At 63.2% G+C, this 40,400-nt stretch carries 35 protein-coding genes; 15 read left to right on the top strand and 20 right to left on the bottom strand.

The genetic code is table 11. From position 1 onward, the window contains the following. Both CN311_RS22425 and CN311_RS22420 read right to left on the bottom strand, forming a co-directional pair. Positions 1-1,833: CarD family transcriptional regulator (locus CN311_RS22425; protein ID WP_280954047.1), on the bottom strand; the 1,833-nt coding region annotated here is incomplete at its 3' end. 13 nt (positions 1,834-1,846) lie between these two features. Next, positions 1,847-2,134, bottom strand: coding sequence for an FAD assembly factor SdhE (locus CN311_RS22420; RefSeq protein ID WP_097575888.1), 288 nt, complete (start codon positions 2,132-2,134; stop codon positions 1,847-1,849). A gap of 92 nt (positions 2,135-2,226) precedes the next feature. On the opposite strand from CN311_RS22420, the gene recG reads away from it, so the two are divergent. Beyond that, positions 2,227-4,335: an ATP-dependent DNA helicase RecG gene (gene recG / locus CN311_RS22415; RefSeq protein ID WP_097575886.1), complete on the top strand. Its 2,109-nt coding sequence runs from the start codon at positions 2,227-2,229 to the stop codon at positions 4,333-4,335. Here the strand turns inward: recG and CN311_RS22410 are convergent. The 4 genes from CN311_RS22410 to CN311_RS22395 form a co-directional block, all read right to left on the bottom strand. Then, the gene (locus CN311_RS22410) at positions 4,287-5,063 is read right to left on the bottom strand and encodes a DUF502 domain-containing protein (protein WP_097575885.1); all 777 of its coding nucleotides are present in this window, start codon (positions 5,061-5,063) and stop codon (positions 4,287-4,289) included. The genes recG and CN311_RS22410 overlap by 49 nt on opposite strands. An 84-nt stretch (positions 5,064-5,147) precedes the next feature. Further along, the gene (glmS, locus tag CN311_RS22405; RefSeq protein ID WP_097575884.1) at positions 5,148-6,971 is read right to left on the bottom strand and encodes a glutamine--fructose-6-phosphate transaminase (isomerizing); all 1,824 of its coding nucleotides are present in this window, start codon (positions 6,969-6,971) and stop codon (positions 5,148-5,150) included. A 306-nt stretch (positions 6,972-7,277) separates the two neighbouring features. Next, a complete protein-coding gene (gene glmU / locus CN311_RS22400) occupies positions 7,278-8,639 on the bottom strand; it encodes a bifunctional UDP-N-acetylglucosamine diphosphorylase/glucosamine-1-phosphate N-acetyltransferase GlmU (protein WP_097575883.1) in 1,362 nt (453 codons plus the stop codon). 165 nt (positions 8,640-8,804) lie between these two features. Then, positions 8,805-9,551 carry a cytochrome c biogenesis CcdA family protein gene (locus tag CN311_RS22395; RefSeq protein WP_097575887.1) on the bottom strand — a complete coding sequence of 249 codons (747 nt, stop codon included), beginning with the start codon at positions 9,549-9,551 and terminating at the stop codon, positions 8,805-8,807. 227 nt (positions 9,552-9,778) lie between these two features. Between CN311_RS22395 and CN311_RS22390 the strand changes: the two genes are divergently transcribed. From CN311_RS22390 to CN311_RS22345, 9 genes are all read left to right on the top strand, one after another. Next, positions 9,779-10,156 carry a COG4315 family predicted lipoprotein gene (locus tag CN311_RS22390; RefSeq protein ID WP_097575882.1) on the top strand — a complete coding sequence of 126 codons (378 nt, stop codon included), beginning with the start codon at positions 9,779-9,781 and terminating at the stop codon, positions 10,154-10,156. 368 nt (positions 10,157-10,524) lie between these two features. Beyond that, positions 10,525-13,149 (top strand): type I DNA topoisomerase, encoded by a 2,625-nt coding sequence (gene topA, locus CN311_RS22380; RefSeq protein ID WP_097575880.1) that lies wholly within the window; start codon positions 10,525-10,527, stop codon positions 13,147-13,149. Between the two features lie 6 nt (positions 13,150-13,155). Further along, entirely contained in the window at positions 13,156-15,468 is a 2,313-nt protein-coding gene (rnr, locus tag CN311_RS22375; protein WP_097575879.1) for a ribonuclease R, read from the top strand. Continuing rightward, positions 15,468-15,920: a DUF983 domain-containing protein gene (locus CN311_RS22370; protein ID WP_097575878.1), complete on the top strand. Its 453-nt coding sequence runs from the start codon at positions 15,468-15,470 to the stop codon at positions 15,918-15,920. The genes rnr and CN311_RS22370 overlap by 1 nt, the downstream gene beginning before the upstream one ends. A 73-nt stretch (positions 15,921-15,993) precedes the next feature. Beyond that, the gene (locus CN311_RS22365; protein WP_097575877.1) at positions 15,994-16,734 is read left to right on the top strand and encodes an NUDIX hydrolase; all 741 of its coding nucleotides are present in this window, start codon (positions 15,994-15,996) and stop codon (positions 16,732-16,734) included. A 19-nt stretch (positions 16,735-16,753) separates the two neighbouring features. Continuing rightward, positions 16,754-17,929: an MFS transporter gene (locus CN311_RS22360; RefSeq protein WP_097575876.1), complete on the top strand. Its 1,176-nt coding sequence runs from the start codon at positions 16,754-16,756 to the stop codon at positions 17,927-17,929. 120 nt (positions 17,930-18,049) lie between these two features. Continuing rightward, a complete protein-coding gene (locus CN311_RS22355; RefSeq protein ID WP_097575875.1) occupies positions 18,050-18,508 on the top strand; it encodes a YqfO family protein in 459 nt (152 codons plus the stop codon). Between the two features lie 151 nt (positions 18,509-18,659). Beyond that, a complete protein-coding gene (gene rpmG, locus CN311_RS22350; protein ID WP_006201775.1) occupies positions 18,660-18,827 on the top strand; it encodes a 50S ribosomal protein L33 in 168 nt (55 codons plus the stop codon). Positions 18,828-19,000: 173 nt separating this feature from the next. Continuing rightward, entirely contained in the window at positions 19,001-19,189 is a 189-nt protein-coding gene (locus tag CN311_RS22345; protein WP_097575874.1) for a hypothetical protein, read from the top strand. Positions 19,190-19,207: 18 nt separating this feature from the next. Here the strand turns inward: CN311_RS22345 and CN311_RS22340 are convergent, their stop codons facing one another. The 8 genes from CN311_RS22340 to CN311_RS22300 all read right to left on the bottom strand — a co-directional run bounded on the left by CN311_RS22340 (position 19,208) and on the right by CN311_RS22300 (position 27,748). Next, a complete protein-coding gene (locus CN311_RS22340) occupies positions 19,208-20,275 on the bottom strand; it encodes an ABC transporter ATP-binding protein (RefSeq protein ID WP_097575873.1) in 1,068 nt (355 codons plus the stop codon). Between the two features lie 3 nt (positions 20,276-20,278). Next, entirely contained in the window at positions 20,279-21,127 is an 849-nt protein-coding gene (locus CN311_RS22335; RefSeq protein WP_097575872.1) for a carbohydrate ABC transporter permease, read from the bottom strand. Continuing rightward, positions 21,127-22,050, bottom strand: coding sequence for a carbohydrate ABC transporter permease (locus CN311_RS22330; RefSeq protein ID WP_097575871.1), 924 nt, complete (start codon positions 22,048-22,050; stop codon positions 21,127-21,129). The genes CN311_RS22335 and CN311_RS22330 overlap by 1 nt, the downstream gene beginning before the upstream one ends. Before the next feature lie 179 nt (positions 22,051-22,229). Next, positions 22,230-23,507 carry an ABC transporter substrate-binding protein gene (locus tag CN311_RS22325; protein ID WP_097575870.1) on the bottom strand — a complete coding sequence of 426 codons (1,278 nt, stop codon included), beginning with the start codon at positions 23,505-23,507 and terminating at the stop codon, positions 22,230-22,232. Between the two features lie 30 nt (positions 23,508-23,537). Continuing rightward, positions 23,538-24,740 carry a PLP-dependent transferase gene (locus CN311_RS22320; RefSeq protein WP_097575869.1) on the bottom strand — a complete coding sequence of 401 codons (1,203 nt, stop codon included), beginning with the start codon at positions 24,738-24,740 and terminating at the stop codon, positions 23,538-23,540. Next, positions 24,737-25,471 (bottom strand): FadR/GntR family transcriptional regulator, encoded by a 735-nt coding sequence (locus CN311_RS22315; RefSeq protein WP_097575868.1) that lies wholly within the window; start codon positions 25,469-25,471, stop codon positions 24,737-24,739. The genes CN311_RS22320 and CN311_RS22315 overlap by 4 nt, the downstream gene beginning before the upstream one ends. A 498-nt stretch (positions 25,472-25,969) precedes the next feature. Then, positions 25,970-27,343: a PleD family two-component system response regulator gene (locus CN311_RS22305; protein ID WP_097575867.1), complete on the bottom strand. Its 1,374-nt coding sequence runs from the start codon at positions 27,341-27,343 to the stop codon at positions 25,970-25,972. 33 nt (positions 27,344-27,376) lie between these two features. Next, complete coding sequence (locus CN311_RS22300) at positions 27,377-27,748, bottom strand: response regulator (protein ID WP_010909712.1); 372 nt, start codon at positions 27,746-27,748, stop codon at positions 27,377-27,379. Here CN311_RS22300 and CN311_RS33030 point away from each other — a divergent pair. From CN311_RS33030 to CN311_RS22290, 3 genes are read left to right on the top strand one after another with little or no spacing between them, the layout of a single operon-like run. Beyond that, entirely contained in the window at positions 27,732-28,001 is a 270-nt protein-coding gene (locus CN311_RS33030; RefSeq protein WP_208866555.1) for a hypothetical protein, read from the top strand. The two genes, CN311_RS22300 and CN311_RS33030, sit on opposite strands and share 17 nt — an antisense overlap. After that, a complete protein-coding gene (locus CN311_RS22295; RefSeq protein WP_097575866.1) occupies positions 27,976-28,275 on the top strand; it encodes a DUF3572 domain-containing protein in 300 nt (99 codons plus the stop codon). Before CN311_RS33030 ends, CN311_RS22295 begins: the two co-directional genes overlap by 26 nt. After that, positions 28,272-28,925, top strand: coding sequence for a hypothetical protein (locus CN311_RS22290; protein WP_097575865.1), 654 nt, complete (start codon positions 28,272-28,274; stop codon positions 28,923-28,925). The genes CN311_RS22295 and CN311_RS22290 overlap by 4 nt, the downstream gene beginning before the upstream one ends. Positions 28,926-28,934: 9 nt before the next feature. On the opposite strand, the gene CN311_RS22285 is transcribed toward CN311_RS22290, so the two are convergent. Beyond that, a complete protein-coding gene (locus tag CN311_RS22285) occupies positions 28,935-30,464 on the bottom strand; it encodes a DUF2125 domain-containing protein (protein ID WP_097575864.1) in 1,530 nt (509 codons plus the stop codon). A 94-nt stretch (positions 30,465-30,558) separates the two neighbouring features. Continuing rightward, complete coding sequence (locus tag CN311_RS22280; protein ID WP_097575863.1) at positions 30,559-31,134, bottom strand: GNAT family N-acetyltransferase; 576 nt, start codon at positions 31,132-31,134, stop codon at positions 30,559-30,561. Between the two features lie 68 nt (positions 31,135-31,202). On the opposite strand from CN311_RS22280, the gene CN311_RS22275 reads away from it, so the two are divergent. After that, positions 31,203-32,531: a DNA polymerase IV gene (locus CN311_RS22275; RefSeq protein ID WP_097575862.1), complete on the top strand. Its 1,329-nt coding sequence runs from the start codon at positions 31,203-31,205 to the stop codon at positions 32,529-32,531. A gap of 28 nt (positions 32,532-32,559) precedes the next feature. On the opposite strand, the gene CN311_RS22270 is transcribed toward CN311_RS22275, so the two are convergent. Further along, on the bottom strand, positions 32,560-33,063 hold the full coding sequence (locus CN311_RS22270) for a hypothetical protein (RefSeq protein WP_097575861.1): 504 nt from the start codon (positions 33,061-33,063) through the stop codon (positions 32,560-32,562). Between the two features lie 187 nt (positions 33,064-33,250). On the opposite strand from CN311_RS22270, the gene CN311_RS22265 reads away from it, so the two are divergent. Beyond that, positions 33,251-34,132, top strand: a complete 882-nt coding sequence (locus CN311_RS22265) for a DMT family transporter (RefSeq protein ID WP_097575860.1) — start codon at positions 33,251-33,253, stop codon at positions 34,130-34,132. Between the two features lie 11 nt (positions 34,133-34,143). On the opposite strand, the gene CN311_RS22260 is transcribed toward CN311_RS22265, so the two are convergent. From CN311_RS22260 to CN311_RS22250, 3 genes are all read right to left on the bottom strand, one after another. Then, positions 34,144-34,947 carry a potassium channel family protein gene (locus tag CN311_RS22260; protein ID WP_097575859.1) on the bottom strand — a complete coding sequence of 268 codons (804 nt, stop codon included), beginning with the start codon at positions 34,945-34,947 and terminating at the stop codon, positions 34,144-34,146. An 84-nt stretch (positions 34,948-35,031) separates the two neighbouring features. Then, the gene (gene dnaE / locus CN311_RS22255; RefSeq protein ID WP_097575858.1) at positions 35,032-38,559 is read right to left on the bottom strand and encodes a DNA polymerase III subunit alpha; all 3,528 of its coding nucleotides are present in this window, start codon (positions 38,557-38,559) and stop codon (positions 35,032-35,034) included. Between the two features lie 218 nt (positions 38,560-38,777). Further along, positions 38,778-40,400, bottom strand: a 1,623-nt coding sequence (locus CN311_RS22250; protein ID WP_097575857.1) for an ATP-binding protein, incomplete at its 5' end; no start/stop codon positions are given.

Here is a 40,400-nt window from a genome sequence, read left to right as displayed (position 1 = left end):
AAACTCGCCATAGAGCCCATCCGCCGGCACCAAAGCGGGTGCCGCGCGCATCTGCCGCTCTGCGGCGATGCGGATCAACTGTCCGGCCATGTCGAGAAGTCGCCGTTTCAGCCGCGCCTTGCGCGACTGCCAGGCGCCGCCGCCGAGCTTGTCCAATGTCGCTTCGGCCGAATCCGAGCCGTAGCGCGACAGAAGCTCGATGTTTTCCACCGGCAGGAACAGCCGGTCGTCGCCGGCATAGTGGATTTCGAGGCAGTCATGCGGCGCGCCGACAGCTTCGATGGTGCGCAGGCCGATGAAGCGGCCGATGCCGTGATCGGTATGCACGACGATGTCGCCGGAGGACAGCGATGAAGCCTCGGCGATGAAGTCGGAAGCGCGCTTCTTGCGCTTCGAGCGCCGGATCAGCCGGTCGCCCAGAATGTCCTGCTCGGCGACGACGACCAGTTTTTCGGTCTCGAAACCGGATTCGAGCGGCAGCACGGCAAGGGCCGCCTGCCCCGGTTCCAGCTTTTCCGCCTCGGCCAGCGTGGCGACTGGCGTGAGGTTGCCAAGATGATGCTCGGCAAGGATCTGGCCGAGCCGGTCGAGCGAGCCTTCGGTCCAGCCGGCGATGACGACGCGGCGACGCGCGGCGCGCTCGTCGCCGATGTGCTTCACGACGACGTCGAAGACATTGATGCTGGGGTCGGCGCGCTCCTCGACGAAGCTGCGGCCATGCCGCGATCCGGCGTGGTAGACCTTCTTGGCGCCGGCATCCGGCGCATCGAAGGCGGTGAAGTCGATCGCTTCGCGCGGACCGAGCGAGGCGATCAGGTTCTCCGGCGAGAGAAAAAGCAGATCTGGCGGCACCGGCTTGTAGGGCACGGCGTCCTTCAGCGCGCCGTCGGCCTGTTTCCGGCGCGCCTCATAGTGATCGAGGATCAGCGTATGGCGTTCCGCCAGCGCCTCATGCGCCAGATGATCGAAGACGACAGGCGCATCCGGCAGATAGTCGAATACCGTCTCCAGCCGCTCGTAGAAGAAGGGCAGCCAGTGTTCCATGCCGGCAAAGCGCCGTCCCTCGCTGACCGCGGCGTAGAGCCCGTCGTCGCGTTGGGGCGCGCCGAAGGCTTCGATATAGGAGCGGCGGAAGCGGCTGATGGTCTCGGGCGTCAGCGCCACTTCGCTCATCGCCTGCAGCGCCATCGATTTGCGCTGGCCGGTGGTGCGTTGCGTGGCGGCATCGAAGACGCGGATCGATTCCAGCGTGTCCCCGAAGAAATCGAGCCGCAATGCTTCCGTCCAGCCGGGCGCGAACAGGTCAAGAATGCCGCCGCGAACCGCGAATTCACCGACGCCGCGCACGGTCGGCACCCGCTCGAAGCCCGAAGTCTCCAGCCGCGACACCAGCGCGTTCATGTCGATCTGGTTGCCCGGCCTGGCGTGGAAGGTCTGCGCTTCCACCAACTCCGCCGGCGGAATGCGCTGCAACAGCGCATTGGCGGTCGTCAGGATGACCGCGCGGTGCGGTTTCTTCGCCAGCGCAATCATCGCCGTCAATGCATCGAGCCGCCTGGCTGCGGCATCCGCGCCTGGAGAAACGCGGTCATAGGGCAAGCAGTCCCAGGCCGGCAATTCCAGCACCGGCAGGCCGGGCGCGGCAAAGGCCAGCGCTTCGGTGATCGCCGGCAGCCGCTGGCCATCGCGCGCCACGAACAGCACCGGCTTGTCCGGCGCGATCTCGTGCGCCGCCTGCACCAGTGCAAACGCTTCATAGCCATCGGCGACGCCGTCGACGATGAACTGGCCGGCGCGACCCTTGGGCAGGCCGATTGTGGGGATCAGGCTCATGGATTCAACGTTTTCAGAAATTCATTGCCCGGCGGGACGCCAGGATCTTTTGCAGGACGGCACAGTCGATGTCGGGTGGAACCGGGCGTTCGCCGGTGACCATGGGCAGGAATTCGGTGTCGGGAATGTCGAGGAGCCTCTCATATTGGTCGATTTCGTCGCCGGTCAAGGCGCCGATCTCGGCATCGGCGAAGCCACCGAGGATGAGGTCCATCTCGCGCATGCCACGATGCCAGGAGCGGAACAGAAGCTTGCGGCGACGAGCATCGAGCCCCTCGCTTGATCGTCTCGTTCCCGTCATGGTGCCGCATCCTTGCCTGTCGCGGCGCATATAGCGTGGATAGAGGACGGTGTCAGCCTTGCGCTGCGGCTGTCGCGACATAAGCTGACATCATGCGTCCTTCCATCCTCGATCCGTTGTTCGTCCCGATCACCTCGCTTGCCGGCGTCGGGCCGAAGGTAGGCGCGCTGATCGAGAAAGTGGTGGCCGCCGATCTTGGCGACCGCGCCGCGCGCGCCGGCGACCTCTTGTTCGTGCTGCCCAACACCGTCATCGACCGCCGCAACCGGCCGGGCATAGCGCTGGCGCCGGCGGGCGCCATCGTCACCCTCGATGTGCGCATCGACCGCCACCAGCCGCCGCCGCGCGGCAACAGGTCGGTGCCGTACCGGGTCTACGCTCATGATGACACCGGCGAGATCGCGCTGACCTTCTTCCATGCGCACGCCACCTACCTTGAAAAAGCAATGCCCGAAGGCGAGCATGTCGTGGTCTCCGGCCGCATGGAATGGTTCAACGGCCGCCCGACCATGGTCCATCCCGACCATATCGCGCTGGCCAATGACGCCGAAAACCTGCCGCTGGTCGAACCGGTCTATCCGCTGACTGCCGGTCTCTCCGGCAAGGTATTGCGCCGGGCGATCGGCCAGGCGCTCGGCCGTCTACCGGAGCTGCCGGAATGGCAGGATGAGGCGTTCATGCGCCGCCAGACTTTCCCAGCCTTCGGTGACGCACTCGCCCGCGTTCACTATCCGGCGGACCCGATCGATGTCGCCATCGAGGGGCCGGCGTGGCGGCGGCTTGCCTATGACGAGTTACTGGCCGGCCAGGTATCGCTGGCGCTGGTGCGGGCTAAAGTCCGCCGCCTGTCCGGCAGGCCGCTGATCGGCGACGGCCGCATCGTCGACAAGCTGCGCGCGGCCCTGCCCTATTCGCTGACTGCTAGCCAGGAATTCGCGCTCGCCGAGATCAACGCCGATCTCGCCGACCCCGAACGCATGCTGCGGCTTTTGCAGGGCGATGTCGGCTCCGGCAAGACGGTGGTGGCACTGCTTGCGATGGCGCGCGCCGTCGAGGCCGGCGGTCAGGCGGCCTTGATGGCGCCGACCGAAATCCTGGCGCGCCAGCATCTTGCAACGATCACACCTCTGGCTGAGCGCGCCGGTTTGCGCGTCGCCATCCTCACCGGTCGCGAAAAGGGCCGCGAACGCGCCGATACGCTGGCCGGCCTCGCCAGCGGCGAGATCGACATCGTCGTCGGCACCCATGCGCTGTTCCAGGAAACCGTGACCTTTCACGATCTCGTCTTCGCCGTCGTCGACGAACAGCACCGCTTCGGCGTCCATCAACGCCTTGCCATCACCGCCAAGGGCGACGCCCCCGACATGCTGGTGATGACGGCGACGCCGATCCCACGCACGCTGGTACTGACCGCCTTCGGCGACATGGATGTGTCGAAACTGACCGAAAAACCGGCCGGCCGCCAGCCGATCCGCACCGTCACCTTGCCGCTGGAACGGCTGGACGAACTCATCGGCCGCATGCTTGACGCCGTTGCCGACGGGCAGAAGATCTACTGGATCTGTCCGCTGGTCGAGGAATCCGAGGAAATCAAGCTGATGTCGGCGGAGGACCGCTTTGCGGCGCTGAAGCCGTTGTTCGGCGACCGGATCGGCCTCGTGCATGGCCGCATGAAGGGCGCTGACAAGGACGAGGCGATGCGCGCCTTCAAGCAGGGCGAAACACGCATCCTGATCGCCACCACGGTCATCGAGGTCGGCGTCGACGTGCCCGATGCGACGATCATGGTCATCGAACACGCCGAGCGTTTCGGGCTTGCCCAGTTGCACCAGCTGCGCGGCCGGGTCGGGCGCGGCGATATCAAGTCCTCCTGCGTGCTCCTCTATAAGGATCCGCTCGGCGAGACGGCAAAACGCCGGCTGTCCGTAATGCGCGAGACCGAGGACGGCTTCCGCATCGCCGAGGAGGACCTGAAACTGCGCGGCGAAGGCGAATTGCTGGGCACCCGCCAGTCCGGCACGCCGGGCTTCCAGGTGGCGCGCATCGAGGTGCATGCCGACCTGCTTGAAGCCGCCCGCGATGACGCGCGCCTGATCCTGTCGCGCGATCCGGAATTGCAATCCGAACGCGGCTCAGCCCTACGGCTGCTGCTTTATCTGTTCGGCCGTGACGAGGCGGTGCGGCTGCTGCGCGCCGGCTGATGTCCGGCACCGACAGATGGCCCGGCTCCGATTGGCGGATTGGCAAGCGGGCCTTCAATCCGCCCGCCGTTCAACGTCACCATCTTGGTCTTGACCTCCGGCGCCACCAACCCTGCCGAGACGATCAGCTTGGCGCCGTCCTCGATCGTCATGTCGAGCAGCACGATGTCGGATTTCGGCACATACATGAGGAAGCCGGTGGTCGGGTTCGGCGTGCAGGGCATGAATACGGCGACCAGCGGATCGCCCTCCTGGTCGAGCTTCTGGTTGATCTCTGTCTCCTTCTCGCTGGCGACGAAAACCAGCGACCAGACGCCCTTGCGTGGATATTCGACCAGGCCGACCTGCCGGAACATGTCGCCCTTGTTCGACAGCACGGTCTGGAAGATCTGCTTCAGCGAGCCGTAGATGCCGCGCACCAACGGCATGCGGCCGAGCAGGCGCTCGCCGAAATTGACGATGGCGCGGCCAACGATGTTTGCCGTCATGAAACCGATCAGGGTGATGAGGATCAAGGCGACGATCAGCCCGAAGCCGGGAACCGGAAACGGCAGATAGGTGTCGGGGCTGTAGCGCGCCGGAATATAGGGTTTCACCCAGGAATCGACCCAGCCGATGAAGGACCAGGCGATGTAGGCGGTGATCGCAAGCGGCGCGCAGACGATGAAGCCGGTCAGGAAATAGTTCCTCAACCGGGTCATGCCCGAGGTCTTGAGAGCATCCGACATAGTCCACCGCGCCGCGCACTGTTTGCAACGCAACACTAGTGAACCGGAAGACGCTTTGGAATTGCGAAGTTTTTAAACGACGCCCTATTCCACCGTCACCGATTTCGCCAGATTGCGCGGTTGGTCGACGTCCGTGCCCATGAACACGGCGGTGAAATAGGCGAGCATCTGGATCGGCAGCGCGTAGATGATCGGCGAGATGATTTCCGGCACGTCGGGCAGGATGATCGTCTCCATCGTCTTGACGCTGGATTGCGCGGCGCCCTTGCTGTCGGTGATCAGGATGATCTTGCCGCCGCGCGCCGCCACTTCCTGCATGTTCGAAACGGTCTTTTCGAAGATGCGGTCATGCGGGGCGATCACGATCACTGGCATGTTCTCGTCGATCAGCGCGATCGGCCCGTGCTTCAGCTCGCCCGCGGCATAGCCCTCCGCATGGATATAGGAGATTTCCTTGAGTTTCAGCGCGCCTTCCATGGCCAGCGGAAAATTGGTGTCGCGGCCGAGATAGAGCACATCGCTGTAGCGTGACAGTTCGCGCGAAATCTGTTCGATCTGCCCGTCGAGCTTCAGCACCTGGTTGGCATAGCGCGGCGCCTCGGACAGTTCGCGCACCAGCTTCTTTTCCTGTTCGCGCGAAAGCGTTCCGCGCGCCGCCCCGGCCCGCACGGCAAGCGAGGCCAGCACCGATAACTGACAGGTGAAGGCCTTGGTCGAGGCGACGCCGATCTCCGGTCCGGCCAGCGTCGGCAAGATAACGTCGGATTCGCGCGCCATCGTCGATTCGCGCACATTGACGACCGCGCCGATCTTCATCCCGGCCTTGCGGCAATAGCGCAGCGAGGCCAGCGTGTCGGCGGTCTCACCCGATTGCGAGATGAAAAAGGCGGCGTCGTTCTTCGACAGCGGCATTTCGCGGTAGCGGAATTCCGAGGCCACATCGATGTCGACCGGCAGCCGCGCATAACGCTCGAACCAGTATTTGCTGATCAGGCCGGCCAGATAGGCGGTGCCGCAGGCCGAAATCGCCAGCCGGTCGATCTTGGCAAAGTCAAAAGGCAGGTCGAGCGGCTTCGAGACGCCACCGACGAAATCGACATAATGCGCCAGCGTGTGCGAGATGACTTCGGGCTGCTCATGGATTTCCTTTTCCATGAAATGGCGCCGGTTGCCCTTGTCGACCATGAAGGACGTGCTGAGCGACTGCTGGCGCTTGCGGTCGACCTTGTTGCCCTCCATGTCGAAGATGGCAATCTCGTTGCGGCGCACCACCGCCCAGTCGCCATCCTCCAGATAGGTGATCGAATTGGTGAACGGGGCAAGCGCGATGGCGTCGGAGCCGAGGTACATCTCGCCATCGCCATGGCCGACTGCCAGCGGCGGACCGTTGCGCGCGCCAACGATCAGGTCCTCGTCGCCTTTGAACATGATCGCCAGCGCGAAGGCGCCTTCCAGCCGCTTCAGCGCCTGGTGCGCGGCCTCGACTGGCTTCAAGCCCTTTGCCAGTTCGCGCGCCACCAGGTGCGCGACGACCTCGGTGTCGGTTTGCGAGGAAAATGTGTAGCCGTCACGCATCAGTTCGTCGCGCAATTCGGCGAAATTCTCGATGATGCCGTTGTGAACGATGGCGACTCCGTCTGAAAAATGCGGATGCGCGTTGGTTTCGTTCGGCACGCCATGCGTCGCCCAGCGCGTGTGGCCGATGCCGATCGTGCCGTCGAGCGGTTCTTCCTTCAGCCGGCGCTCGAGATTGATCAGCTTGCCTTCGGCGCGGCGGCGTCCGAGCCGGCCATGCTCGACGGTGGCGACGCCGGCCGAATCATAGCCGCGATATTCCAGCCGTTTCAACGCATCGACGATGAGCGGCGCCACCGGCGAATGACCGACAATTCCAACGATACCGCACATTGCCGTTTGCCCCCCGATTGCCCGCGGAAACCCAGCGCTATTTAGGGATCGCCGGGCTACCTCGAAAATCACATTGCGTTTCGTCCCGTATCAGCCGGAACTGTTCTTGTACAAATGCACCATGACACGGCGCCCTTGCAATCCGGTTACCGCGATCTCTCGGTTTCTCCGTGTCCTACCCTATCTGCCTCGGCAGTTCCTGAAATCCGTCAAAGACATGACGCGATCCACGGACGAATAATCGGCGTGATAGTACCTCAACGAGGCGGTTTCGGCGAAACTGAACTGTCACGAATGTCCCCGAGGCTAGCCTTTTTTGCGGGCCGCCGCGGCCGAGGCAAAACGCTCGCGCAATTCCTTGCCCTTGCCGGCCAGCGACCTCTGGCGGGCGCGGCCGAAGGCCAGCGCGTCCTCGGCCACGTCTTCGGTGATCACGCTGCCCGAGGCGATGTAGCCGCCCTTGCCGATCGTGACCGGCGCCACCAGCGAGGAGTTCGAGCCGATGAAGGCCCCTTCGCCGATATCGGTGAAGAATTTCGAATAGCCGTCATAGTTGCAGGTGATGGTGCCGGCGCCGATATTGGCGCCGGCGCCGATGCGGGCATCGCCGATATAGGTCAGGTGATTGACCTTGGCACCCTCCTCGATAACAGCCTGCTTGACCTCGCAGAAATTGCCGACCTTGGCCTTTTGCCTCAGGTCGGCGCCGGGCCGCAGCCGGGCGAACGGACCGACATCGCAATTCGAGGCGATCGTAGCGCCTTCGATATGGCTGAAGGCATGGATCTTCGCACCCGTGGCGATCGTCACCCCCGGCCCGAACCAGACATTGGGCTCGACGACCGTATCGGCGCCGATTTCGGTGTCGTGCGAGAAGAACACGGTTTCCGGCGCAATCAGCGTGACGCCCGACAGCATCGCCTCGCGACGCCGACGCGTCTGCCAGATACCTTCGGCTTGCGCCAGTTCGGCGCGGTTGTTGATGCCGAGCGCATTCTCGAAACTGGCCTGCGAGGCAACGACTTCAAGGTCCTGCGCGGCGGCGATCTCGACAATGTCGGTAAGATAATATTCGCCCTTGGCGTTGTGGTGGCCGACGGCCTCTAGCAGCTTCAGCGCCTGCTTGCCGGCGATCGCCATCATCCCGGCATTGCAGAAGGTGATCTTCTTCTCCTCGTCGGTGCAATCCTTCTCCTCGCGGATGGCCATGAGCTTGCCGGCCTTTTCGATCAGGCGGCCATAGCCGGCAGGGCTGGGCGGGCGGAAGCCGATGACGACCACGGCGGCGCCTTTTGCCAGCTTCAGGCGCGCGGCGATCAGTACCGCCGGATCGATCAGCGGCGTATCACCAAACATGACGAGAATATCGTCGTAACCTCTTGATATCGCATCGCGAGCCGCAAGCACCGCATGTGCCGTACCGAGCCGTTTCTCCTGCACGAAGCACTCGGCCTTCGGCGCGAATTTCTGCGCCGCCTTGCGCATTTCCTCCGCCCCGTGGCCGATGACCAGCGCCTGATCGCCGGCGCCGGCAGCCTCGGCCGCCTTCACGACATGGGCGACCATCGGCAGGCCTGCGATTTTATGGAGCACCTTGGGCAGCGCACTCTTCATGCGCGTCCCTTCGCCGGCGGCAAGGATGACGGACAGGCAGGATCTCTGGCTCATGGAAGGACAACCGTATGAAAGGGATCAGGAATCGGGACTATCTAGCATTGGCGCCATGCTGCACCAATGCGGTTAAATTCCGGTGAGATGGTCGAGCAACTGACTTTTAACCAGTAGGTCTAAAGGTCAATCCAACGCGCTGGCAAGGGCCTGCATCTGGGCGACCTACCCCAACTGCCCCAGCACCGGGAAATTCTCCAGCAACCAGTAGGACGCGGCCTGGACGCCACCGGTGAGGAAAAAGATACCGGCGACGACCAGCAGCGCGCCGATGGCCCTCTCGACACGGCCGAGATGGACGCGGAACTTTCCGAGGAAGCGCATGAAAGCGCCGGAAAACAGCGCCGCGATCAGGAACGGTATGCCGAGGCCGAGCGAATAGGCGGCAAGCAGAGCCGCGCCCTCGCCCACAGTCTCGCGGCCGCCGGCCAGCGTCAGGATCGGCCCCAGCACCGGTCCGATGCAAGGCGTCCAGCCGAAGGCGAAGGCCAGCCCCATGACATAGGCGGCAACGACACTGGCCGGCTTGCCCTGCGACTGGAAACGCGCCTCCCGCGACAAGAGCGGGATGCGCAATATGCCGAGGAAATTCAACCCCATCAGGATGATGAGCACGCCGGCGGCCATCGCCAGCGGTTCCTGCCAGACACGCAGCCAATGGCCGATGGTCGAGGCGCCGGCGCCAAGCGAGACGAAGACGGTGGAAAAGCCGAGCACGAAGGCGATCGAGGAGAAAAGCAGCGCGCCTCGCGTGCCTTCGCGCGCCGTCAGGCCGGTCTCGCCACGGAAATCGTCGACAGAGACGCCGGCCATATAGCAGAGATAGGGCGGCACCAGCGGCAACACGCAAGGCGACAGGAACGAGATCGCCCCCGCCCCGATCGCGCTGACATAGCCGATGTCCAGTGCCACTTCAGTCTCCCTGTGTTTGCGCCGCCTGTATTTCCGCCGCTTGTGTTTGCGCTGCCATATAGCCGCGACCGCGTCGGTCCGCCAATCACCATCGCGTGGCAAGTCGTCGCCTTGCCGCCAAAGACCTGGCCAACAGAATTGCGGGAAGAAAGCTCGGGCAGGCAGCGTTGACTGGCGAGAGGCCGCGATTTCCCGCGCGTTTCTTTGAATTACCCGAGGAGATTCCCATGAAAACGATCACAGTCGGGCTGGCGGTGCTTTTGCTCGCCACCGCCGCGTCCCATGCCGCCGAAGCTTGGAAGGAAGCCGACGTCGGAGGCGCCAAGATCTATACCGACGCCAACGGCATGACACTCTACACCTATGACAAGGACGAGAAGGGCAAGTCGAACTGCTACGACAAATGCGCCACCAACTGGCCGCCGCTCAAGGCGGAGGCCGACGCCAAGGCCGAGGGCGAATGGACAGTCGTCGACCGCACCGACGGAACCAAGATGTGGGCCTATGACGGCAAGCCCCTCTATACGTTCATCAAGGACAAGAAGGCCGGCGATGTCACCGGAGACGGCGTCGGCGACGTCTGGCATATCGCCAAGGCCGACTAGAGGCCTCAATGCGGCTTCCCGCCCGCTGGCGGGACATGCCGGTCGCCGGGCATCACCATGCAGCCGGCGGCCGGCTTCTGTTTGTGGACCGTGTCGCCCGTCCCCCGGCGCGGCATTCCGGCCGGTTCTTCCTCGACTCGCTGGGAATTCCAGGTCGTTTCGGCGACCGGGGCGGCGCCATCGCCACCAGCCGGAATTCTGTGATTTCCATCATACACTCTAAGAGTGTATTACCGCGGGCATCCCCGCATTTTGACGGCTTGCCCTTGACCGGATGCAAAAGCGCGGCCATGTGAGCGACAAATTATGCGAGATTTCGTCGCGCGCAGCGGAATTCTTCTGCCGCATCACAACTGATATGAGACCTCATGGACGTCGTCGTCGTCGAATCGCCGGCCAAGGCGAAGACAATCAACAAGTACCTCGGCAAGAACTACAAGGTTCTGGCCTCGTTCGGTCATGTCCGCGATCTTCCGGCCAAGGACGGCTCGGTGCGCCCGGATGAGGACTTTGCCATGTCCTGGGCCGTCGACACCGCCTCGGGCAAGCGCCTGGCCGACATCGCCAAGGCGGTCAAGGACGCCGATGGCCTGATCCTGGCCACCGACCCGGATCGCGAGGGCGAGGCCATCTCCTGGCATGTTCTGGAAGTGCTGAAGCAGAAGCGCGCGCTCAAGGACAAGCCGGTCAGCCGTGTCGTCTTCAACGCCATCACCAAATCGTCGGTGCTGGAGGCGATGGCCAACCCGCGCCAGATCGACGCGCCGCTGGTCGATGCCTATCTCGCCCGTCGCGCGCTCGACTATCTCGTCGGCTTCACGCTGTCGCCCGTTCTGTGGCGCAAGCTGCCGGGCGCACGCTCGGCCGGGCGCGTCCAGTCCGTAGCGTTGCGTCTGGTCAGCGATCGCGAATCGGAGATCGAGCGCTTCATCCGCGAGGAATATTGGCAGATCGCCGCCATCCTCGGCACGCCGCGCAACGAGAGTTTCGAGGCGCGGCTGACTGCTTTCGAGCGCAAGAAGCTGCAAAAACTCGACATCGCCAACAAGGAGCAGGCCGACGACATCAAGGCGATGCTGGAAGGCGCCGTCTTCAAGGCACTCTCCGTCGAAGCCAAGCCGACCAAGCGCAATCCCGGTCCGCCTTTCACCACCTCGACACTGCAGCAGGCCGCCTCCTCGCGCCTTGGCTTTTCGGCCACCCGCACCATGCAGGTGGCGCAACGGCTCTATGAAGGCATGGACATCGGCGGCGAGACGGCAGGCCTGATCACCTATATGCGAACCGACGGCGTGCAAATGGCGCCGGAGGCGATCGACGCCGCCCGCGACGCGATCGCCAAGGAATTTGGCCCCAAATACCTGCCCGAAAAGCCGCGTCTTTACACGACCAAGGCCAAGAACGCCCAGGAAGCGCACGAAGCGATCCGCCCGACCGATTTCATGCGCACGCCGGCTTCGGTCAGGCAATATCTCGATGCCGACCAGGCGCGGCTCTACGAAATGATCTGGAAACGCGCCATCGCCAGCCAGATGCAGCCGGCCGAGATCGAGCGCACCACGGTCGAAATCGAGGCGGTCAACGGCGCCCGCACCGCCGAACTCCGTGCCGTCGGCTCCGTCGTCCGCTTCGACGGCTTCATTGCCGCCTACACCGACCAGAAGGACGAGGATGCGGAAGACGAGGAAAACCGCCGCCTGCCCGAGATCCGCGCCGGCGAAAAGCTTGACCGCGAGGCGATCAACGCCACCCAGCACACCACCGAGCCGCCGCCGCGCTATTCCGAGGCGTCGCTGATCAAGAAGCTGGAAGAGCTCGGTATTGGCCGTCCCTCGACCTATACGGCGATCTTGAAGACGCTCGAGGACCGCGACTATGTCACCATCGACAAGCGCAGGCTGGTGCCGCAGGCCAAGGGCCGGCTGCTGTCGGCCTTCCTCGAGAGCTTCTTCGAGCGCTATGTCGAGTATGACTTCACCGCATCGCTCGAGGAAAAGCTCGACGAGATTTCCGACGGCAAGCTCGCCTGGAAGGACGTGCTGCGCGACTTCTGGAAGGATTTTTCCGGCGCTGTCGCCGACATCAAGGAGTTGCGCGTCACCGACGTCCTCGATGCCTTGAACGAGGAACTGGCGCCGCTGGTGTTTCCGGCGCGGGAAGACGGTTCGAACCCCCGCATCTGCCCGAAATGCGGCACCGGCAACCTCTCGCTGAAGCTCGGCAAGTTCGGCGCCTTCGTCGGCTGCTCGAACTATCCCGAATGCTCGTTTACCCGTCAGCTTGGCGATGCCGCCAATCCCAATGGCGAGAATGGCAATGGCGAGGACGGCACCAAGGTGCTCGGCAAGGATCCGTATACGGCCGAGGAAATCACGCTGCGCAGCGGCCGTTTCGGCCCCTATATCCAGCGCGGCGATGGCAAGGAAGCCAAGCGCTCCAGCCTGCCCAAGGGTTGGACGGTCGAATCCATCGACCACGAAAAGGCGCTTGCCCTGCTAGCGCTGCCGCGCGATGTCGGCAAGCATCCGGAGAGCGGCAAGATGATCTCCGCTGGTCTGGGACGCTACGGCCCCTTCGTGCTGCATGACGGCACCTATGCCAATCTCGAAGGCATCGATGAGGTGTTCTCGATCGGCCTGAACCGCGCCGTGTCGGTGATCGCCGAGAAGCAGTTGAAAGGCCCGGGCGGCCGCAACGGTGGCACGCCCGCCGCCTTGAAAGACCTTGGCGACCATCCCGACGGCGGTGGCAAGATCGTCGTGCGCGACGGCAAATACGGGCCTTACGTGAACTTCGGCAAGGTCAATGCCACCTTGCCCAAGGGCAAGGATCCGCAGTCGGTGACCATCGAGGATGCGCTGGCGCTGATTGCCGAGAAGGAAGCCAAGGGCGGCGGCAAGAAGCCATTCCGCCGCGCGGCCGCATCGGCTGGCAAGCCGGCAGCGGCCAAGAAGACGGCCGCCAAGAAGCCGGCCGCCAGGAAAAAAGGATAGGACGGCGTGGCGCGCGGGATCTCCGGACGAAGCCACGGCGATCCGCGCACCGCCGACACACGCGCCAAGGTCAAGGACGACTACCGGCCGTCGCGCGATGAGATCTTGCGCTACATCGCCGAAAATCCGGATCGTTCCGGTAAACGCGACATCGCCAAGGCCTTTGCGCTGCGCGGCGAGGACCGTATCTGGCTGAAGGACATGCTTCGCGACCTGCAGGACGAGGGCCTGCTGACCAGGGAGCGCAAGCGGCTCGCCCGCGTCGGCGCCCTGCCCCACGTCGCCGTGCTCGACATTTTTGGCCGCGACGGCGACGGCGCGCTGTTGGCGCGCCCGACCGAAGCCCTGGGTAGCGGCGAGCCTCCCATCGTTGCCATCCGCGTGTCGCGCGGCGGCCCGGCGCCGGGCATCGGCGACCGCGTATTGGCCAAGACCTTCCCGGCCGACGATGCGGGTGCCGCCCCGGGCGGCCCCGCCTATACCGGGCGGGTGATGAAGATCTTCGAAAAGCGCACCGAGGCCGTTCTCGGCGTCTTTCGCGTGCTGAAGGACGGTACTTTCCGCATCGAGCCGGTGGAACGGCGCCAGCCCGAACTGATCGTCGACAAGGAATTCCAGAACGGCGCGAAGAATGGCGACCTGGTCGAAGTCGAGCCGGCACGGGCCTCCCGCTACGGTTTGCCCCGCGCCAAGGTGCTGACGGTGCTGGGGTCGTTGACCAGCGAGAAGGCGGTCTCGATGATCGCCATCCATGCGCACGACATTCCGCACATTTTTCCGGCGGACGTCATCGCCGAGGCCGAGGCGGTCAAGCCTGCGACGCTGGCCGGCCGCGAGGACTGGCGCGACCTGCCGCTGGTCACCATTGATCCGGCCGACGCCAAGGATCATGACGACGCGGTTTTTGCTACACCCGATCTTGACGAGAAGAACCCAGGCGGCGTGATCGCGACGGTCGCGATTGCCGATGTCGCCGCCTATATCCGTTACGGCACGGCGCTCGACCGCGAGGCGCTCAAGCGCGGCAATTCGGTCTATTTCCCGGATCGCGTCGTGCCGATGCTGCCCGAGCGCATCTCCAACGATCTGTGTTCGCTGCGCGAAGGCCAGGACCGCCCGGCGCTGGCCGTGCGCATGACTTTCTCCGCTGATGGTCACAAGCTCAGGCATTCGTTCCACCGCGTCATGATGAAATCGGTGGCCAAGCTCGCCTACCCGCAGGCGCAGGCCGCCATCGATGGCGCGCCCGACGACAAGACCGGCCCGATCCTCGACACCGTGCTGAAGCCGTTATGGGATGCCTACGCCATACTCAAGCGTGGCCGCGATACACGCCAACCGTTGGAACTTGACCTGCCGGAGCGCAAGATCCTGCTCAAGCAGGACGGCACCGTCGACCGCGTCGTCGTGCCAGAGCGGCTCGACGCCCACAGGCTGATCGAGGAATTCATGATCCAGGCCAATGTCGCGGCCGCCGAAACGCTGGAGGCGAAGCGGCAGGCGCTGGTCTACCGCATCCACGACGCGCCCTCGCTCGCCAAACAGGAATCGCTGCGCGAGTTCCTGCAGACGCTCGGTCTGTCGCTGGCGCGCGGCGCGCAGATGCGGCCAGCCCAGTTCAACGGCATTCTGGAGCGCGTCAGCGGTGCCGACAACGAAGGGCTGGTCAACGAAGTGGTGCTGCGCTCGCAAAGCCAGGCCGAATACTCGCCCAAGAATATCGGCCATTTCGGCCTCAACCTGAAACGCTATGCGCATTTCACCTCGCCGATCCGCCGCTATGCCGACTTGATCGTGCATCGCGGGCTGATTGCCGCGCTCGGCTTCGGTGCGGGCGGGCTGACGCAGAATGAGGCGGAACGGCTGGAAGAGGTTTCGGTGCTGATTTCCGGTACCGAGCGGCGCGCCATGGCCGCCGAGCGCGACACGGTCGACCGGCTCATCGCCGCCTATCTCGCCGAGCGCGTCGGCGACCGTTTCGACGCGCGCATCTCCGGCGTCACCAAATCGGGACTATTTGTCCAATTGCCGCAGTTTGGCGCGGATGGTTTCATCCCGGTGTCAAGTCTGGACGGCGATTACTATATATACGATGAAACTGCCCGATCGCTTTTCGGAGAACGTACCGGCAAGGGCTACCAGCTTGCCGACCGCGTCGAGGTTCGCCTGGTCGAGGTGGCGCCCATGGCAGGCGCGATGCGTTTCGAGATGCTGACCGACCCAAAGCCGCTGCCCGGCTCCAAAAGGTCGTTTCACAAGGCCAAGGGCCGCGCCCGGGCGTCGCAATCGCGTCCAGGCCCGCGCGGCAGGAGACGGTAATGGCAAAAGAACTGGGAATGGAACCGCAGGTTTTCGGCGGCGAACATCACTCGGGCCGGGCAGCCCGACCGCTATGGACGGCGATGAAGCGTGGCCTGCTCGGCCGCTGCCCGCATTGCGGCGAGGGCAAGCTGTTTCGCGCCTTCACCAAGACCGTCGACAAATGCGACGTCTGTGGCGAAGAGCTTCATCACCACCGCGCTGACGACCTGCCCGCCTATCTGGTGATCGTCATCGTCGGCCACATCGTGCTCGGCGCCTTCATGGGTGTCGAGGCGACCTCTACCCTCTCCACCTGGCAACATATCGCCATCTGGGTGCCGCTGACCATTCTCCTGGCGGTCGCGCTGCTGCAGCCGGTCAAGGGCGCTGTCATCGGCCTGCAATGGGCACTCTATATGCACGGCTTCGGTGGCGAAGAGGACAGGATCGAATCTCATCCCGAGGCTTGAAACAAAGACTGGCGCAATCGGCGATGGCTGAACGCCACTTTCGCATGGCAGAAGATTCCGCTAGGTCGTGCGCATGGATGGTATGACCAAGGCGCACATCGACAAGGTTGAGCGGAGTGCGGTTGTACTTGGCACAAGGCCAATTCGTCCGCGTGATGCCGCGACGCTGATCCTGCTCGACCGCAAAGGCGACGATCTCGTGGTGCTGATGGGCCGGCGTCACGCCCGTCACGCCTTCATGCCGGGGAAGTTCGTCTTTCCCGGTGGCCGCACCGATCCGGCCGACAGCCATATTCCCGTCGCCACCGCCCTTCACCCCAAGGATGAAGCGAGCCTCATTGCCGGCCTCGGCCGCACCAGCCCGGCTCGCGCCCGCGCCATCGCGCTTTCGGCGATCCGCGAGACCTATGAGGAGGCTGGCTTGCTTGTCGGCCAGAAAGGCGCTTTGGCGACGACCAGGCGTGACTGGCAGGGTTTTGTCGAGCACGGCGTAAGACCCTCGCTGGACGCACTGCGTTTCATTGCACGCGCCATCACGCCGCCGAACCGGGTGCGCCGCTTCGATACGCGCTTTTTCAGCGCCTGGCGCAGCGATGTCGCCGTCGAGCTGCCTGATGGCGGCCCGACCAACGAGCTGGAGGAACTGGTCTGGCTGCCGCTTGCCAAAGCCAGGGAGGCCGATGTTCCAGACATCACGCGGACGGTGCTGGAGGAACTGGAGCGTCGGCTCGCCGATGACCCGCTCCTGCTTCCTGGCGGTTCCGTGCCGTTCTACCGGTCTGTCCGCAATCGCTTTGTCCGCGAAATCCTGTAGCATAGAGCATCCGCATCCCATGACGGTCGATACCCAGCAAAAGGGCGAGGAACGCGTACACTGGTTGCCGATGGTCGCGGCGATCTCGTCGATCAGCGTCGTCGGCATCGCCATCGGCCTCGGCATGCCGCTGCTCAGCGTCATCCTGGAATCGCGCGGTCATTCGGCGTCGATGATCGGCCTCAACACCGCGGTCGCCGGCCTGGCCTCGATCGCCGGCGCGCCGCTTGCCACCCCGCTTGCCATGCGGTTCGGCGTCGCCTGGACCATGATTGCCATGATTGCCGCCGGTGCGCTGGCGTTCATCGGCTTCCATTTCGCGCCGGATTTCTGGATGTGGTTTCCGCTGCGCATCGTGCTGCATATCGCCTTGACGGTGCTGTTCATCCTGTCGGAATTCTGGATCAGCACATCGGCGCCGCCGCACCGGCGTGGTCTTGTGCTCGGCATTTACGCCACCGTCCTGTCGCTCGGCTTTGCCGCCGGACCATGGCTGTTCGCCCATCTCGGCAGCTCCGGCTTCAGGCCCTTCGGCGTCATCATCGGCTTGGTGACGCTGGCCGCAATACCGGTGCTCGCCGCACGCAACGAGAGCCCGACAATCGTCTCCGACGGCGAAACCAGCAATTTCCTGCGCTACATCTGGCTGGTGCCGACGGCGACTGCGGCCGTACTGGTGTTCGGCGCCGTCGAGACCGGCGGCTTTGCTCTGTTCCCGATCTACGGCAGCCGCATCGGCTATTCAGAAGCCGATGCCGCGCTGCTCCTGACCATGATCGGTCTCGGCAATGTGTTGCTGCAGATACCCATCGGCATGATCAGCGACCGCGTCAGCGACCGCCGCTATCTGCTGCTCGCCTGCGCCACCGTCGGCCTCGCCGGCACCGTCTTCATGCCGTTCTTTGCCCAGAATTGGCACCTGATGGCCGCACTTCTGTTCGTCTGGGGCGGCGTCGTCGCGGCCATGTACACGATCGGCCTTGCGCATCTCGGCTCGCAGCTTTCCGGCCACGAACTGGCTTCGGCCAACGCCGCCTTCGTGCTGTGCTACGGCGTCGGCATGGTGCTTGGTCCGCAAGCGATCGGCATCGGCATGGATGCGTTCGGCCCGTCCGGCTTCGGCTGGTCGCTCGGCCTGTTCTTCGCCTCCTATATCGCTCTGGTCGCCTTCAGGCTCGTGCGGAAAATCCTGTAGCGCGACGCCGTCGCCAATCCCCTTCTTCGCGGCATCCTGCGGCAGGCTGCTGACATCACCGTGTCAGTAGCACCCCTGCTATATCAACGCTCCAAACCACCATCAGCAGGGAGATATCAGATGATCGACAGTGGTTTTGAAACGAAATCGGTGCGGATGGAATTGCTGCTGCTCGTCAGCTTTCAGGCGCCCGCCGCCGACGTCGACCGCATCATGGAAGCGGTGACCGCGATCACCCCGCTCGGCATGGGCAAGTATGACAGCAATGCCTTCCAGTCGGCGGGCGGCATCGAGCGCTACCGGCCACTCGAAGGTGCGGCCGCCGGCGCCGAGACGGTCTTGCGGGAGCGGCCGGGCACCGTCGAAGTGTCGTTCGAACTGGCTGACGACCAGCGGCTGGCCGAGCGCGTCGTCGAGGCGATTTACCAGGCGCACTCCTACCAGGAGCCGGTGATCCGCATTCAGCCGCTGCTTGCCAGCCGCTCGAAGGGCCTTGATGACCGCTCCAATCCGAACCGCTGGTGGAACACGACGGGCGATTGGAAGAAAGCGACTGCTTCGATCAAGGAAGACGCTTGAACCTCCAAGATACGCGCATTGGATGTGGCTGAGGTTCGCCCGGGCTTGACTTTCCGGGCATATTCTTTATGTGTCGCGCCAAGTTTCCCGCGTCTGGGCGTTTCCCCCGTGCTCCAGCGGCCAACCCCACGAACATTAATGGACTGATATCATGGCCAAAGCCGCAAACATCAAGATCAAGCTTCTGTCGACTGCCGACACCGGTTTCTTCTACGTAACCAGCAAGAACAGCCGCACCAAGACGGACAAGCTGTCATTCCGCAAATACGATCCGGTCGCCAAGAAGCACGTCGAATTCAAGGAAACCAAGATCAAGTAATCCGGTTTCCTTCGCATTACCGAAACGCCGCCTCAGGGCGGCGTTTTCGTTTGTTAAATCAGCCAGGGCTGCCGTTCGATCCCAACAGCGTGGCGCTGACCTTTCGAGGGAACGAACCGGTCCGCCCTGAGTTAATAAATCATGACGAACACCATGGAACCCACGATTGCGCGATGGCCAATGCCAGGGAACGCATCAACCGGACCGAGTTTGCGCTCGAACGCACAGAAGAAATGCTGGGCGAGAACATCGCGCTGCTTATCAGGATTCGCGGGCAACGGCGTCTGATCGAGGCTGCACACCGCTTAGTGACGATCGGCCCTCCAGCACTCTCTGCACGCCAAACTACCCACCGCTCATAGGCACCGAGTGAGGTCTTTCTATCCGACGCGGTTTCCGCTTGCCGGATCGAAGATATGCAGCGCCGCCGGTTCGGCTGACAGCCGCACCCTGTCGCCCGGCCTGATAGTGCTGCGCCCCATAACGAAGACGCAGAGCTGCTGGCCGGCCATTTGAACATAGAACTGGGTCGAGAGGCCAAGCGGCTCGACCACTTCGACCTCGGCCTCGAGCCCCCCGCCTTCGGCAAGCTGGATATGCTCCGGCCGCAGCCCGACGGTGATTGCGTCACCGTCCTGCAACGGCAGGCCATCCGGCAATCGGAGCTTCTGGCCATCGGCCAGCACGGCGTCGACCTTGCCGCCCTTGCTGACCGTCGCCGGCAGGAAATTCATGCCGGGCGAGCCGATGAAGCCGGCGACGAAGATGTTGGACGGCCGGTCGTAGAGTTCCAAGGGATGGCCGACCTGCTGGACGAAGCCGTCATGCATGACGACGATGCGGTCGGCCATGGTCATGGCTTCGATCTGGTCGTGGGTGACATAGACCGAGGTTGTCTTGAGCTGCTGGTGCAGCGCCTTGATCTCGGCGCGCATATGGACGCGCAGTTTGGCGTCGAGATTGGACAAAGGTTCGTCGAAAAGAAAAACCTTGGGGTCGCGCACGATGGCGCGGCCCATGGCGACGCGCTGGCGCTGGCCGCCGGAGAGCTGGCGCGGCAGGCGTTGCAGGAAGCTGTCGAGGCCGAGGCGCTTGGCGGCCGCACCCACCCTGGTGTCAATCGTCGTCTTCTCCGCCTTCTTCAGGAGCAGGCTGAAACCCATGTTCGACGACACGTCCATGTGCGGATAGAGTGCGTAGGACTGGAACACCATGGCGATGTCACGGTCCTTCGGCGCGATGTCGTTGACCAATCGCTCACCAATGCGGATCTCGCCGCCGGAAACCTCCTCCAGCCCGGCGATCATGCGCAAAAGGGTCGACTTGCCGCAACCGGACGGGCCGACCAGCACGACGAACTCGCCATCGGCGATTTCGAGGTCGACGCCGTGCAGGATGCGCAGTGAGCCATAATCCTTCTCGACATTTTGCAGCGTGACGGAAGCCATCGATTATCCTTTGACGGCACCGGCGGTGAGACCGGTGACGAGATAGCGTTGCAGGAAGGCGAAGAAGATGCAGACCGGGATCAGCGCCAGGATCGATGCCGCCATCATCTGCCCCCAGTCGACGGCGAACTTGCCGATAAAGGTGAGCAGGCCGACGGCGAAGGTCTTTTGAGCGTCGCTGGAGATCAGCATCAGGGCGAACAAAAGCTCGCTCCAGGCGGCGGTGAACACAAATCCGAGCGTCGCGCCCATACCGGGCAGCGTCAGCGGCACGATCACCTTGCGCATCGCCTGCGCGCGCGTGCAGCCGTCGATCATCGCCGCCTCTTCGAGGTCCCTGGGGATACCGTCAAAGAAGGACTGCATCAGGAAGGTGGCGAAGGCGGTGTTGAAGGCGGTGTAGATGATGATCAGCCCGACCAGACTGTTGGTCAGGCCAAGATCTCCCATGATGCGGTAGATCGGCGGGATGACCATCACCAGCGGGAAGGTCTGGGTGAGCAGGAGCAGGATGGCGAGCGTCGCCTTGCCGCGGAAGGTGAAGCGCGACATGGCATAGCCGGCAAGCGTGGCGATGATGGTGACGAAGGCTGCCGTCGTCACCGAGACGATGACGCTGTTCAGGAAATAGCGCGGAAAGTCGGAAGCTTCGAGAACCGTGACGAAATTCTGGAAGGTCGTCCGCGACGGCCACAAGGTGATGCCCTCGGAATAGAGCAGCCGTTCCGGCGTGACGGATATCTTCAGTGTCCAGAAGATCGGGAACAGCGCGAAGATCATGTAGGCGGCGATGGCGCTATAGAGTCCGATGCCACCCAGAAGTCGCGAGGAAGTGGAGCGTCCGGCAATCATCAGACGTGCCTCACCAGCGTGCGGCGGATGGCGATCAGCGCCACCGCATAGGCAATCAGCAGGACCAGCAGCAGCACCGCCACCGCCGAGGCATAGCCCTTGTCCAGCGACTTGAAGGCGCTGACATAGATGTAGACCGGCACTGTACTGGTCGAGCCGGCCGGCCCGCCCTCGGTCATGACGAAGATCAGGTCGGCGAAAGTGGCGATCCAGATCGTGCGCAGCATGACGGTGATGACGATGGTCGGCGCGAGGAAAGGTAGCGTCACCTTGGTGAAGCGCTGCCACGGCGAGGCGCCGTCGATGGCCGCCGCCTCATGCAGTTCCGACGGGATCGACTTCAGCGCCGCCAGCAGCGTGATGGCGAAGAACGGGATGCCGAACCAGATGTTGGCGATGATTGGCCCCCACATGGCGGTGGCGGGATCGGACAGGATATTGGTCGGCTCGGCCTTGAGCCCCAGCGCGTAAAGCCAGTGCGGCAACGGCCCGATGATCGGATTGAACAGCCAGGCCCAGGTGAGGCCCGACAGGAAGGACGGCACCGCCCAGGGCAGGAACACCACCGCCTGCACCACCTTGCGGCCAACGAACGGCTTGTCGAGCAGCAGTGCCAGGCCGAGACCGAGGAAGAACTGGAAGAACAGGCTGGCGACCGTCCACCACAGCGTGTTGACCAGCGCCTGCCCCAGCACCTGGTCCGAGAGCATGGCCTGATACTGGCCGAGGCCGACATATTCCGACTTGAAGGCGGAGAATTTGCGAAAGGAATAGCTGATGCCGATGATCAGCGGCACCAGCAGCACCACGACCAGAAGCACGATCGCCGGGCTGAGATAAAGCCAGGGCTCGATCGCGGCATGGGATAGCCGCTTCTTTCGCGGCCTGCCGGCGGATCGTATTTCGGACACGGCGTAAGTCATGCGGTGCTCGCGGTGGAGGGTGGGCGCCGGCGTCGGCGGCAGCGTCCTTCTCCCCGTTCACGGGGAGAAGATGCCGGCAGGCAGATGAGGCGCGGCGCCGAAGGTGGCAGAAGCTGGCGCTGCCCCTCATCCGTCACTTCGTGACACCTTCTCCCCGTGAACGGGGAGAAGGAGAAGAGCTACTTCTTGTTCTTGGCCATCCAGTCCTGCTGTTCCTTGGTCAGGAATGCAGCCCATTGGTCGGCGACCTCCTTGGCCGTCTTCTGGCCGAGCAGCACCTCCTGGAAGTTCTTGATCGCCACCTGGTCGACGAAGTTGCCGAGGTTCTCCAGATGCGTCGGCGGCGTCACCATTTCATATTTGGAGGTATCGCTCAGCTCCGTGAACCAGCCCTTGAACTGCTCGGTCTTGAAATGGGCATCCTGGTCGGCGCCGTTGTGGATCGGGACGACACCGACTTCCTTGGCCCATTCCAGATTGTCCTTGGGCGACAAAAGCGTCGCCATCAGCTTCCAGGCATCGTCCTTGTGCTGGGAATTGGCGAACATGGCCCAGCCGGCATAACCCAGTGTCGGATAGGATTTGCCGCTCGGCCCGACCGGCAATGGCGCCACGGCGAAGTCATCGGCGCTCATCTTGTCGGCGATGCCGAGCAGCGCGTCCGGATCCTGGTTGAGCATGGCGCAGGTGCCGGAATAAAAGCCGGTGACGGTTTCGTTGAAGCCCCAGCTTACCGCATCCTTCGGCGCCAGGCCGTTCTTGTACATGTCGGCCAGCATCTGCAGGCCCTTGACCGAGCCCTCGTCGTTGATGGTCGAGGTGCCGTCTTGATTGAAGTAGCCGCCCTTGCCGGCGGCGATGTTCATGAACATGTGCATGCCGTTGAAGGCGCCGGGGCCGCCGCGCAGGCAATAGCCGTATTTGCCCGGAAGCGCCGAGATTTTCTTGGAATCCTCGACGAATTCATCGAGCGTCGCCGGCGGGCCATCGAGGCCGGCCTCCTTGAACAATTTCTTGTTCCAGAACAGCGCGTTCACATAGTAGCCGTAGGGGATCATGAACTGGGTGTTGTTGACGGTCGAGCCAAACTGCTTGGCGCGCTCGCCCAGCGTCTTGGCGTCGTCCCACTTGGCCATGTAAGGCCCGAGATCCTCGAGCTGCGCATTGTTGGCGTAAAGGCCCATCCAGCGTTCCGGCATCTCGACGATGTCTGGCGTGTCGCCGGCCTGCACCATGGTCAGGAACTTCTCGAAGGCCTGGCCCCAGGGCAGCGAGACCAGCTCGACCTTAATGCCCGGATTGGCGGTTTCGAACTCGGCGATCTGCTTCTTCAAAAATTCGGTGCGCGGCGGGCTGGTGATGACCTCGACCATCTTGAGGGTGGTGTCGGCCAGGGCGCCGCTTGCGGAAATTGCCAGTCCGGCGACGGCGGCAAGCATGAACGTCAGTCTTTTCATGTTCGGTACTCCCATTTTGAACGGCTCCGTTTATTTTTTTGCTTTGTCGAAGGCCTGGGCGATGTCGGCCCAAAGGTCCTCGACGCTTTCCAATCCGACGTTGAAGCGGATGGTTCGGGGGCTGACGCCGAAGCGCGCCATCGAATTCAGGCCCGGCGTCTGCTCGAGCGATGCCTTGGCCGGCACGACCAGGCTTTCATGACCGCCCCAGCTGACGCCGATGCGGAAGAACTTCAGCGCATCGACAAAAGCTGGGATGTCGACATCCTCCGTCACCTCGAAGGAGAACAGCCCGGCATAGCCGGCGAGCGTCGCCTTGCCCGGGTGGTTGGAATAGGCAGGGTGGTTGACCCGCTCGACCTGGCCATGCGCTTTCAGCCGCTCGGCCAGCGTCAGTCCGCTCTTCATGTGATGCGGCAGCCTGAGCGGCAGAGTGCGCAGACCGCGCAGCAAGAGCCACGCCTCGAAAGGCGAAAGCTTGCCGCCGAGCGAGGAATAGGTCTGTTCGTTGATGCGGCCGATATGCGCCGCGGAACCCGCCACCACGCCGGCGACGGTGTCGCTGTGGCCGCCAAGATATTTCGAGGCCGAATGCAGGACGAGATCGACGCCGTGCAGGATCGGCTTCTGGAACACCGGTGTCGCCCAGGAATTGTCGATGGTGGTGACGATGCCCTGCTCCTTGGCCAGCCGCGCCAGATGCGTGATGTCCTGCAACTCGAACATCATCGAGGTCGGGCTTTCCAGATAGAGTAGCTTGGCGCCGGGAAGAGCGGCCGCCACCGCATCCGGATCGGAACCGTCGACATAGTCGACCTTGATGTTGAGGCGCGGGAACAGCCGTTCGAACAGCCGATAGGCATCGCCATAGCAGTTGCGCACGGCAACGATGCGCTCGCCGGCGCCGACGAAGGCAAGCACCGTGGCGCTGATCGCCGCCATGCCGCTGGAAAAACCACGCGCTGCTTCGGCCCCTTCAAGGGCCGCGACACGCGCCTCGAATTCCATGACCGTCGGATTGTCGCCGCGCGAATAGATCGGCTGCTTCCTTCGGCCGGCGAAAGTGTCGGCCATCTCGGCATAATTGGCGAAGGTGAACAGCGAAGTCTGGTAGATCGGCGGCACCACCGCGCCGCCGGGGAACGGTTCGTCATGCGCCAGAAGCGTCGCCGCCTCGGCGAGATAGTCGCTGCCGAAAGTGCCTGGGTCGAAAGTGGTGGGGTACTCGTTCATTTCAGGTCCGAAAGTTTGAGATTGGCCGCGCCGCGCTTCAGATCGTCCTCGACGGTGGCGATCAGCTTCAGCGCCTCGGCCCGGGCGCCGTCCGGGTCGTGCGCGGCAATGCGTTCGTAGATGGTGCGATGGTAGGGAAAGCTGGCATGGCCGAAGTCACGCACGCCGAGCGGGTGCTCCCAGAAGCGGTGGAAGAGTTCGTGCATGGCGGCGATGATCTGCTCGAACAGCGGGTTGCCGGAGGCGCGGTAGACAGCCTGGTGGAACTCCCAGTCTTCCTCCGCCGACATGCCGGCGCGGCTGTGAAAAGCCTCTTCCATGAGGTCGAGCTTGCGCCCGATCTCGGCTATCTCGGCCTTGCCGGCGCGGATGGCACAAAGGGCGGCGGCCTCGGCCTCCAGTGCGCGGCGGATTTCGAGCGTCCGCATCAGGCCGGTGAAATCATTGCCGCCGGCGAGCGTCAGCGGCATGTGCAGCATATCGGGTGAGACGGCCGCCTTGAGATAGGTGCCGCTGCCCTGCCGTCGCTCGACGAGACCGAGCCCCTCCCAGCGCGTCAGCGCCTCGCGCACGGTGTTGCGGCTGACCTTGAGGCGCTCGGCGAGAATCCGTTCGGTCGGCAGTCTTTGGCCTGGACGCAGCGCTTCCTGCATGACGAAGCCGGCGAGTGCCTTCAGCACCGCGTCGTCACGAGCAGTCGTCTGTATCGGCGGAAGGCTGAACTCGGTCACGTCAAGGATTGCTCGAAGTGGTTCAATGGTCCAACCAATTTCTGCATGGAAGGAAGGCCATGTCAATCGGCCTCAGACGACGCCGAGGCCTACGCCAAATCCAGGGGCAAGGCCGAGATTCATGCCAGAGCGGCTTTTCTGAAAGCTGGCTTCGCCATGCTCACGACAAAAACCCATGGTGTTCCGGGGTTTGGCACAGAATCCTGATGTCATTTGGAAAGGGGGCCGGTCGGCGTTTGGCAGCGGTACGAGGAGGCCACTATGTGCCAGCGCCGGCCGGCCGACCCCACGGACCCAGGAGATGCGGCGGACCTGAGAATCATGGGGTATTCTTCGGATCGATCCGGCGAACTACCCTCGCGCCGGCTCCTTCATTGGTCTGCACATTTGCGCAACACCTCAGGAAAATCAACCATTTCTTAACCAAGCAACGGGAATCGCTTGCGTTAAGGTAAATGCGTAACCCTGTCGCACTGACTGGATAATCGAACGTCGGCGCTACGCTGCCTTGGCGACGACGCGGTTGCGGCCGCCGCTCTTGGCTTCGTAGAGCGCCAGATCGGCGCGCTTCATCAATCCCGCCACTGTGTCCACGCCCTTCAGCACCGATGATACGCCGACGCTGACGGTGACTTCGATCGTCTCGCCCTCGGAACCGATGGCAAACGGCATCTGGGCGATTTCGGCGCGAATCCGCTCCGCAACCCTTTCGGCGACCACGCCATCCGTGTCCGGCATCACCACGACGAACTCTTCGCCGCCGAAACGGCAAGCAAGGTCGATGCCGCGCACATTCTTGCGCAGCCGCCGCGCGAATTCGCGCAGCACGTCGTCGCCGCCGTCATGGCCATGCGCGTCGTTGATGGCCTTGAAGCGATCGAGATCGGTGATCATCACCGACAGCGGCCGTCGCCGCGCCACGGCGCGGTCGAACAGCGTCTGCAGATGGCTGTCGAGATAACGGCGGTTGTGCAGCCCGGTCAGCCCATCGGTCACCGCCATCTCGATGGTCTGGGTGACGCTGGCGCGGAGCTGGTCGTTGTAGCGCTTGCGGCGGATCTGCGTGCGCAGCCGCGCGGTCAGTTCCTGCTGGTCTATCGGCCGCATCAGATAGTCGTTGATGCCGAGTTCAAGGCCGCGCACGAGGCGTCCCTCCTCACCCTGCTCCGCCAGAAGGATGATTGGCAGGAAACGGGTGCGATCGAGCGAGCGCAATTGCGAACAAAGCCTCAGCGGATCGAAATCGGAGAAGGCCGTCGAGATCATCACGCATTCGTAAGGTGTCTCGGCGGCCTGGAAGAAGCCGGCATGCGGATCGGTGGCAATGTCGAGATCGGCGCTATCGCGCAGCATTTTCTGAATGCGCTCGAAGGAAGATTGACGCTCGTCGATCAAGAGAACCTTCGGCATCGTGTCTTCGGTGGCAAAATTGCGGCTCAGAAGCTCCTCGATGCCGATGTTGCGGGTGGTCGAGGCGCGCAGGCGCAGTTCGTCGGTCAGCGTCTTCAGCCTGACCAGGCTTTTGACGCGCGTCATCAGTTGCAGATCGTTGACCGGCTTGGTCAGAAAATCGTCGGCGCCGGCGTCGAGCCCGCGCACCCGGTCCGAAACCTGGTCGAGCGCGGTAATCATGACGATCGGGATATGCGATGTCGCCGGATCGCTCTTCAGCCGCCGGCAGACCTCGAACCCATCCATGTCAGGCATCATCACGTCGAGCAGCACGACATCGACCTTGCCGTTTTCGCAGGTTTCGATCGCGTCCGGCCCATTGGTGGCGGTCAGCACCTCGAAATATTCGGCGAGCAGCCGGACCTCGAGCAGCCTCACATTGGCAGGGATGTCGTCGACGACGAGGATCCGTGCGGTCATCTCATAAAGCTCCGGCTCGGCTGAAAGGGCGCATCAGGCATCGCCCAGGTAGGATTTGATGGTTTCGATGAAACGCGGCACCGAGATCGGCTTCGAAATATAAGCCTCGCAGCCACCCTGGCGGATGCGCTCCTCGTCGCCCTTCATCGCGAAGGCGGTGACGGCAATGACCGGGATGACATGGAGATCATCGTCCTCCTTCAGCCACTTGGTCACTTCCAGCCCCGACACTTCGGGCAACTGGATATCCATGAGGATCAGGTCCGGCCGATGCTTTCGCGCCAGATCCAGGGCTTCCAGACCGTTGCGCGTGCGCACCGTTTCGTAGCCGCTTGCTTCGATGAGGTCCCGAAAGAGCTTCATATTGAGCTCATTGTCCTCGACGATCATGACCTTCTTTGGCATCGATTTCCCGTTCCGGCTCGACCTTCCGCTCGAAGGCTGCCGTCATGCGCCCCTGACGAAACGCACCAAACCTTGCTCACAATACGGCAATAAGATTGATGAAACGCAAACCGGCAGCCGCAAAAGCCGTTCGGTTTCCACTTCGAACGCCCCATCGAAGAGCTTGCCGCGGGCGGCACTTGCGACTACTGCGAAAAGAGACTCATTCCATCCCAGAGAAGGTAGCGATGGCAAACGCATCGTCAATGCGTGAGGAGGCCGAAACCATTGCCGTGAAGGCATTGGGCTTCGTTGCCGCGGACCCGGAGCTTCTGCCCCGCTTCCTGGCAATCACCGGTATCGAGGCGCATTCGGTCCGCCGGGCGGCCGGCGAGCCGGGTTTTTTGGCCGGCGTGCTGCAATTCATCCTCGCCCACGAGCCGACGCTAATGCGGTTTGCCGAGGAAACCGGCACGCCGCCGGCCGCCATCGGCAAGGCACTGAGGGCGTTGCCGCTGGGCGACGACAATCACGAGCATTCCATATGAGCGACGATCCCGAAACCGCGCGACAGATCGAGGAACTTGCCGCCGATGACCGGCCGTTGCTGGTGCTCGATGTCGACGATGTCGTGCTCGAATTCATCCGGCCTTTTCCGCATTTTCTCCAGGCACGCGGCTTCGGCCTGACGCTCGCTTCCTTCCGTCTCACCGGCAACATCGCCGAAACGGCGAGCGGCCGTCTGATCGAACAGCCCGAGGTGACGACACTTCTGGGTGAGTTCTTCGACGCGCAGGCCGACTGGCAAAGCATCACCGACGGTGCCGAGGATGCTCTTGCGGCGATTGGCGACAGCGCCGAGATCGTCCTGCTGACGGCCATGCCGCACAAGCATCGTGCCGTGCGCCGCGCCCATCTCGACGCGCTCGGGCTCAACTATCCGCTTTTGACCACCGAAATGGCCAAGGGGCCGGCGGTGGCCAAATTACGCGGCAACAAGGACCGACCGGTCGCCTTCGTCGACGATCAGCCGTCCAATCTGGTGTCGGTGCGGGGCTCGGTCGCCGACGCGCACCTCTTCCACCTGATGGCAGACAACTCGCTGCGTGCCTTCCTGCCGCCGGTGCCGGACGGTATCACCGTCGTCGAGGACTGGCACGACGCCACGCCGAAGATCGCGAGCGCTCTGGGGCTTTAGTGCGAGCGCTCAGGGCTGCAACTTAGGTCCTGCCCCGCCATCCTCGCCCTGGCCCGAGCCGTCATCTTGGCCCGCGGCGCTATCCCGAACGGCATCGGCCCGCCTCAACAAGGCGCCGTTGACGGTGACCGAGCCATCGGCCTTGGTGTTGATCACCCATTCCAGCCGGCCGTCCGGCAGCGTCTTGCCGAAACCTTTGACGGCCAGGGCGAAGGGGAAGGCTTGCGCCGCCTGCTGGTCGCTTTTCGCGCCCTCCTTCAGGACATCGACGATCCTGTCGTAGCCGGCCACAGCGACGGTCACGGTTGCATCAGGCTTTTCGCCGCCCTGGAAAGCCATCTCGCCTTCCATGGTGACTTCGACGTCGCCATTCTTCACGGTCGAGTGGCCGAGGACTACTTTGGGTTTCTTGGCCTTGAAGTCGGCGACCAAAGCCTTGCCGAATTCCCCCGGCAACGGCAGAGTCTGATTGAGATCAAAGGCTTCGATCGTCTTCTTCGCCATCGTATCGAGATCGATATTGGCGCCGCCGAAGTTGAGGTCAATATCCGTCGGCACCAGTGGACCAGTCCAGGCAGGCAGCAATTGCCGGGGGATCGTCAGGCCGGAGGCCTTGATCCCATAGTTGATCTTGCCGTTCTGGGAGACGCCATCCAGGCCGCTAGCCAAATCCAACTGCTTCGCACCCCACTTGCCGAACGGGCTCTCCATTGCGAAATCCTTGAAGGCGTACGTTCCATCGATTCTTTCCCAGACAGGCAAGGCCGCAAGGAGACGTGACTTAAGTTCCGCCTGATTTGCTTTCAGTTTCGCCTCGTCTTGATTAGCGACGGCAAAAGCAAGCAGATCCATCAACGCCTTTGTCCGAACACCCTTGCCGTTCGCATGCACCGAAAGTTCCGGCGAATTGAGGGTGACCGGGAAATTCAACCCGCGCTCGGGATCGTTGATTTTAAGGACTTCAGCAAAATTCAAGATCTTTTCCGCGACAGTGAAATCGATGCCGCCGTTCGCCGATTTCGTCGAATTTAGCGTGGCGGTGCCGGCACCGACAGAGACATCGGCCTCTTGCTTCGGCTCCCGGGTTTTCATCGTCATGGCGTCCATTGACCCCGTGGCGCTGACGAAGGCCGCCAGGGCCGGATCATACACACCGGTGAACTTGTTGTTCGACACCGAAAAGTCGATGTGCTGCGGTCCTTGAGGCCCCTTGAAATCGAACGATCCGTTCAGCGACGTATCCGCCGATACGTCCCACTGCCCGTCCTGGCGCGGCTTGACCCGCATGTCGTAAGGCGTGACGTCGAACTTGAAGAAATCCTGTTTCGACAGCAAAGCGACGAGCGGCTTGACATCGACGGCGAGTTTGTACGCATCGCCGTCGGCAGTGATTTTCAACAGCCCGATATCGAACCCCTGCCTGCCGAAATAATGTGCCAGATCATCGGTAAGCTTCTTCGCGCCTTGGCTGTCGACGGACTGGGCGAAAGCGGGTGCGCTAAACGCGACGGCGAGAACAAATAGCAATACACGCTTCACGTCGGTTCTCCGTTGTCTCGGGCCAAATCATTGCTTGTGTTAGTGAAACAGCGTTACAGCCGCAAGACGCCAACTGTAGGCCAAGAGCATCCGGCTAAAGCACCAGCCGCATCAGCGGCCTGCCCGCTTTGCGTTCCACAAGCCGTTCGAAGCCCGCCTTCTCGAAAACCCGCGATGAACCGACGAACAGGCCGATCGAGCGCGAGTCTTTCGACAGGTCCATCGGGCAGGCCTCGACCAGCCGCGCGCCGTTCTGGCGGGCAAACTCGATGCCGCCCGCGACCAGCCGGTGCGACACGCCCCTGCCCCGCGCCTTGGCCCGGATGAAGAAACAGGAGATTGCCCAGACACCCGGGTCGGTGGCATCGGCTGGGTCGACGGGGGCCGACCCCCTGCCCTTATTGTTCCACTCCGGCACGTCGGCGCGCGGACCGATCTGCATCCAGCCGACCGCCTTGCCATCCTCGAATGCCAGCACGCCAGGTGGTGGCCCAACCTCGATCCGGGCCTTGATGTGGTCCTTGTTGCGCTCCTTGTCGCTCGCGCGCCGCACCGCCGGCGCCAGCCGGAAATGCGTGCACCAGCAGCCGTAACAGGCGCCCTGCTTGCCGAAAAGATCCTCGAAATCCGCCCAAAGCTTGGGCGCCAGGGGCGCGATGGTCGTATTCATGAACTCTCTCCCGGCCAGCCGCCTTGTCGCGGCCTCCGTCCTGACGTACCATTGCGTTTGTTCTCTTTATGTTCGCATCGATGGCGGCTCCTGTCAACAATCCCGATCACGGTTTTTGCCGCGACTGCCTGACCTTCCAGCGCGGCGAGGCGCGACGCTGCGAACGCTGCGGCAGCCCGCGGCTTGCCCGCCATCCCGAGCTCTACAAGCTGCATCTTGCCCATATCGACTGCGACGCGTTTTACGCAGCCATCGAAAAGCGCGACAACCCGGCGCTGAAGGACCGGCCGTTGATCATCGGCGGCGGCAAGCGCGGCGTCGTGTCCACTGCGTGCTACATCGCGCGCATCCACGGCGTGCGCTCGGCCATGCCGATGTTCAAGGCGCTCGAAGCCTGTCCGGAAGCGGTGGTCATGCCGCCAGACATGGAGAAATATGCCCGTGTCGGCCGCGAAGTGCGAGCCCTGATGCAAGCACTAACACCGCTGGTCGAGCCGATCTCCATCGATGAGGCATTTTTGGACCTTGCCGGCACCGAGCGTTTGCATGGCCTGCCGCCGGCGGTGGTGCTGGCGCGCTTTGCGCTCGGCGTGGAGAAGGAAATCGGCATCACCGTGTCATCGGGCCTTTCCTACTGCAAGTTCCTGGCCAAGGTGGCGTCGGATTTTCGCAAGCCACGCGGCTTCTCGGTGATCGGCGAGGCCGAGGCGCCGGGCTTTCTGGCCGGGCAGCCGGTGACGCTGATCTGGGGCGTGGGTAAGGCCTTCGAGGCCGCGCTCGAGCGGGACGGCATCCGCACAATCGGCCAGTTGCAGCGCATGGAGCGCGGCGACCTGATGCATCGTTATGGCGTGATGGGCGACCGGCTCTACCGGCTTTCGCGCGGCGAGGACGACCGCCGCGTCCACCCCGACCAGGATGCGAAAAGCGTATCTGCCGAAACCACTTTCGATACCGATATCGCCTCGCTGGACGAATTGGTCTCGGTGCTGAGGGCGCTGTCGGAAAAGGTCTCGGCGCGGCTGAGGAAATCCGGCATTGCCGGGCGCACAGTCGTGCTGAAGCTGAAGACCCAGGATTTCAAGACCCGCACGCGCAACCGCCAGCTCGGCGACCCGACCCGGCTGGCCGACCGGATTTTCTCGACCGGCCTCGACCTGTTGCGCCGAGAGGCGGACGGGACGAAATACCGGCTGCTCGGCATCGGCGTCAGCGACCTCTGCGACGACAAAAAGGCCGATCCGCCCGATCTGGTCGACGTCCGGTCGCGCAAGCGCGCCATGGCCGAAGGCGCCATCGACGCGCTGCGCGACAAGTTCGGCAAGAAGGCCGTGGAAACAGGTTATACCTTCGGCAAGGGCCGCAACGCCCATCCGCCCGAGCCGATCGACGACTGACACCGGCCGGCGGCGACTCCATCCGAGCTCAAGTGCGTCTGAGATCGATCCGGCTGGTCACCACAGTCTTGCCGGTTTTCGGGTCGACGTCGGTAACGGTGAGCCGCATCCCGTCCTCGCCGTTCTTCTCGACCGTGAGCCGCGCCTTGCGATCGCCATTGACCTCCTTCGCCCAGCTTATGCCGAGATTGATGGCATCACCGGATCGGCTGCCGTTGAGCTGCGCCGGCCCGGTGCGGGACCCGACATAGACGCCGGTGTATTTCGCCCCGCTCGACTTCAGATCCGCGCTGATGGCTCGTGTCACCACGACAAGCCCGCGGCATTTGCCATCCAGGGACAGCGAGGTCGATGTCGCATCGGAACTGAAGGTGCAGGAGACGTTCACTGTCGGCGCGTCGGTAGTCACCTTGACGATGCCTTTGCCGGCGAAACTCCCCTGGAACGAGTTCAGGAAACTGGCATCGTCGGCATGCGCCGTACCCGCAGCCATCAAGCAGCCGGCAAATATAGATAGCGAGAATGATTTCATAAAACCTCTCCCCGTTGTTACCGTAAAGACAGAATTTCAGCGAATTTGGCAAATACTGCGACTCAACGCCTGCCGCTGCGGCAGGTTCCGCTTTCAACATGACTGTTTTGCAACGCGCCGGTTCTGGCCCAGTCGAATGCGTCGCCTAGCGGTTGCGGGAAAAGCCTCGGCTTGCGACATAGCGCGCATGGCACCCTCACCCTCGATCCCGAAGGCCGCGTTCTGGATGGCGTTGTCGGTCGCCTCATTCCTGGCGATGTCGGTCGCCGGCCGCGCCACGACCGCCGAGCTCAACGTCTTCCAGGTGCTGGAACTGCGCTCGGTGATCGGCCTTCTCATCCTGCTGCCGCTGGTGATGGCATCAGGCGGCTTTGCAGCGATGCGCACCAAACGGCCCGTCGCCCATATCGCACGCAACGTCATCCACTATACAGGCCAGGCAGCATGGCTTTACGCGCTGACGCTGATTCCGCTCGGTGTGCTGATCTCCATCGAATTCACGACACCGATCTGGACGGCCATTCTGGCGGTCGGTTTCCTCGGCGAAAGGCTCTCTCGGCCAAGGCTTGCGGCGATCGTGCTCGGGCTGATCGGCGTGGTGATCATCGTGCGTCCAGGCATAGGCGCCGTTAATCCGGGATATGTTGTCGTCCTGGGCGCCGCGGTCTGCTTCGGCATCTCGGTGGTCCTGGTCAAATCGCTGACGAAGACGGACAGCGTCGTGCGCATCATCTTCTGGATGCTGGTCATCCAGTCGGTTATCGGCCTTGTCCCGGCACTCTACGAGTGGCGCAACCCGCCGCTCGAACTGTGGCCGTGGATCGTGCTGATCGCTTTCACCGGCATGTCGTCGCACTTTTGCATGGCCCGGGCGCTCGGCTATGCCGACGCCACGGTCATCTCGCCGATGGATTTCCTGCGCGTGCCGCTGTCGGCGGTGATCGGCTGGCTGCTCTATCACGAGCAGATCGACGCCTTCACCGCCGGTGGCGCCTTGCTGATCCTGATGGGCAATCTGCTCAACCTGCAACGTAGAGCGACGAAACCCGCGGAGATCGCGGTATCATAGTGCCTTGGGGCTCAATCGCCGTCGTCGGGTATCTTGAGTGCGTGCCCGCAGGCCTTGCAGTGAACGGCGTCGGGCTCGTGCCGCTGAAGTCCGCATTGCGGGCAAGGAAAAAAGACCTTGGCGGGACGGAAGAGCGCCCGCGCAAGCCTGACGAACAGCGATATGCCGATGATCATGGTGACGATCGCGGTAAGCTTGCCCGATATCCCCGGCAGGACGATGTCGCCGAATCCGGTCGTGGTCACCGTGGCGACGGTGAAATAAAGCGCGTCGACATAGCCTTCGACACCGGTCCCGGTGCGGAAGAAGAAGGTGTAGACGAAGCCGGTGATGACAAGGAGGAATGTCAGGAGATTGATGACCGCGTGGCTCGCCTCGCGCCATTTTTTGAAGCCGCGCATCTCGAAAAACCGCCACAGCGCGCCGCTGCGCGACAGCGACCACAGCCGCAATATGCGCAGAAAACCCAGATTGGCCAGCGCCGTGGGCATCAGCAGCGTTAGCAGGATGAAGGCGTCGACCCACGACGTCGGCTGTTTCATCAGGCGCAGCATGTCGTTGGAGGCAAGCAGCCGGGCAATCATGTCGGCGGCAACAAGGGCTGCCACCGAATAATCTAGCCAGAGGAACGACGGCGATTGCTGGATCACCGGTGTGGCGATGAAGAAGGCGATGATGGCAAGATCGACGAAAATTGCGGCCATCTGAAACCGGAAGGCCGCCGGCGTGCGCCCGTGATAAAGCTTGCGCAACGTATCGCGCAGTCGCGTCACGGCCGAAAGATCCTGCACTCCGTCGCTGCCTGGCGCCTTCATGACGACTGCGATACCGTTCGCGGCGACGGCCGTCCAGCCTTGCCGGGCGATGGTTGGGCATCGCGACCACGGTGGATCATGACCCTAGACAAGTTCCACTTCCACCACGCCCGGCACCGCCCGCATGGCCGACGCGATCTGTGGCGAGACGCGGTAACGGTTGGGCAGTTCGATCTCGACCTCGCCCTGCGCCTCTTCCTTGATAACGATAATGCTCACCTGACTGTCGCCACGCTGGGTAAGCTGCGATTGAATCGCCGACGCCGGCCGGTCGTTCCTGACAAAGATGCGCAGCGCCTTCTGGACGCGGCTTGCCTCGTCTTCCAGCGACTGCACGGTCTGGATGCGCAAATTGACACCTTCCGGCCTGTCTTCGGCCGAAACGGTGATCACCACCGAGCGGCCAGGCTCCAGAAGATCGCGGTATTGCGCCAGGCCTTCGGAGAACAGCACCGCCTCATATTGGCCCGAATTGTCGGAGAACTGCACGACGCCCATCTTGTTGCCGGTGCGCGTCTTGCGTTCCTGCTTGGTGGTGACGGTGCCGGCAAGCCGGCCGGCCGCAGCCCCCCTTTTGACGGCGGCAGAGAACTCGCTCCAATTCTGAACCCGCATCTTCTGCAATGCCGCCTTGTACTCGTCGAGCGGGTGCGCCGACAGATAGAAGCCGACCACCTGGAATTCGCGGTGCAGGCGGTCGGCGGCGAGCCAAGGATCGGTCGCCGGCAGGTTGAGCGCTTGCGACTGCGCGCCGAGCGAAGCGCCGAAAATGTCGGCCTGGCCGGAGACGGCATTCTGCTGCGCCAGCGACGCCAGCCCCATCATCCGTTCGACACCCGCCATCATCGCGGCGCGGTCATGGCCGAAGCAATCCAGCGCCCCAGCCATGATCAGGCTTTCGAAGACGCGCTTGCCGACGATCTTGGGATCGACCCTTTCGCAGAAATCGGCGAGGCTCTTGAACGGCTTTTCGCCGCGCGCGGCGACGATATGCTCGACCGCCGCATCGCCAACGCCCTTGAGTGCCGCCAGGGAATAGAAGATCTTGTTCTCGCCGACCTCGAAGGCGCGGAAACTGGTCATCACCGACGGCGCCACGACTTCGATGCCCAGGCGCAGTGCATCCTGGCGGAAATCGGCGAGCTTGTCGGTGTTGCCCATGTCGAGCGTCATCGACGCGGCCAGGAACTCGACCGGATAATGCGCCTTGAGATAGGCCGTCTGGTAGGAGACGACCGCGTAAGCCGCGGCATGCGACTTGTTGAAACCATAGTCGGCGAATTTGGCCAGAAGGTCGAAGATGAAGTCGGCCTGCGGCTTGCCGACGCCGCGCTCGACCGCGCCCGAGACGAAGCGCTCGCGCTGCTTGTCCATCTCGGCGCGGATCTTCTTGCCCATGGCGCGGCGCAGAAGGTCGGCTTCGCCGAGCGAATATCCGGCAAGCTCCTGCGCGATCTGCATGACCTGTTCCTGGTAGACGATGACGCCTTGCGTCTCCTTGACCAGGTGATCGATCTTCGGGTGGATCGAGGCCATCTCCTCCTCGCCATGCTTTCTGGCGTTGTAGGTCGGGATGTTCTCCATCGGGCCTGGACGATAGAGAGCGACCAGCGCGATAATGTCCTCGATGCAGTCGGGCCGCATGCCGATCAGCGCCTTGCGCATGCCGGCACTTTCCACCTGGAACACGCCGACCACCTCGCCGCGCGACAGCATGGCATAGGTGTCCGGATCGTCGAGCGGTATCGTCGCCAGGTCGATGTCGATGCCACGGCGGCGGATCAGCTTGACCGCCGTCTCCAGCACCGTCAGCGTCTTCAGGCCGAGGAAGTCGAACTTCACCAGCCCGGCCTGCTCGACATATTTCATGTTGAACTGGGTGACCGGCATGTCCGAGCGCGGATCGCGGTACATCGGCACCAGCTCCGACAAAGGTCTATCGCCGATGACGATGCCGGCGGCGTGGGTCGAGGCGTGGCGATAGAGGCCTTCCAGCTTTTGCGCCATGTCGAGCAGCGTCTGGACGATCGGCTCCTTCTCGGCCTCCTCGGCAAAGCGCGGCTCGTTGGCGATGGCGTCCGCAAGCTTGACCGGATTGGCCGGGTTCGACGGCACCATCTTGGAGAGCTTGTCGACCTGGCCGTAAGGCATCTGCAGCACGCGGCCGACGTCGCGCAGCACCGCGCGCGCCTGCAGCGTACCGAAGGTGATGATCTGGCCGACCTGGTCGCGGCCGTATTTCTGCTGGACGTAGCGGATGACCTCCTCGCGCCGGTCTTGGCAGAAGTCGATGTCGAAGTCGGGCATCGACACGCGGTCGGGGTTGAGGAAGCGCTCGAACAGCAAGGAGAAGCGCAGCGGGTCGATGTCGGTGATGGTTGTGGAATAGGCGACCAGCGAGCCGGCGCCCGAACCGCGGCCGGGCCCGACCGGAATGCCTTGCGCCTTGGCCCATTTGATGAAATCGGCAACGATCAGGAAATAGCCGGGGAACTTCATCTTGGTGATGATGCCGAGCTCGAAATCGAGCCGTTCGCGATATTGCTCCACCGTATAGCCCGGGGTGGGGCCGTGCGCGGCGAGCCGCGCTTCCAGCCCCTCATGCGCCTGGCGGGCCAGCTCGTCGGCTTCCGCCTTTACCGCGGCGTCGTTGTCGGCGACATCGCCGCCGGTGAAACGCGGCAGGATCGGATTGCGGGTTTTCGGATAATAGGAACAACGCAGCGCAATCTCGACCGTGTTGTCGATCGCTTCCGGCAAATCGGCAAACAGCCGTGCCATGTCGGCCTGGCTTCTCAGGAAGTTGTCGGGCGACAGGCGACGGCGGTTGTCGACAGCGACGACCGAGCCCTCGGCGATGGCGATCAGCGCGTCATGCGCCTCATAGTCTTCGCGCGAGGAAAAAAACGCCTCATTGGTGGCGACTAACGGCAGGTCGTGGCTGTAGGCCAGATCGACTGCCGACTTCTCGATTGCGCGGTCGTAGCCGGAAACCCGATCCAACTCGACATAGAGCCGGTCGCCGAACAGCGCCTTGAGCGCGAGCAGCCGCTGCTCTGCAAGATCGCGACGGTCTTCCTTCAGGGCAGAGCCGATCGGCCCGCGCGGCCCGCCGCTGAGGCAGATCAGCCCGTCGCAATGGCCCTCCAGCATCCCGGTCGTCAGATGCACGGCTTCGCCGGGCGGCGTTTCGAGATAGACCCGGCTGACCAGTCTGACCAAATTGCTGTAACCGGCCTCGGTCGCCGCGATCAAAACCACCGGCCGCATGTCCGGGCCTTGCCGCCTGCGGTCGCGCTGGCTGTCGTTCGCTTCGCCGGAAAAGGCGAGAGCAGTCTGGCAGCCGATGATCGGCTGGATGCCCTCCTTCACCGCCTTCTGGGCAAATTCCAGCGCCCCGAACAGATTGTTGGTGTCGGTCACGGCGATTGCCGGGCACTCGTCCTTGACCGCGTGGGCGACGACCGTGCCGAGCTGCAGGGCGCCTTCGAGCAGCGAATAGGCAGAATGCACGCGCAGATGGATGAACGGCCGCGCAGGCGCTTCCGGCCGCGATGCCTTTGCAGCTGCCTCACGCAACAGCGGGTCGCGTGGAAGTCTGTCATCCGCCATGATTTTCCGTATTGCCCGAGGGACTCAATCGATAGAGATGTATTGTCCGGGACCGGACGATGCCAGTCCAGTACGAACGACAGCTGACCACAGGCTTCCGGCGGCCGTGCGGCTAAAGCACTTTGCAGCCAAGCGGAATCGCTTGGCGTCGCAGAAATGCGGCTAAAACAAATGGACAGAGCGGATGCCAGATTCACTCAAATGCATCCCCTCTATGGTCACGCGAACTCCATGATCACCGCATCGACGGCAAGACTGTCGCCCGGCCTGGCGTTGAGTTTCGACACGGTGAGGTCGCGCTCGGCGCGCAGCACATTTTCCATCTTCATCGCCTCGACCACGGCCAGCGTCTCGCCGGCCTTGACCTCCTGACCCTCGGTGACGGCAATCGACACCACGAGGCCGGGCATCGGACAGAGCAGCATCTTCGACGTGTCCGGCGGCACTTTTGCCGGCATCAGCCTTTCAAGTTCGGCCGTGCCCGGCAGCATGGCGCGCGCCGTCACCGACATGCCTTTCCAGGCGATGCGCAACCCGTTTGGCACCGGCCTGATCTGTGCCGCGATCCTGCGGTTGCCGACCGTGCCGCGCCAGATGAGGTCGCCGGGCCGCCAGCCGGACGCCACCGTCAGTGCCTTGCCGCCGTCGATCGCCAGATCGATTTCCATTGGGATGGAGATCATGCCCTCGATGATCAAGGCCGAAAGATAGTCGTCGCCGATCTTCACCACCCAGTCCCGCTTCAGCACGCCCGAATGCGGCGCCAGCCGTCCGCCCAGCCGGTCGAGCCGGTCGCGGCGCAGCAGCTCGACCGCGGTGGCGATCGACGCCAGCACCGCCTTCTCCTCGCTATCGGGCACGATCGGCGCGAAGCCGTCAGGATATTCCTCAGCGATAAAAGCGGTCGATATCCGGCCTTCGCGCCAGCGCGGATGCTGCATCAATGCGGCCAGGAACGGTATGTTGTGCTCGATGCCGTCGACAACAAAACTGTCGAGTGCCTCCGACATGGCGTCTATTGCCGCGAGCCGCGTCGGCGCCCAGGTGCACAGCTTGGCTACCATCGGATCGTAGAACATTGAAATCTCGGAGCCTTCGGTGACGCCGGTGTCGTTGCGGATGACGACATCGCCGAACCGCCCCTCGTCCGGCGGCCGGTATCTGGTCAGCCGGCCGATCGAGGGCAGGAAATTGCGATAGGGATCCTCGGCATAGAGGCGGCTTTCCACCGCCCAGCCGTTCAGCTTCACGTCGCTCTGCTTGATGGCAAGCTTTTCGCCGGATGCCACGCGGATCATCTGCTCGACCAGATCGATGCAGGTGATGAGCTCCGTCACCGGGTGCTCGACCTGCAATCGCGTATTCATTTCAAGGAAATAGAAGTTCTTTTCACTATCGACGATGAACTCCACGGTGCCCGCGCTCTGGTAGTCGACAGCCCTGGCCAGCGCCACCGACTGCTCGCCCATTGCTTTCCGGGTCTTGGCGTCGAGAAAAGGCGACGGCGCTTCCTCGGCGACTTTCTGGTTGCGGCGCTGGATCGAGCATTCGCGCTCGCCGAGATAAAGCGCATTGCCATGCGCGTCGGCAAGCACCTGGATCTCGATATGGCGCGGATCGACCACGAATTTCTCGATGAACACGCGATCGTCGCCGAACGAGCTTTTGGCTTCCGACCGCGCGCGATCGAACCCGTCACGCACCTCGGCCTTGCTCCAGGCGATGCGCATGCCCTTGCCGCCGCCGCCGGCCGAGGCCTTGATCATCACGGGATAACCGATCTCACCGGCGATCTTTTCCGCATGGTCGGCATTCTCGATGACGCCGAGCCAGCCGGGCAC

The sequence above is a fragment of the Mesorhizobium sanjuanii genome, assembly GCF_002529485.1.
GTDB classification, from domain to species: Bacteria; Pseudomonadota; Alphaproteobacteria; order Rhizobiales; family Rhizobiaceae; genus Mesorhizobium; species Mesorhizobium sanjuanii.
This window is presented reverse-complemented; position numbering and strand designations above follow the sequence as displayed.

Bases quoted from the DNA above. Each gene is read 5' to 3' on its own strand.
- CN311_RS22300 (WP_010909712.1), bottom strand. From the start codon at position 27,748: ATGCCAAAGAAGGTCATGATCGTCGAGGACAATGAGCTCAATATGAAG.
- CN311_RS22340 (WP_097575873.1), bottom strand. From the start codon at position 20,275: ATGGCTTCCGTCACGCTGCAAAATGTCGAGAAGGATTATGGCTCACTG.
- CN311_RS22260 (WP_097575859.1), bottom strand. From the start codon at position 34,947: ATGAAGGCGCCAGGCAGCGACGGAGTGCAGGATCTTTCGGCCGTGACG.
- CN311_RS22330 (WP_097575871.1), bottom strand. From the start codon at position 22,050: ATGACTTACGCCGTGTCCGAAATACGATCCGCCGGCAGGCCGCGAAAG.
- topA (WP_097575880.1), top strand. From the start codon at position 10,525: ATGGACGTCGTCGTCGTCGAATCGCCGGCCAAGGCGAAGACAATCAAC.
- glmS (WP_097575884.1), bottom strand. From the start codon at position 6,971: ATGTGCGGTATCGTTGGAATTGTCGGTCATTCGCCGGTGGCGCCGCTC.
- CN311_RS22365 (WP_097575877.1), top strand. From the start codon at position 15,994: ATGGATGGTATGACCAAGGCGCACATCGACAAGGTTGAGCGGAGTGCG.
- CN311_RS22265 (WP_097575860.1), top strand. From the start codon at position 33,251: ATGGCACCCTCACCCTCGATCCCGAAGGCCGCGTTCTGGATGGCGTTG.
- CN311_RS33030 (WP_208866555.1), top strand. From the start codon at position 27,732: ATGACCTTCTTTGGCATCGATTTCCCGTTCCGGCTCGACCTTCCGCTC.
- CN311_RS22280 (WP_097575863.1), bottom strand. From the start codon at position 31,134: ATGAATACGACCATCGCGCCCCTGGCGCCCAAGCTTTGGGCGGATTTC.
- CN311_RS22305 (WP_097575867.1), bottom strand. From the start codon at position 27,343: ATGACCGCACGGATCCTCGTCGTCGACGACATCCCTGCCAATGTGAGG.
- CN311_RS22325 (WP_097575870.1), bottom strand. From the start codon at position 23,507: ATGAAAAGACTGACGTTCATGCTTGCCGCCGTCGCCGGACTGGCAATT.
- CN311_RS22370 (WP_097575878.1), top strand. From the start codon at position 15,468: ATGGCAAAAGAACTGGGAATGGAACCGCAGGTTTTCGGCGGCGAACAT.
- CN311_RS22360 (WP_097575876.1), top strand. From the start codon at position 16,754: ATGACGGTCGATACCCAGCAAAAGGGCGAGGAACGCGTACACTGGTTG.
- CN311_RS22270 (WP_097575861.1), bottom strand. From the start codon at position 33,063: ATGAAATCATTCTCGCTATCTATATTTGCCGGCTGCTTGATGGCTGCG.
- CN311_RS22420 (WP_097575888.1), bottom strand. From the start codon at position 2,134: ATGACGGGAACGAGACGATCAAGCGAGGGGCTCGATGCTCGTCGCCGC.
- dnaE (WP_097575858.1), bottom strand. From the start codon at position 38,559: ATGGCGGATGACAGACTTCCACGCGACCCGCTGTTGCGTGAGGCAGCT.
- CN311_RS22295 (WP_097575866.1), top strand. From the start codon at position 27,976: ATGGCAAACGCATCGTCAATGCGTGAGGAGGCCGAAACCATTGCCGTG.
- CN311_RS22275 (WP_097575862.1), top strand. From the start codon at position 31,203: ATGTTCGCATCGATGGCGGCTCCTGTCAACAATCCCGATCACGGTTTT.
- CN311_RS22355 (WP_097575875.1), top strand. From the start codon at position 18,050: ATGATCGACAGTGGTTTTGAAACGAAATCGGTGCGGATGGAATTGCTG.
- CN311_RS22320 (WP_097575869.1), bottom strand. From the start codon at position 24,740: ATGAACGAGTACCCCACCACTTTCGACCCAGGCACTTTCGGCAGCGAC.
- CN311_RS22290 (WP_097575865.1), top strand. From the start codon at position 28,272: ATGAGCGACGATCCCGAAACCGCGCGACAGATCGAGGAACTTGCCGCC.
- rpmG (WP_006201775.1), top strand. From the start codon at position 18,660: ATGGCCAAAGCCGCAAACATCAAGATCAAGCTTCTGTCGACTGCCGAC.
- CN311_RS22335 (WP_097575872.1), bottom strand. From the start codon at position 21,127: ATGATTGCCGGACGCTCCACTTCCTCGCGACTTCTGGGTGGCATCGGA.
- CN311_RS22345 (WP_097575874.1), top strand. From the start codon at position 19,001: ATGGCCAATGCCAGGGAACGCATCAACCGGACCGAGTTTGCGCTCGAA.
- CN311_RS22390 (WP_097575882.1), top strand. From the start codon at position 9,779: ATGAAAACGATCACAGTCGGGCTGGCGGTGCTTTTGCTCGCCACCGCC.
- CN311_RS22410 (WP_097575885.1), bottom strand. From the start codon at position 5,063: ATGTCGGATGCTCTCAAGACCTCGGGCATGACCCGGTTGAGGAACTAT.
- recG (WP_097575886.1), top strand. From the start codon at position 2,227: ATGCGTCCTTCCATCCTCGATCCGTTGTTCGTCCCGATCACCTCGCTT.
- glmU (WP_097575883.1), bottom strand. From the start codon at position 8,639: ATGAGCCAGAGATCCTGCCTGTCCGTCATCCTTGCCGCCGGCGAAGGG.